This is a genomic window from Desulfatibacillum alkenivorans DSM 16219, assembly GCF_900142135.1.
Lineage (GTDB): Bacteria > Desulfobacterota > Desulfobacteria > Desulfobacterales > Desulfatibacillaceae > Desulfatibacillum > Desulfatibacillum alkenivorans.
Map to the genome: position 1 here is coordinate 219,324 of NZ_FQZU01000001.1, position 57,671 is coordinate 276,994.

A 57,671-nucleotide genomic window follows, 5' to 3' on the forward strand; every position below is an offset into this window, starting at 1 on the left:
GAACAGGGAGAGTATATTTTCTCCGACACCTTTAACTGAGCCGGTTTGCGCATCACTCAACGGGGGAACGTCGGCGCGCGCATTCCGGCAGCTAAGGAAATCATCGGATTATGGCGGATTTTATAGCAACCAGCCGGAAAGCCCACCTTCTGATTTTATGTTGCCTGACTATTGCGGTTTTCGCCAATTCTTTGGAAAGCCCGTTTATTTGGGATGACGAAAGGCTGATTCAGGAAAACCCATGGATAACCGACGCGGGGAACATCCCCGCCTTTTTTTCTCCGGACTATTGGGACCAGCTTCACCCCATAAAGAGTTCGTCCCAATACCGTCCCGTGCGGGTATCCTCCTTTGCCCTGGATTACGCCATCTGGGGCGAAAATCCCACGGGCTACCATTTGACCAATCTGCTGCTGCATCTGGCCAACGTCGTGCTGCTGTATTTTGCGGTCTTTTGGCTTTTGGGCGGAAAAAAGGAGGAGCAAGACAAGGGCGCCTTGCTGATTCCCTTTGTCTGCGCGCTGCTTTTCGCCGTCCATCCCATCCACAGCGAAGCATTGAACCTGATTAAAAACCGGTCCGAACTTTTGGCCTTTTTATTTGTGCTGAGCGCCTTGGCTCTCTTTGCAAAGGCAAAGGACAGGGATGGGCTTCCGTACGTGCTTTACTTGACCGGGGCACTGGCCTGTTTCTTTTTGGCCCTGGCTTCCAAGGAAACCGCGCTTGTACTTCCGTTTTTGGCCCTTTGGCTTCTTTGGGTGTTTGAACGGGAAAAAGGCTTTTTGTCCAACGGATTTCAGGTCCTGCCCATGTTCGTGCTGCTGGCGGGATTCGCGGCTTTTCGCTTATTGGTTTTTGAATCGCCGGAGGCGGAGCCGCAGACTGCATTGGGGTTGGCGGCGCAGGCGTCCATTATATTCAAGACAATCGGCGCTTACGTTTTCATGCTGGTTTTGCCCGTAAATCAGACCGTGGACATCCCCATGCCCGCCAGCCTGGCCTCTCCGGACGTGTTGATCGGCTGGGCATTCTTGATCGCTGCTGTGGCCTACGGAGTCAAAACATGGAGGAAGAATCCCGAGTACCTGTTTGCCTTGGGATGGATCGCCTTCACCCTGGCGCCCGCCTCCAACCTGCAATATTTGGAGTCCCGGCCCCTGGCCGAGCAACGCTTGTACATGCCTTCCGCCGGCTATTGCCTGATTTTGGGGATTTTGCTCGTCCGCCTTATGAGCATGGACCGCAGAGCCCTGAAAAATCTGGGCGTGGGGCTGACAGTCGCGCTTGCCGCGGTTTATGCATGGGGAACGTTTTTTCAAAACAGCTTATGGAGAGAGCCCGTCAAGCTATGGACCAGGGCTTTGAAGCATGTGCCGGACAGCCCCCGCCCCTGGTACAATCTGGGCAACGCCTATATGGCGAAAAGAATGTACACCGATGCGGTTGCGGCCTTTGAAAAAACGCTTGAACTCGACCCTGGAGACCCCGACGCCCTGAACAACCTGGCCTGCGCCCAGGTCAGCCTTGGCCTTTTGGACGAGGCCACGGCAAACGTCCGGGAAGCCCTGAAAACCGATCCGAACAGCGCGGTCGCCTATTACAACCTTGGCAACGCCATGGCCAAAAGCAATCGGTTGTCCGAGGCGGTCATGTATTACGACATGGCCGTAAGCCTTAAGCCGGACTTCCCCATGGCCCAATGCAATTTGGGCTATCTGCTTTTCAAAATGGGCAACCCTGAAAAAGCCAGGGAGCGTTTGTCCATTGCCTTGGCTTTGGACCCGGAAAACGCGCTCATCCGGACTGTCATGGCTAATGTGCTGTCCGCCGAGGGAGACCTGGAGCAGGCCCGGGTCCATTATCAAAAGGCCCTGGAACTGGAGCCTGATCAATCCCAGATTCATTACGCATACGGCAACCTGCTTTCCAAGCTCGGGGAGGTGGACCAGGCCGAAGAACAGCACCGGGCGGCCCTGGAAAACGACCCGGAAGACCCCAGGTTCCACGCCAACATGGCCAACACCCTTTCCCGCCAGGGAAGGTACGGCGAGGCCATGACCCATTACGAAAAAGCCTTGGAGCTGGAACCCGGCAACGCCATGATTCACACAAACATGGGCATCGCCCTGGCGGACCAGGGCAAGGTGAAAGAAGCGGCCTCTCATTTTAAGGCGGCCATGAAAAGCCAGCCGGATTTCGCCCCCGCCTATTACAACATGGGGTATGTCCTGGCCAAGCAGGGACGGCATCAGGAAGCCCTGGATTATTTGGGCAAGGCCGTGGAGATCAAGCCGGATTACGGCCAGGCTTACTATGAGGCGGGCAACTCCCTGGCTCATACGGGGCATTTGAACGAAGCCGTGCAAAGCTATAAAAAGGCCCTGGAGCAAGAGCCGGACAACCCGAAGATCCTTCATAACCTGGGCATTGTCTACGCCCAGGGCGGCGAATTGGAAACCGCCGTGGATTATTTTGAAAAGGCCCTGGCCCTGCAGCCAAATTACCACGAGGCCGCCAAGCATCTGGAACAGGCTAAGCAGCTTATGGAGTCGCAAAAATGATTTGTCCCAACTGCGCCCAGGCCATGGAAGAGGTCTTGGTGCAATCAACGGCCGTGGACGTGTGCACAAAAGGGTGCGGCGGCATGTTTTTTAATTATCGGGAACTGGAAAAAGCCGGGCGCGCCAGAAAAAAAGATCCCATGGTGTTGCACGAGGCGGGCGGCCTTGCCGCAAGGTATAAAAAGAATCTGCAATGCCCTTTTTGCAAGGCTAAAATGAACGCCCGGAGAATAAGCCGGGACATTGAGGTGGTTGTGGATGTCTGCTCCCATTGCGGGGGCTTATGGCTGGACAAAGGCGAGTTCGACGGCATTTGCCGGGCGGCCGAGCAAGGCGCGCCTTTTCCTTCGGGCTGGAAGCCTATGGAAAATAAAGCCGCAAGCTGGATGAAAAACTCCCAAAACTCAGGCGCCTTGGAATTTATTGCTGATTTTTCGTTTGATGCTGTTTTGGATATATTTTTGGGGCTGCTTGATTAGGGACCCACAAAAGACATAATCAACAAAAACGCCAAAGGATCTATGCACATGCATCCCTTGGCGTTTTGTTTAACGATTATCTTGTAGCGGCCTATTTCTGATACCACTGGCCTTCGGCGTTTTGGAGCCAATGGCCCGGGTCGGCCCTTTCGGCCAGTTGGATGGCCCGGCGCTGGCCCACCAGTTCGGGCGTGGTTCCCTGCTTTTGGGCGATGTATGCATAAACCTGCTGGCGGTCTGCGTTTTCCGCGTTCACCAAATCCTGGCCTTCCCTGGAAGATCCTCTGAACTCCAGATAGCCTTGATTGTTCTCGCCGATAATTCCCTTGGCTTTTAATTGCTCCAGGGCGGGCAATCGCGAGGCCATGCGCTCCTTGATGCCTTCTCCAAAGCTGGCGCCTGCAAAGGCGAAAGCCGTAACCAGAAACATGGCTATGAACGCTGCAAAAATCCTTTTATTCATAATGCTTCCTCCTGTGCATTTTTATTCCGTGATTTTGGTCGTGGGGGAGGCGGAATCCTGCTTGGCCTCCATGTTGTCCAGGTCGCCGAAGAAGTCGTCCAACGCCTTGTCCACCTTGACGTTTACGTTGACATTCAGGTTGACTTCCATGGGCGCCACCTCAATGCGATGTTCGGTCCTGCATCCTGCTGTGATCAGAAGCAGGGCCGCCGCCGTAAAGATAAAAACGTGTTTGATCATTTTGCTTTCTCCCGGCCTGTTAAGTCGCGGCGCAGTGCGATTTCCTGCGCCCTAAAAGTAATCCTTCAGTTTAATGCCGTATTTCAATATCAGGTCCAAAGGCAGTTTGATGTTCAGATTGAGCTTAATGCCCTGGAATACGGCTCCTTTTTCCGGGTTATCCACCTTTTGGAAGTTTCCGGTTTTGGGGTCCGGGACCAAAGGCAGCGGTCCCGAAGGCTTGCCGTCAAGCTGGAGTTTGAGCATCAGGTTTTCGCCTTCTGAATTGATTTCCAGCTTGGCCCATTCGTATTGATAATCCTCCAACGCCAGCCTGGCAAGGGCTATCTGCCCGGCCTGGGGCGTGCCGGAGCTGATTCCGTTCATGAAGTCGTCCCCGCCCTTGATCTTCAAAGCGCCGCCGTCTCCGGGCGTGGAGTACAAATGGCCGCGGTCAAAGCGGAAATTGCCGTCCGTAATGCGTACGGGCACGATGCCGTTCAGGCTGCCCGATCCGTTGGCGCTGGGCGCTCCAAGCTGCTTGAGAAGCTCCACAAAGTCCAGCCTGTCGCAAAACAAAAGGAGTTCATAGTCCGAAACCCCGGCCTGCAAGTGGATGGCGGGGCTGTACACCCGGCCTTTGCACCAGCTAAAGCTGCTTCGCTCGACAAAAAAAGACTGGGGGCTTTCCACGATGAACTCCACCCGGCCCTTGTTCATCTGAATACTGCCGGCCTTGACGGAGTCAAAGGAAAAGACCTGCCTGGGTGCGCTGCGCACCGCAACCAGATCCTCCATGTTCAGGGACAGGCTGATGCCGTTCATTTCCATCTGGTATTCGGGCGCCTGGATCTTTCCGCCCGACAACGAGGCTTCCATGCCGGTTTCCAGCTTTCCCCTGTTGAACGAAGCAAAACCTTTGACCGTTAGCAGCCCGTCAAAGGTGTAGCCTTTTAACCCGTCGGCGAAACGCTTCATGTCCAGGCCGGAAATCTGATGGCCATCCACCCCGAAGTGGGAATTGAGCTGAAACTCTCCGTTATCATCCAGGCCCGCATTGCCTCCGAACTCGATATTTAGCCCGGGAATCAAGAGGTCCGGATGATTTCCGGCCAGGGACAGAAACATATCCTTGCGCTCCAGGGTCATGGAGGCGGAGCCGAGTCTTTTTCCGGCTACGCTGATGGCCCTGATGGAAAGGCTTCCCCGGTCCGTCTGTGATGGATAAGTAAACGGCATTTTTCCCTGTATCCCGGAAGCCTGGAATTTAGGGCTGATGCCCCAAACCCTGGCGTCTTTAAACTCGGTTACGGCGTTTACAACAGGCTCTTTGCCGGGGGCCAACACCACTTTACCCGTGCAGGCCAAGCCCGGAATTGTCGCCTGGGCGACGCCTGTTTCTACATTTATGACGGGCAGGGACGCAAAAAAGTCTACAACCAATGCTCCTTTGTCGTCGGTCTCGCCATGGACTTTCCATTCCGGCTGGGCGACAAATGCGATGGCTGCTTCATGTATTAAGGTGATGTCCTTTTTGGGAGGAGCGTTTTTTATGGAAAATGCCAGCTCGCCGTTGCTCGACCTGGCCGCCGTAAACTCCACCTTTGCCTGGGCGGGGGTTTCCATGGAAAAGGGCAGGTCGGGCAGCGCCCGTACTTTGTAATCAAACTCTCCGGACGCCGTCAGGCCTCCATCTTTCAATAGGACGGTCGTTTGCAGGGCCGGAATCTCCACGTTGACCGGCAGGGAAATATGAATGTTTTCCAAGGCCAGGTCGGCTTGATTTTTCCGGAACGAGGCCTTTAAGGTCAGGGGCTTTTCCTGGGTGGAGACAATCTTTATCGGGCCGGACAGGATTTGCCCCTGGGTAAAAGCCGCCGAACCGGATACGGGCGTCAATTCCGCCTCCTTCCAGCCTCCTTGGGCGTCCAACTTAACCCCACCCTGCACCAATACGCCGGAGAAACGATGGATGAGGTCGCCGAATCGCCCAGCGTCCAATACTTCTGATGCCAAGCGAACTTTTATATTCCGGGCCGGAAGATTGATTGCGGCTTTGCAGGCGACCTCCTGCCCTCGCGGGAAGACTTTCACATTGCAGTCAAACACCCCGGCGCCGCGAGTGACAAGGTCCGCGGCCAATGCCAAGCGATAGGCCTTGCCGTCCCAATCCAGGTTAACGGACGCGCTGTCCAGGCTGATGGCGCCGATTTCCGCCGGCAGCGTTTCCGGCAGGGCTGGAGGGGCGCTTTCCGCCTGGGATTCGGAAGCGGGAAGCTCCAATCCTCTTAAGGAGACGGCCTCTCCGTCAAATTGGGCGTAAACCTGCACGCCGGCTATTTTAATGGATTTGACTTTTTTGTGGATGAGGTCCCAGGGGGAGTAATCCGCCTGCACGGATGCAATGGTTGCGGCGGGCGCCGCAGGATCGCCTATTACAACGGAGCCTATGTCGGCCCGGAACAGGCTGATGTTTCTGACTTCCAGGCTCAGGCTGCCGATCCCGGCTTCTCCGGCGTAAAAAGGCAGTTGCTTCTCCACCATGCCCGGCAAAGCCCACCACAGGCCCAGGCCTGTGCCAATGACCGCCAGCAGCAGAATCCACAAAACCATTTTGATTTTGGAGCCTAAAGCCATGGAGGCGTCTTCTCAATCAGCCGGGCTGCAACGCCGGGTGTGCAAGGGCAGGCTGCGCTGCTTTGCCTGCAACATAGTCGAATATGAATCCAGCCTCTCGAACCTGTTGAACTATGGTATTAGTTCCCGCGCTATGTCAACCTTTTCCGCGGAAAACCCGGGGCGCGGCCCTCTGAAAAAACAAAAGGGAGACCCCTTTTTCCGGGCCTCCCTTTGGCATGCGGCGGATTCGCCGCGTTATTCGTAGATTTTTTCGTCCGGGGCTTCGGCCTCTTCGGCGTCCAGCTCCATGTCCCGAACTATATTGGCCTGTTTGGATTTAAAGAAATCCTTGTACCATTCGTGGGCGATAACCATGGACATGACTTCGTTGGAGCCGGTCCAGATGGTGGCCAGACGCAGGTCCCGGTACATCCTCTCCACGGGGAACACGTTGGTGTAGCCAATGCCGCCCATGACCTGCATGGCGTTGTGAACCACCTTCTGGCAGGATTCGGTGACGAACTTTTTGGTTTCCGAAACCATGCGGCGGGTTTGCCCTGCATAAGGATCAAGGTCCGCGGAACGGCCCGTAGTGTAAACCAGGGACCGGCAGGCGTCCAGAAGCATGGCGGCTTCCGCAATCTGAAAATTGACGCCCTGAAAATTGTTGATGGTCTGGCCAAAAGCCTTGCGCCGGGTGGTGTAGCCCGTGGCTACGTCCAGGGCCGGCCTGGCCGACCCGATGGTCATGGCGGCCGTGCCCAGGCGTTCCGGGATCATCATGGTGGTGAAAACCGGGTAGGCGCCGTGCACCTTGCCCACCACGTTTTCCTTGGGCACTTTCACGTCCTTGAACACAATGCGTCCGGCGCCGCCGCCGCGGCAGCCCATGAGGCCGTAAAGATATTCCACGTTCACGCCGGGGCCGCGATCCACGATCAGACAGGAAAGGGATTCCTGGGGCTTGGCGTCGGGGTTGGTCTTGGCGTAGACCAGGAAGTAATCCGCGCCCTCAGCGCCCACGATAAACCGCTTCTGGCCGTTCAGGATGAAGTGGTCCCCTTTGTCCACGGCCGTGGTCGTGGCGCCGAAAAAGTCCGATCCGCCCCGGGGTTCGGTCAGGCATTCCGCCGCAAAAATGTCGCCGGCCAGCAACGGCTTGACGTATTTTTCCTTTTGTTCGTCCGTGCCATGGAGGCAAATGGCGTCGCAAACCAGGTCCGCTCCCACGCCGAAGGTGCAGGAAAAAATATAGCCAAGGGTTCCGATTTCCTCCACTACCGCGGCGGACCCGGCCCAGGACATGCCCCTGCCTCCCCATTCCTTGGGATGGCGTACGCCCAACAGATTGCGGCGGCCCGCTTCCTGCAAAAACTCCTTGGGAAACTTGATCTTGTCCGCGTCCATGTCCAGGATCATCTGGCGCGGAATGGTTTTGACAAATTCCCTGGCCTCGTCCCTGGCTTTTATTTCCTCTTCGTTCAGCAGAAAATCAAACATGTCATTTACCTCCTTGAAGTTGATCCAATTTGTTTTGAAGGCGTTTGCGCATGGCCATCATTTCTTTTTCCAAAAGAAGCAATTCCTCCTTGCGGATGCGAATTTCCTCCAGCTTTTGCGCGCCGTACGCCATGGTTTTTTCAATTTGATCCCGTTCGTCCATGTCCATATCGGCCATGCCGATCATCTCGGCAATTTCATCCAGCGAAAAGCCGAAGCGCTTGCCCCGCAGGATCAGGCGCAGCCTGGCCCGGTCCTTGGGGCTGTAAACCCGTTGGTTGCCGGGAGTGCGGGCGGGGGAGATCAGGCCCTTTTGCTCGTAAAAGCGGATGGTCGGGGCGCTGATATCCAGTTGTTCGGCCAGTTGGGATATGGTGAAAGTGGCTTTTTCTTGTTTGGGGTTTTGGGTCACGTGGCCTCCAGTATTTAAAGTTCAATTTAACTTTAATGGGCCTCGCAACGCAGGTCAAGAAAAATCAAACGGCCTCAGCCCATAGATAAAAACGGGGAACGCAAAGGCGTCCCCCGGAGATGAATAAGAGCATCCGCTCAAATTGCAGCGGGCCGTGCGAATATAATCAGGGAAGTTCTATAGCCCCCACGTCGCCTTTGCCGTTTACCGGGCGGGCCGCCGCCAATTGATCCTGGGTTTCCATGGTGCTTTTCCTGCCAGGCAGGTTGTAAAAGCGCATGGTGATATTAGGGCTGTCAGGCTGCTCGCCGGCGTCGAACATGCCCAACCAGGCGTCGTCGCCCAAAATTTCCGGCCCCATGCCGGGAATCTCCTCCGCGACCAGGGCCTCGTCCAGCATATGCCAGAAAAAGATGTAAGGATAATTGGAAAGCTCTTTGGGCCAGGTGTCGGCCGGGCCGAACCAGAGCGTGTCCGCCAAGGTCAGGATGGGGTTCCCGTCCGGGTCTGTGTACGGCTGAACGCCGCCGGTTTCGTCGTCCGAATCCACGGTTCCCAGGAACTCTTCAAAGTCGGCGGTGAACCGGGCGGCGAACCCTTGCAGGCTGTAATAATCCTCCAGCCGGTCCAGCATGTATGCCAGGAAGTTGTCCTCCGTTCCTTCCTCCACCCAATATTCGGCGTAAATTTCCTGGATGTAATATTGGGCTGTGGGAATCTGGTCCAACGCCTGGTCCGCTGGTTCGTAATAAAGGGGAACCGGAAGCCCTGCATCCACGCCTTCGGACAGGATGAAGCCGTGCTCCACCGGTCCGGTCGCCATATCCAGTACATCGTCTATGGCGACGTCGTTGGAGTCTCCTGTTTTGGGATAATGCTTGCGGCACAGGGACATCCAGTCTTTTTCTCCGACAGGAACCAGAATCTGGCTGAAGTCCAAAACGCCTATGCGATTGAATCCCCGGCTTTTAAAAGAAAACACGGTGCCCGAAAAGACGTCGTGGTCGTACACAGCGCCCCCGGATTCATGGACCGTGTTTCCGGCAATGATGCAATGTTCGATTTTCATGTCGTCCACGGCATGGGCGTTTCCGATGGTGGCCGCCACGCCCCCGGCCATATTGGACTTGCCCAGGGCGTCGGTTCGGGGAGTTCCATGCACTTCATTTTCCACAATGGTGCAGGATTTCAAAGCCAGGCTGCCGTTGGACATGTACACGCCGCCGCCTCGCCAATATCCCATGCCCAAAAGAAAGGGCGGTATGCCCGAGGCGTCCGCCAGGTTTTTGGCGATGGTGCTGTTGGTGATCGTGAGTGTTTTGGAATTGCCGATGCTGCCGCCGTCCGAATAGACCCCGGCGCCGTAGCTGAACAGGGCGCTGATATGGTTGCCGCAAATGGAGCAGCGTTCGATAGTGGAAGATTGGTCTTTGGAGCCGGCGCCCGAGACCGAATACACCCCTCCGCCCGCCGCACCGGCGCCGTAAATGGAATTGCCGCTTATGACGCAATCTTTCAGATCGACGATGTCCGCGTATAAGCCGCCGCCGAAAGAACCACGGTCCCGGGAGGATTCAAAGTCCCCCTCACAGTAATTGCCGTATATGGTGCAGTTCTCCAGGTGGGCCTTTCCCCAGACTGCGACGCCGCCTCCCCTGGCCAGAGTATAGGGCTGGTCCTCGTTGTCCCCGGAGATGTCCTCATAAACGCTGCGGCCTCCGGTGACGGTTATATTGTTCATGTACAGATTGCCGTATACCGCCAAAACCCGGGCGTCCTCCGCCCCCGCCCATTCCAGGGTGATGCCGTTGGGCAGGTTGGAGGCGTCCAGGACCACGCTTTTTTTGGCGTACAGGGCGGACTTGCCGTAGTCCCTGTCAAAATAGCCAACCAGGTACGAGACCAGCCCGCTTTCCTCCTCCCTCATGCCCATGACTTCGCCTTTGAGGAGGGAATGCTCTTCACCTACGATGGTCAGCTGGATCACCCCGCCGTCCAGGCTGGGGTCAAAGACAATGGATTGGCCGGACGCCGCCTGATTCAGAGCGGCCCTTAAGGTCAAACCCGCCTTGCGGGCCAGGGGGGCGTCGTCCAGGCTGCCTACGACAATGGGCGCCAGGACTGCGGCTGCGTTATCGTCATTATTCTTTTTAGCGACCGGGCCGTCGTCATTGTCATCACAGCCTGAAAATGCGAATACAGCCAATAATAGCAAGCAAATGATGGAGGAAATCCTTTTCATGTCCACTCCCTGGTTGCAGATTAAATTGTGGTTTTGGAGCAGTGTGCAAGACCAGAATAATAGGGCAGGACAGGCTGCGGCGCAAGAGCTTTGTTGACCCGGAAGGCGGGGAAGGGATATGAAAGAGCAATCCTGAGCCGTCAAACCTGGATCTGAACTGGAGGGAAATCATGAAAAGCGCATCCTTTAAGGACTTGGCAAGCATTCGCATTGGACACGCCCGGAACGCGGAAGCCGGAACCGGCTGCACGGTGATCATCTGCGACAAGGGGGCGACTCCCGGCGTGGACGTGCGCGGCGGCGCCCCGGGCACCCGGGAGACGGACGCCCTGGACCCGGTGAATCTGGTGGACAAGGTGCACGCCGTGGTTCTTTCCGGAGGCAGCGCCTTTGGCCTGGACGCCTCCGCCGGCGTCATGGCGTATTTGGAAGAGCAGGGCGTAGGCTTTGACGTGGGCGTGACCAAGGTGCCCATCGTGGCCCAGGCGGTTTTGTTTGACCTTTTTGTAGGCGCTCATAATGTGCGGCCCGATAAAGCCATGGGCCTGGAGGCCTGCCAGGCGGCCAAGACATGCAATCCCCGGGAAGGCAATATAGGCGCCGGAACCGGCGCTTGCGTGGGCAAGCTCCTGGGCATGAACCGGGCCATGAAATCCGGACTGGGAGTTTCCATGCTTCGCCAGGGGGATTTGCTGGTGGGCGCAGTCATGGCGGTCAATTGCCTGGGGGACGTGGTGGACCCGAAAAACGGCGCCGTCCTGGCCGGACTTTTGGAGGAAGATAAAAAATCCTTCGCCTCCACTGAAAAAATCATGGCGGGATTTTATGACCAGGACTCCATCTTTCCCGGCAACACCAGCATCGGCGTGGTGGTAACCAACGCTATTCTGCAAAAATCCCAGGCGACAAAAATCGCCTCCATGTCCCACAACGGCATCGCCCGGACCATGAGCCCGGCCCACACCATGGTGGACGGGGATACGCTTTTTGTCATGGCCACAGGCGAGCAGAAAGCCGAGCCCAGCGTCGTGGGCATGATGGCCGCCCGCGCCGTGGAGCAGGCCGTGGTCCGGTCCGTAACTCAAACCCCGGGCGCTTATGGGTTGTTGGGTTATGGGGACTTGATGAAATAGTTTCTATCTTATCAAAATCAGGTTATATTCCCTTCATTAACCATGGCGCTATTTTTGGGGCTGACGCCTCAAGCTCGGATTGAACAGGCGAGGAGTGTATGATGCTCATCCGTTCCATAGCAATCTCGCCTGGACAGGAATCTTGTATTTTTTGTCAACATTACTGTTTTCCCTCCCATGGAGTGTTTTCAAATCCTTGCGCCGCCTTTCTATACGCACCCATCCAAAAATTGACCTCAAAAGCGGCGTACCAAAGATAGAATGAGGATGGCGGCACGTTTCATGCATCATTACAATGCGTTATTTTTAAAATTATTTTTAGCGCAATAGGATTACCTAAGAAGTGCCGGAGACGGAGTATTTCGTGGAGAGGTCACTATGAGCGCCGATCAAAAGCAGGGGGATAAGCTGCCGGCCGATGTTTCATTGCAACTCAATGCGATTCGCCGGGAGTTTTTGGAAAGCGTCTCAACGGTCCTGTTGACGCTGGCTCTGGTCGGTCTGCCCTTATCGCTTTCCCGGACTTACAATACAGGGCTGAATTTTAATCATGCGGCTCATCTATGCATTACCGCGCTGATTTTTGTTGTCTTTTTTGTCAGAAAAAACATGGCCGACCGGCGGCTTTTAATAATGATAATGCTTATTTTCAGTATGTTAAGTCTTGCTGCCTTTGTAAAGTATGGGATTGTTTCGGCCGGGTTTTTCTTTGCAGCGACTTGCGTTTTCATAGCGGTGATGGCTCTGGGGGTGTGGGGCGGGGTGATCTGCGCTGCTTCCTATTTTGCGGTTATCGGCCTCATGGCCTATTTGTGGATGTCCGGCCTCCTGACCTTTGAAGGAAACTTGCAGGAGTATATTTTATTGCCGTCGGTCTGGGCCCTTTTATCGGTGGCGTTTATTATAACCACGGCTGTATTTTTCGTTTCAGCCAACGGTTTTTTTCGCCGCCTTAAAGAACTGGTGGGGGCGGTGGTCGAACAAAGGCAGGAAATGCAAGAGCAGGCGGAGGAGTTGATCCGTATGAATTCAGAGCTTGAATCGGCCCTGAGCGAGGTCAAGACGCTGTCCGGGCTGCTGCCCATATGCTCCCATTGCAAGAAAATCCGTGATGACAAAGGGTATTGGAACCAGATTGAAGTTTATATTCAGGATCATTCCGAAGCGGATTTCAGCCACAGCATTTGCCCGGATTGCGCGAAGAAAATTTATCCTCAAATGAAACTTTACGACAATTGAATCGCTTTTTGCCGCCTGACTCTCATCCAAAAGGCTGAGCGGAGACGCGAAGAAAGCCATCTTTTTGGACCTCTGCAGGCTACATGAACAACCCGGCCTGCACGGGAAGCTGGCCTTTGCGGTCCAGGGTGCGGTACTGGATGGCTTCGGACACGTGGGAGGCCTGAATGTCCTGGACGCCTTCCATGTCGGCGATGGTGCGCGCGATCTTGAGGATGCGCTTGTACCCCCTGGCCGACAAGCCCAATTTGTCCACGGCGGCTTCCAGCAAGGACGAGCACGAAGGATCCACCTTGCAATAGGCTTTCATATGCCTGCCGTTCATCTGGGCGTTGCAGAATATTTTCGTGCGGGAGAACCTTCGGGACTGAACCTCCCGAGCCGCGGAAACCCTTGCCGCGATATCTGAGGATTTTTCCGCGTTGGCGTCGGTCATGAGTTCCTTGTAGGGTACGGTGGGAACCTCCACGTGGATGTCTATCCTGTCCAGCAAGGGGCCTGACAAACGGGAGCGGTACCGCTGGATTTGGGCGTAAGTGCATGTGCAGGGGTGCCGCGGATCGGAGAAATATCCGCACGGACAGGGGTTCATGGCGCCCACCAGCATAAAACTGGCCGGATAGGTCAGGCTGGTTCGGGCCCGGGAAATGGTCACCTGCCTGTCCTCCAATGGCTGTCTGAGCACTTCCAGGACATGCTTTTTGAACTCCGGCATTTCATCCAGAAACAGGACCCCGTTATGGGACAGGCTGACTTCCCCCGGCCTGGGAACCATGCCGCCGCCAATAAGTCCTGCATCGGAGATGGTGTGATGGGGGGACCGGAAAGGCCTGCGGGCCACCAAAGCCTGGCCTTCGTTCAACAGCCCGGACACGGAGTAGATTTTGGTGGTTTCCAGGGCCTCCTCAAAGGTTATGGGAGGCAATATGCCGGCCAGACGTTTTGCCAGCATGGTCTTGCCTGAGCCGGGCGGTCCGATCATGAGCACGTTGTGGCCGCCTGCGCACGCCACTTCCAGAGCCCTTTTTACATGATGCTGTCCGTGGACGTCCGTAAAATCCAGATCCTCGTCTCCGGTATTGGAAAAATAGGAGATGGCGTCCGTGGTGATTTCCTTGATTTTCTGCTCCCCCCGCAAAAAAGCGGCGGCCTGGGAAAGATTTTCCGCTCCGAACACCCGGATTCCCTTGACCACGGCGGCTTCCCGGGCGTTGCCCGCGGGCACGATAATAGCCTCCGTGGTATCCCTGGCCGCCAGGGCCATGGGCAGGGAACCCCGGACGGGCTTTATCCTGCCGTCCAGGGCTAATTCGCCCAGGATCAGGTATTTGTCCAAGGCCTTTTTGGGGATGACCCCCGTGGCCGCCAGGATGCCTACGGCGATGGGAAGGTCAAAGCCGGTTCCTTCCTTCTTAAGGTCGGCGGGGGCCAGGTTGACCGTGATGTGATCTACAGGAAACCCGTATCCCGAATTGCCGATGGCCGCCTTGACCCGATCCTTGCTTTCCTTGACGGACGTCTCGGGAAGGCCTACAGTGGAAAAAAGGGGCAATCCGCTGGAGATATCCACTTCCACTTCGACGACGGTGGCGTCAATACCAAGCACTGCACTGCTGAGAACGCGAGCTAGCAAGTTGGTCTCCTTGTTCAATTTTTAAAACGGATGGACTATCATAACAGAACCTGATAAAAATTCAAATATTTTTGTAATGTATTCGTAAAAAATTACATGATAGGTCATTTGTAGGCCGTAAATAAAGGAGGCGTTTATGTTGTGCCAATCATGCAAGCGGGAAACCCCGGACGACGACGGCTGCCAATTGAATGGCAAATGGCTGTGTGAAAAGTGTGCATGGAAGCAGGGGCTTTTTCCCCTGAGCCACACCGGCGCCAGGCGGGATAAAATTTCGGAGCGGGGCCGGGTCCTTACTCCGCCGGAACCCGCAGGGAAATAATGCCAACGGCAGTCATCCTGGTAATTGCAATCTTGATTTCGAGGGGAGACGATACTTGTCTCAGTAGCTGCCTTGGCGTCTTTTTGAGAGATAAGTTCATGTCACCCGAAATCCGCCGGACGATAATGGGCGATCAACCAAAGTTGCGGGCGGTAATATCGGAAGAAAAAAGAGACCTCCATAAGGCTTGACCTGAATGAGAACAGGTGTTAAGTAGGGCTAGGTTTTTGTTTTTCTAAGGGTTTTACGCTTCTTGAACCCTTGAGCAGCCGTAAAGGCCGGAATTCGCCTTTGGCGAAAACAGCTCCCAAGGGAGCATAAAATATAGCAACAAACGCCTCTGAAAAGGCTTGAGACCGGGACTCAAATAAGGCCCGGCAATATAACATTATGCAACGATATCAACACACGGTAGCCGGCGAGGCCCGTTGTAAAGGAGTTGGGTTGCATTCCGGCAGGGAGGTGGAACTATCCATCAAACCTGCGCCGCCCAACCATGGAATCCGTTTTTCCCGCATTGACCTGCCTAATCGTCCAACCATTTGCGCAATTTTCAAAAATGTCGTGGATACAAGTTTGGCGACGGTCATCGGCGGGGAAGGGGCCATCGTCTCCACCATCGAGCACCTGATGTCCAGCTTTGCAGGCCTGGGCGTGGACAACGCCCTTGTGGAGATCAATTCCTATGAACTGCCCATCCTGGACGGCAGCGCCGCCCCTTTCGCCCGCATGATCACAGAGGCGGGCCTTAAGGAACAGGATAGCCCCAGATATTATTTTATGGTGCGCCAGCCCATCCAGCTTGCGGAAAACGGACGGTCCGTGACCATTTATCCGGACGAGCAGGCGCGGGTGACGTGCAACATTGACTTTCCCCATCCGGCCATGGGCAAGCAAACGGTTTCCATCACCCTTTCCGGAAACGCCTTTGAAGAAGACATCTGCCGGGCGCGGACCTTCGGGTTTCTTCACGAACTGGAGTTCATGAAGCAGTGCGGCCTGGCCAAAGGCGGAACCCTGGACAACGCCATTGTCCTGGATGAGGAAAAGGTGATCAACGAAGAAGGCCTGCGCTTTGAAGATGAGTTCGCCCGCCATAAACTTCTGGACTGTCTGGGCGACTTCTCCCTGCTGGGCATTCCCATCCTGGGGCACATCGTCACCCATAAGTCGGGCCACGCCTTTAATCATGCGTTTCTGGAAAAATTCTTCCAGGAAAAAGACTGCTGGGAAACCACCACCCTCATCGCCCGGGAAAAAGCGGTCATGCAGGCCTAAACCCAAAGATATCCCCACTTAAAAATCTTGATTTTAACCACGGAAAGCACGGAAGGTATTGTCCCGCGCTTTTCGTGGTTGATATAATTTTTAGGATGAGCCATTGCCGGCATTCCTGAAAAAAGCGGTTTATCCTTGCAGGGACGACCATTCATGAGGACAAGGAGGCATAATGTCAAGATATTGTTGGGTTTCGCAAGCTCTACCCGACCTATGTCGCGGCAAGCAGAGCCGTAGGTTGGGTTAAGAAGTCCGGCTTTCAAGCATCACGCAGCCTTAGCTGATTTTGGACTTCGAACCCAAAAAAAAGGCGCCTGACTCGATCCATAAAAGCATGGCAAAACATCAGGCTTTAAAAGCCATTTTCACCGCTTCTTATTTCCCCGTAACCTTTTTGATCAACAGCCTCCTAAGGCCCAGGTATCCCACGCCTCCCAAACAGGTGAAGGCCAAAAACCATTTTATATTGGTCGCCGCCCCGCTGATGACTACCAGCATGTCCGGAACCTCCGGGACCATGGGAATCAGCACAAGGTGCAGGCAGTTTTCCAACAGGTCGCAGGTTCCGGCCACAAAAGGCAGGTAAAACAAAAAACGGTGCATGGACGCCTTGGCCGCGCCAAGCTGCTTGGACAGGGCCGCCACGGCCGAGGCCAGGAAAGCGGCGTAGATAAAGGGGTGCGGAAAGTCAAAATAAAAATGCCGGTAATAAGCGCTGAGTTGATCCGGGGTCCAGCCCTGGACGATCTTGGCGAACATGGCGCCGTTCATGGTCATTTGGAGGTTCAGCATGTCCGCGCCCAGGGGATGGACAATTACGGCGATTATGCACTGATTGATCAGATACAAAACCAGAAGCCCCAGGCACACCTTGCCCGAGGATAAATGGTCGAAGAGTTTATCGCCCAGCGTTGTTTTGTGTACGGTTTTCATGGCTTGCCCTTACAATGGCCTTGTTTGTTTTTAAGGCTCAATTTGTGATTGTTTAGAATTCATCATGGACTGAAAAGAATTGCCGTCTTTAGCGCCTTTTTTGCCCTCCACCCAGACATTGATTAACATAGGCAAGATTGCCTAAAAAGTAAATCCTCCTTGCGCCCCCCATTTTTTCTCCAAAGTCATGCATCTTTTCCCAATTCCATCAACACACCGTTTTATAGCATTTTAACATTTATATTTTATTGATATTTACTGGCAGGTTCATTTGCTTTGCTTGATGCGGCTTGGGATGCAGATTATCGAATTACGCATAGTTTTTTGAAAGGAATCAGCCATGATCGCACCTCCGAACGGCCTGAAAATCAAGGTGGACGCGGAAGGCGTCAATCAAAAGATTGTCATTCCCCATTTGGGAAAAAGAGTGGCTTTACGAAGCGCTGAAGCGGCATTATTGTTTATAATAGGCGTTGTTATCTTTTGAGATTTTAATCAGCGCCGACCCTGATAAACTGATTCACAGGCGATCATTGCAAGGAGTGGATGCATAATGCCCAAGCCCATAGCCATAGCCACAGACCAGACCCAATGCTTTGACCCGGACGGAAAGGCGATCCCCTGCCAGGGGACGGGCCAGGACGGGGAAACCCGGACGGGCGCGCCCTGGCCTGAGCCTCGTTTTACGGACCAAGGCCAGTGCGTACTGGACAACCTCACCGGCCTCATGTGGACCAGGGACGCCAACCCCGAGGAGTTTCCCCTTTCCTGGGACGAAGCCTTGGCCGCCGTGGAAGCCATGAACCGGGACCAAGCCCACGGCTATTCCGACTGGCGCCTGCCCACGCGGCCTCAGCTATTTTCCCTCATCAGCCATACGGAGATCAACCCGGCCTTGCCCAAGGGACATCCCTTTGAAAACGTATTCGCCGGATATTACTGGACCTCGGATTTCTGCGCCCGGTTTCCCAATCAGGCGTGGTACGTGCATCTTGGCGGCGCCCGGGTGTTTTCCGGCATGAAGCACGGCTCCTACATGGTCTGGCCGGTCCGCGAGGACGAACCCGGTTCAGGGCGAAAGACCGATCCGTCAGCCGACCGCTTTATTACCCATGAAAACTGGGCGGAGGATTCCCTGACCGGCCTTGGCTGGATGCAGACGAGTTCTTTGCCAGCCAAGCCCGTATCCTGGCCCCAGGCCCTTCATCTTGTACGAAAATTGAACGAAGACAAGGCCTTGGGATTCAACGACTGGCGCCTGCCCAATATCCGGGAGTTGGACAGCCTAATAGACCTGACCGCCCACACCCCGGCTCTGAGTCCGGGGCGTCCTTTTCCCCACGTGGAGTTGGGATATTGGTCCTCCACCACCAGCGTGTACGATCCTTCCTACGCCTGGGTTTTGTACACCCGGGATGGCAGGATCGGGGTGGGATTTAAGACCGGCGAGGATTTTTTCGCTTGGCCGGTCCGCAGTCTGCGACCTTTTCTTTAGCATCTGTTTTTATTTATTTTTTAGCCTGTTAGGCGAATTGTGAAAGCCCGGATAGTGACCTGCATCAACGCTCTTTTGTGAAATAGGACAAATTAAGCAATGATTGAAAAAATTCTTGTTGTCCTTTTCCCATTCATTTGCGACATTATATTACGAACGCAGTGCTTTGGATTCGGAGGATCGGACTGCTTTGAGACAAAAATGGAGCAGGCCGGTTTATAAAAAATTCTTTCAAGGAGGCTTGATAAATGACTTTCATGCGTCGCATTGGCATTCCCGTTACGATTATTCTGATTGTGAGTCTCGGCATGCTGGGGTGTGCGGATATGAACACCACCCAAAGAAAGACCGCTCAAGGCGCCGCGGTCGGAACGGCGGCCGGGGCTGCATTAGGCGCTCTGATCGGCTCCACCCAAGGCGAAATGGGCAAAGGCGCCCTGATAGGCAGCGTGGCCGGCGCAGCCGTGGGAACCGCAGTTGGTCATAAAATGGGCAAGCAAGCCCAGGAACTGGAACAGATTCCCAACACCCAGGTGGAAGTGCAGGAAGATAAGGTGGTTGTCACCATGGACAACTCCATCCTGTTCGCCGTCAATTCCTCCGTGGTGCAGCCTGGCTCCCAGGGCACCCTCAGGGACATCGCTCAGGTTATGGTCAAGTATCCCGACACCCAGATCATGGTTAAGGGCCATACCGACAGCACGGGCTCCGAAGTGTACAACCAGCAACTGTCCGAACGCCGCGCTAATGCGGTGGCGAATATCCTCATCTCTTACGGCGTGCCGGCTCATCGGATCACCGCCATCGGCCTGGGCGAAACCATGCCCATCGCCAGCAACGACACCCCGGACGGACGCGCCATGAACCGCCGGGTGGAAATTGAAGTGCGGCCCATTCAGTAAAGAAGAGGGCGGCGAATTGGGAGGCTGAACAGGGCCGGGAGAGGCGTACGCCCTCTTGCCCGGCTTTTAAGACGGCGTTTCTAAAAAAGTATTGAAAACAATACAGGGCGAATCCTTCCGGGTTCGCCCTGTTGGTTTTTTTTATTTCATTTCCACGCAGGCGTATGGGATTGGCTGCAACACGCGGCGGGTCTTGGCGTATTCCATGAACACTTCGGCGTCCACAAAGCCCGTGTCCAGGCGTTCTTCCTTGGATTTCGACAGGATGGAGTATCCGTCCCCGCCATGGGCCATAAATCCGTTGACCGCAACTTTATAGGTTTCGCCGTCTTTGATTGCCGACCATTTTCCCGCATCGTTCATATACTCCAAATCAAAAACCCGCCGGCCGGGGGCGTTATCCCTAGCAACATCAAACCGGCCGCCGGCCAGATATGGGAAGCCTCCGGCATTGGGCTTGACCGGATCTAAAGCCTGATCCACGGCTTCTTCAAGGGCCCGTCTGATTTCCTCGCCGGAAAGGTCCAGGACGAATACCGTATTGCCGAATGGCAGCAGGTTATAAACGTCCGCCACGGTCAATGGGCCGGCCTGGACGTCAGTCCGCACTCCCCCCGCGTTTTGGATGCTCAATTGGACGTTCTGGCCCACGATCCGGCACTTATAAAGCATGCTTTGGGCGATGACGGGCGCGATCATGCTTCCCTGTTTCAGGATTTCACCGGTTCCGGGATGGGCTGAGCCCGGGATGCGCACGTGGAGCAAATCCCGGCCGACTTTTGCTACAACTTGATGGCGGTATGCTTCCACGCCCTTGGAATACTTGGCCAGCAGAACCATGGCTTCCGGGTCATTCGGGATCGCTTCAATTTCCGGATTGTTTTGGATGGCCGCCGTAATGGCTTGCTTTATTTCCGAAGAGACGGGAGCTTTTTTCCCGAAAGCGTTTTTTCTCTGAAATTCATCCCCGGCCAGCAGGGTGAATCTGCCGCCGCATTGGACCACTTCTCCTTCCCGGTCAAATTCTACATCCAGGATTCCCAATCCCTTGGCCCACTCCCAGGCCTGGACAATGTATACGGGTTCTTTTTCCGGATTCATGACGATGGTGGGGTAGGGGCCTTTGGGCTGCATGCCCAGGGAGGAAAGGTCGCCCAAAAGGGTGTGGGTGTGTCCTCCCACGATCACGTCTATGCCCGGGACCGCCTTGGCCAGGGCCATGTCCCGGCCGTATCCAAGATGGGAAAGAACGATGATTTTATTGACGCCTTTTTCCTCCAGCAGGGCCGTTATCTTTTTCGCCCTGTCAATTTCGTCAAAAAACGTTACATTGGGCCCGGCATTGGAAATCGTGGCTGTTTCCGGCGTGATCAGCCCGATTACGGCCACTTTTTCGCCGCCCACGTTTATGATGGAGTACGGCTTGAATACTCCCGCCCCGGGCGTCTTCATGGCCATATTGGCCGCCAGGACCGGAAAGTTCAATTCGTTGGCGAACTCTCTGACAAACGCATCTCCTTTGTCGAATTCGTGATTTCCCAGCACCATGGCGTCGAATCCCAAGTGATTCATAAAATCAGCCTCGGCCTTTCCATTATAGGTGGGGAAGTACAAAGTCCCCTGCACGGCGTCTCCGGCGCAAAGGAGTAAGGTTTGGGGATATTCCGCCCGAACTTCCTTGACCTTATAAGCCAGGCGGCCCATGCCGCCCAAGGCCAGGTAGGTTTTTTCGCCGTCCAGAATCAGGCTGGCGGGAATTTCCTCCAAATGGGAATGGACGTCGTTCACGTGCATGAGCCGGATTTTAAACGCGGTTTCGGGCGCCGCCTGGGGGGTTGCAGCGTTTTCGTTGTATAAGCATCCCGTCCAGAAAAGGACCGGGATAAGTATCATCAAAACGGTTAATCGCTTGATTGTTTTCATAATTGATCCCTTTTTGACCCCTTTTCCTATTTGCTAAATCGCTCGTCCGCACGGGTTTTTGGAGCGTTCTTCTGGGCTTCTTCCAGCCATCCGGTGCGCGAGAACTCCGGCGTGTCGAATTGGGGCACATAGGGCTTGATGTCCAGCAGGGGCGTGCCGTCCAGGACGTCGATATTCTTCACGTGCACTATGTTTCCCTCCACCTTGACCACCTCCACCACGGAGAGCCCGATGGGGTTGGGTCTTTTGGGCGCCCGGGTCGAAAACACTCCCCGCTCCTCCTTATCCAAAAAAGGAGTCACTCTTAAATTGTAGCCATTGCTTTGGTGAAAGTGATATAATATAATGACATGGGAGAACCCGTCCACGTCTTTTAACCCCTCGGCGAGTTCCGGCAGCACCTCCAGCGCACCTTCAACCCCCCTGGCGCCGGCCGGCTGGATGGGCATTCCTTGCGTTTCTTTAAACGGCGTATGAATGGTTCCAATGGGATTCATCTGGATCATCTTTGGGACTCCTGCATAGAATAGCGGTTGCAAACCTGCAATATTAGGGCTTTTCGCCCATACGAATAATTATGTTTCAGACAAGTATCATACATACAGGGGGGAAGAATTATGGTCAAGGCTGTCAAGACGGAATTGGGAGTTGCTTCTTTTAGAATGTCCCTGAAAATGCTGGCCCTGCTTTTCAGGATCAGCCCCGCCTTTCGCAAGGAAATCCTGAACAAGGACACGGGCTTTGTGTTTAACGCCCGGTATCAGTTTTCCACAAGGGACGACAAGGTCCACATTTTTTTAATCATCGACCAGGGGAAAGTGCGTACGGGGCCGGGCAAAATTTCCAACCCGGATGTCATCATCTATTATAAGGACAAGGAAACCCTGGCCCGGATTTTTTCCAAAAGCCCGGAGGAGTCCCTGGACTATCTGCTCAGCAACGAAATGTCCTATACGGGCAACATGTCCTACCTCACCCGGTTCTCCTATATCACCACCCTGGCGAACAACCTGTTGGCCAAAAAAAAGGCGTCCGGGGAAAGCAAACTCTTCGCCCGCATTCAGGACATCGACCAGGGCGAAAAACGGCGCAAGCTCCAAAACGAGACTCTGGACAAAAAAACGGACGCCGTAAAATTCCTGGAAGATCCGTACCTGGGCCGATTAACCTTGGAGGATTTTCCCCGCCTGAAATATTTGAAGAACAAGCGCTTTTCCACCAAGCCCGCCGTATGCTCGGAAAGGGCCAGGCTGTTGACCGAGTTTCACCGGAAAAAGGGCTTCGAAACCGATCAAAGCGGCGCCCCCTGGCATCCAGGCCTGCGCCAGGCCCTGGCCATGAAGCACGTTATGAGCCATAAAAAGCCCATCATTACGGACAGGCAGCTTATGGCCGGGTCCACCACCGCCAAGGAGGTGGGCGTGCCCGTGTACCCCGAATTGATCGGAACCACCATCTGGCCCGAGTTGACCACCATCATGGACCGGGAGCTGAATCCCAACGATCTAAGCGAGGAGGAAGCCCGCATCCTGAATTTTGAGGTTTTCCCCTACTGGATGGACCGGAACGTCCGGGAGCACTGCCGCCGGGAGTTCGGCAATCCCGTGAGCCAGCAGTTGGAGGAGCGGTTCGTCCTTTATTTTATGATGAAGAATAACGCGATTTCCCATACCATTCCGGATTTCAGGAAGGTGGTGGAGGAAGGCCTGGAGTCCGTGGGCAAGGAAGCCCGCAAGCGGGAGCAGGAGGCGGCGGACCAGGACCAGATCTTGTTTTACCGCTCTTTGCACGCAGCCGTGGAAGGGGTGCTGGCCTACGCCGAAAACCTGAAACACGAGGCCCTGGATCAAATTGCGGCCATGGACCCGGAAGATCTGGATCAGGCCGTCCGCATTGCGGAGTTGAAAAAAATGGCACAGGTGTGCGAAAGGGTTCCGGCCAAGCCGGCCCGCACTGTATACGAAGGCCTTATGGCCATCTGGATCAGTTTTGTCTGCCTGCATGTGGAAAACGCCAATTCCGCATTGTCCATAGGCCGTTTGGACCAGATTCTCCAGCCCCTGCTGGCAAAGGAAATGGCCCGTGTCAAGACCGATAAGGGCCGCGAGGATGTGGTCAGAAGAACCATCGAACTGGTGGGGTCGTTCTTCCTTAAGCTGAACGATCACGACCCCCTCATGCCCAGCGTGGGCAACAAGCTCTTCGGAGGCAGTTCATCCGACGACACCGTGACCGTGGGCGGCGTCACCCGGGAGGGAGAGAACGCGGTCAACGACATGAGCTACATCATCCTGAAAACCGCCGAAATGCTCTGCTTTCAGGATCCCAACCTGAACGCCCGGTATTACGAGGGAATCAACTCCCCTGAATACCTGCGCCGGCTGGCCGAGGTGAACATCAACATGGTGGCCTCGCCCAGCATTCACAACGACAAAGCCATGATCGACGCCCTGGTTCACCAGGACATCCCCATCGAAGACGCCCGGGACTGGGGCGTGACCGGATGCGTGGAGCCCACCATTGTGGGCAGGCATTACGGCCATACCAACTGCATGCTGGTGAACATGGTGGCGGCCCTGGAAATGGCCCTGAACAACGGAGTGCATCCGGTCATGGGGGATTTGATCGGCCCCCGGACCGGAGAGGCGGCCGCCGATTTCACGGCCTACGAGGACTTCCTGGCGGCCTACAAGACCCAGTTGAAATACCTGTGCGACATGTCCGTGGAGATCAACAATTACCTGGGTAAAAGCCATCAATACATCCATCCCACGCCCGTGCTTTCGGCCATGAGCACCGGCCCCATGGAAAACGGCAGGGACCTCATCGACGGCGGGGCCATGTACAACACCTCCGGGGTGGCCATGGTGTCTCTCACGGACGTGGTGGACAGCCTCATGGTCATCAAAAAGCTCATTTACGAGCAAAAGGCCCTGGACTTCCCCGCGCTTTTGGACGCCCTGGCCCGGGATTTCGAGGGGGACGCCAACGTGGTTCACGCCCGGGTGAACCGCATTCCCAAATTCGGCTCAGGCGACGAGGAGGCCATTTCCATCGCCCAGGACCTGATCGATTTTTGCTACGACGTGTACATTCCCCAGAAGAACTATCGGGGCGGGGCTTATTGGCCGGGATTCTGGTCCATTAGCTATCATGTGGGGTTCGGCATGCTGTCCGGCGCCCTGCCTTCGGGACGGAAAAGAGGCAAGGCCTTCACCCCCGGCCTGACCCCGGCGCCCGGCTCGGCCGAGCAGGTGCTGCCCAACATCCGGTCCGTGGCGGCGTTGAATCATCTGAAAATGCCCAATAACATCGCCTTTAACGTCAAACTGGCGCCCCACGCCGGGGATTCCCACGCCAAGACCCTGGATTATTTCTCCAGCTATCTGCAAAGCTATTTTCAGCTTGGAGGGATGCAATGGCAGTTCAATGTGCTCACCACGGACATGCTGAAAGACGCCATGGACCACCCGGAGGATTACCGGTGGCTGATTGTGCGGATTTCGGGCTACAACGCGTATTTCGTCAAGCTGAACAGGAACATGCAGGAGGAGTTGATCGAACGCACTGAGTTTTTGAGTTAAGGCTAACTTGGGTTCAAACATATGGAAAAAAAGCCATTTGTTGGGTTTCGAGTATAGTTTTTTGACTTCGATTATTGTTTCGGTGTTAAGAGAGCGCAAATTCAGCAAACAATTTTCTATTCTCTGCCCAACCTGCTATTTTCATAACAAAAAAGTAGGTTGGGTAGAGCTTTTTCAAGGTGTGGAAAACCTGAAAAGAGGCGTTTTGACAACTCGTTCCCATGCTTTGCGTGGGAATGCATATCGTAAGATATTGAAACCGTATTCTATTGAAGATTTCATATTTGGCTGCATTATATCTCGGTATGCATTCACACGGGGACCGCGGGAACCATTTCATCGAGATAAAAGATCGAGATCGCGTCCTTCGAAATCCCAAACATTCCAAACATCCCAAACGTCCCTTGCATTCGCTTTAACCCGAAAAGATTGTCATCCCCGCAAGGGTGATCCATTTTTTAAGGATCGCCCGCAACCGGGGACCCGGCGTCTTTTTTTTTAAGGTATGGAAGGGGTGCAAGTGCCGCCTTTTAAGATCAGGCTTCAATTTTCTTTGGGAGCGGCGCCTACAATGCGTCCGGCGCAAGGGCCTGGGAGGACAATCTGTCGTAGGCCAGTTCCATGAGGGGCTTTAGGTTGACGATGTCCGCCGTGTTGTAGGCGATCAAGCGGTCCAGGGCGGCCTTGTCGCCGTTTTGCCAGGCTCTCCACAGGAGTACGGCCTCGTAGCCTCCCAGCCCGTCGATATCCTCTCCGCGGCTGATGCCCAGGTCCTTTTCGATTTTTTTCAGGCCTCCCCGGTATCCCAGCTTTCGCAGGGCGTGCATGAGGTCGATATGCCCCTCGGGCAGGGTGATGGAAGGAAAGGACCGCCTGATGAACGGCAGGTCGAACATGGCGCCGTTGAAGGTGATGACCATGTCGTATTCGGCGATGTCGATTTCAAAGTCAGGCAGGTTGAATCCGTTCACGTAGGAGAAAACCTTTTGGCCGTCATACACGCCGATGACCGTGATTTCGTGCATGTCCTGGTCCAGGCCGCTGGTTTCGATGTCCAGAAAGGCGGTTTTGCCTTTAAAGCGGCGATACATCCGCCATGATTGGTTGGAAGGCAGCAGTTTTTTAAAATAGGCCGGGTCGTCCAGGTGCAGAAGGGATTCTTCCAGGGCGGCCCGGATCAGCCTGTCCCGCCCCGGGGAGAACACGGGGCCGGGCCAGTCGAGGAAATCCTGCCAGGTGGCTATCCCCTTGCTCCAAATGCGTTTTTCCGTTTTTTCGCCGATTCCCTGAATGTGCATAAAGGTGCGTTGGAGCAAGGCTGAGCCTCCTGGCTGAAGCTGAGTGGGTTGTTTCTTTTAACAAGGGAGGGAGGAGGATCAGTTTGCATCGTCCCAGTTGTCCTCGGCCTCGCATAAAAAGGCGGCGAACTCCGGGTCGTCCTTCTGGATGCGGGCTGCAATCTGCCTCCAGGTTTCGGTCACGCTGGAGTAGCCTTTTTGTTTGATGAGGCCTTCTACGTACATAAACAATTCGTCCCGGTTCATGCTGGTCATATCCATGGCGCAAAGCTCCTTATGGTTTTACATGGTTTCGGGACCGCACGCGTGAAACGCGGGTTTCGGTCCTTGAGAATCCGGCTTGAGAAACTTTTCAAGCCGGACCCTTTTTGAGCATTTTCGGAGCTAAAAATCAAGGGGCGAGGCAAAAAGGACGTCGCGCCGATTAAAAACCAAACTCCTTGAGCAAGGCGTCCACCTCGTCCTGGGAGTGAACCGCGTCGTCCCGCTGGGCGTGGGAGGGGCCGTACAATTCCTCCTGCTGCTCCCCGGTTTTGTCTTTGGTGACTTTCACGCCGAATTTGGTGACCAGGTTCAGCAGTTTGGATTCCAGATCTTTGATCAAGGTGATGATTTTTTGAATCACCTGGCCGGTGAGGTCCTGGTAGTCCTGGGCCGTAAAGATGTCCACAAGGTCCTTGTTGGTGGCTGTGGTGGATTCCATGATGGAGTCGGTCGCGGCGCCGCAGGCCTGGACTTTTTCCCGGGCCATACGCAAAAGGCCGTGCATGATGGGGATGTTTTCGGCGCTGGGCTGGTCTTTGTTCTCCGTTGCCAGGTCCATCAATTTGTCCAGGGAGGCCATGAGGACTTCCACGTCGCTGGATGAGCTTTTCAGCTTGTCCATGAGGGCCATGCTTTTTTCATTTCTCTCCTGGATGACTTCCGTCAGGTCCATGGTGGTGGACGCCGCGTTTTCCGTGAGTTCGATGATGTGCTCCAGGCGCAGGCTGGAGTCGGGCAGCTTTTCCTCCACCAGCCCTTTCATTTCCGGATCCAGGGTGTTGGAGAACTCCCGCAAGGAGTCATGCAGCGCTCTGGCCATCTGGCCTATTTCCCCGAACAGGCCGAAGCCCGGGGAGCCTTTGGTAACGCTTTCCAGGATTGTTTCCGCCTCATCAATATTCCCGGCGGAAAGGGCCTTCATGAATTCCAGCATTTTGGTGATGATCTCAGTCCCGTCCATTGCCGGATCCATCCCCGCCTCTTTGGTCATGCCGGAAGCCAGGGTTCCTGTGAAGGCGGCCTGGATGCCTCCGATTTTATCCCGGGGAATGGATAGCGTGACAGTGGGCTCGCCGTTCGCATCCTGATTGATGGAGACGGAGCCTCCTTCCACTTCCAGATGCTTCTGGAAGGCATCCATAAAGTCTTCCGTGTCCATTCTCCACATTTCCACAATGGGGGGCATGATTTTGGGCTGAGTTTCCTTGGGGGCGGGGGACGCTTTTTGGGGAAGAGGCGGCGTTTGGAAATCGCCTGCAGAGGCCTGGCCCGAGGCTTCGACCGGGGCCAGGGAGTCCTCCAGCATGTCCAAAACGTCCGGCAGGCCGTCCCCTGAGTCTTCCCCCAACGCCTCCGCTATAATGTCTGCGGCGGCATCCTCGGCGGCGGCCTCCGGCTCCTGCGCGGGCAAAGGCGTCTGTCCCGACAAAATGGCCATGACCTCGGCCATGCCGTAATCCCCATGGTCTCCGTTCAGGGCCCTATCCAGGCTTTCCAATAACGCGTCCAAGGCGAAAGAAAGGGTTGCGCAAGCTTCCTGGACCGGCCCGCCGCCCAATTTATCGTCCATATAGACCAGAAGACTGTCGCATATTTCCATCAGTTCTTCGGCCATGAGCATTTCCAGGGTCGTCAATAATTCGCCGACCTGCGCCTTGGATTTGTCAATGCCCTCCGGGTCCGGGGCTGGGGCCTGAAAAACCTTTTGGACGTCTTTTACCGTTATTACAATATCTTGCAGGGTTTCGTTATCCAATTGCATGTTGGCAGCTCCTTAAGGAATATGGGGCGTAAGGATTTTCGTACACAGGGGGAATTTGCAAGAAGCATTCCATAGGTGCGGGGCGGGCCAAGGAAAATCGCCTTTTTAAAGTCCGGACTTGAAAGACCTACCCAAGGCCTGATAAAGAAGGAATACGTCAACTTGGCATTGTCCCGATCCAGCCTTCAAATTTTGGCAACTTGCGAGAGTGCGTGTGGGTTTCTCCATTAAGAAAGTCGGTTATTCCCTTCTGGTTCCAGGTCTCCTGATAATCATTTCGAGCATCATGGTCTATTGGTGGCCTGATCTTGTGAGAAAAGTGGGGGACGCAAATAAGGCGAGCGCCCTGCTGGAACTGCTTCCGGTCCTTCCTTACGCCGTGTTCGGCGCAGGAGTGATCATGGGCTGGAGGTACAGCAACACGGGCATGATTTTGGGGTCGGCGGCTTTGGCCTTAAGCTACGGATGCCTTGCGGCGACAGGCTCCGGCCCGGGGGCGGTCATGGGCGCCGGCGTCCTGGTGATGCTGCCCATAGACCTGTTTTTGCTGAGCCTGCTTACCAAGCGCAGGCTGTTCACCAGCCTGGGGATGGCGGCTTTGTCGGTTCTCGTCTTTCAGATACTGGCAATCTGGATTTTTTGCGAGCCCGGCCTGACGGATCTGGTTAACACCACCCAGCAGCTTTCCCCGGAATTGGGAAAACGCTTCGCCAACATCCAAACCCGGCTTAACCTGCTATTCAACAACCACTCCCCCCTGGGCTTGGAGCATGTCTCCATTTTAGGCCAAGTTGCCTTTTGCTGGTCCTTCATTGTTTTTATTGCACGCCTCTACTTTGCGCCCGACCAGCTTGGCACAGGCTTTTTCGGCGCTTTGTGCGCCGTGTTTTTCGGCGCGGTCATAGGGTCGCCCCAGGCTTATATGATTTTCTTTTTTACGGCCGGCCTCATCCTGCTCGTCACATCCATCGAGGCGTCCTTTTCCATGGCTTATATCGACGAGCTCACCGGCCTGCCGGGCAGACGAAGCCTGAACGAGACCATGCTCAATCTGGGCCGCAAATACGTCATCGCCATGATCGACATCGATCATTTCAAGAAGTTCAACGACACTTACGGCCACAAAACCGGGGACCAGGTCTTGAAGATGATTGCAACCCGGCTGGGCAAGATGGGCGGCGGCGCCAAGACCTTCCGGTACGGGGGCGAGGAGTTTACGGCCATTTTTCCGGGCAAGGAGATTTTCGAGGCCCTGCCTCACATCGAAAAATACCGTCAGGATATTGAAAATACGCCTTTCATCATTCGCAGCAAGGGGCGCAAAACCTCCAACGCAAACGCCAGGGGCAAAGCCCCGGCCGCAACCTCCAAGCGCGTGAAGGTCACGGTCAGCATCGGCGTGGCCGAACCCACCAGGGCCCTGACCAAGCCGGAGCAGGTCATGAAAGCGGCTGACAAAATCCTGTACAAAGCCAAAAAGTCCGGCCGCAACTGCGTCAAATCCTCCCAAGACTAAGAATGGGGTCAAATCTACGTTTGACGTTTGAGACTTCCCATGGTCCAACCGCATTCTTTTTGGGCGAATATTTTCAATGCTCTGTAGCGCTTCCGTGAGTTCCGGCAAATATCATAGTAGTTGTAATAGGTTCCATCTGGGTAGCATCCATAGAGGCAGGGGTACTGCACTATCCGGGTTTTTACGAAGAATTCCTGGGGATGCTGCTGAAAATAGTATCTCGCCCCTTGGATTGCGGCTTTGGTTTCATTCTCATCCCTGAATAAGATTGGGTAATGGAATAGCTCGCTTTTCACGAGAAAGCTGTTTTCTTCAAAATGGAACATGCATAGGTCCACGGGATGAATATTCCAGAGTCCGTCTTCGTCCAGGAAGACCATTTTCAGGATGCGGGCGTTCTTCACCGCCTCCTCGACAGGCTGGAGATTTTCCGGGGCGTCCGAACTCCAAATGAGTTCGTAGTCGTTTTTTACAACAAATTTATGGTGTTCATACCTTTCCAAGGGCATCCAGCAGACTATGTCCGACTCGCCTGCAAAGCTGAAAAACACCTTCTCCTCATTATTGCCGTAACAGAAGGCATTCCCTTCTTTTACGACGAATTCCCCCAAAATATGGGCGCAATGGGCCGCGCGGGTGAAACCCCAGAATAACCCATTGTGAATGAGAATATTGGGCAGAAGGAAGCCTTCCCAATGCCTGGGGCGGTTGGTGGGGATGGCTGCGTCCGGCATCATGACGGTAGCCAGGGAGTTCCCGCCAATAAGCGCTTGGATGATTTCTGAATTTTTCATGACATATTCCTTATGCAGTTGTTTTTGAATGTAAAGTGCTCTGACTTAATTTTGCATAATTCATACCATGGCTTGGGAAGCTGCGGGTTGCGGCAAAAGCAAAGGGGCCCAAAACGGCAAAAGCGTCAAACCTGGATTTGGCCTATGCTTGCCCCAGAGACTGGTTTATAGGATTTGAATCGGGCTGCTTTTTCTCGGGGATGAGATGGAAAAAAGCATCATAAGGATCATGGTCGTCCCTTATGCCATTGGTTGGGACTGCCGGGAAGCGCGCCGGTATGGATCCTGGCGGTAGTATTCCTTGAGCACCCGATACAACTCCGGGGCGTGCTCGACCATCTTTTGGGGCTGCTCGAAAAATTGCTCCGTGGCCACGGCGAAAAACTCCGCCTCATTCACGGCCCCGTAACTTCTTAAGAAGGATTTTTTTCCCTTCTTCGCATCTTTTTTCAGGCGCAAGAACTCCTCGGAGCAGACCCGGACCCAATCCCTGTACTCGGCCCTGTCCCGCAGGGGCGGCGTTCCGTCGGCCGCCCCGTCCAGCATGTCCAGCTTGTGGGCGAATTCATGATAAACCAGGTTGTGGCCGTCTTGGCTGTTGCGTCCGCCTCTCAACCCGGCGTCCCAGCACAAAATAACGGGACCGCCCTTGAAAGCCTGCCCCAGGATGGGTTGGGGCGCTTCAACGGACGTGGGGGAGCTTTCAAAAAAGCTCCGCTTGCGCCGAGGCGGAGTGACCGTGGAGGGATACACGATGATGGACTGGACGTTCCGGTAATAGTTGTGGGGCAGGCCCAGAAGAAGGAGACAGGCCTGGGCCGCAATGGTGACCCGGATTTCGTCTGTCAACTCCAGCCCTCCGGCGCCCTCCCAGTATTTCTCGGCGACGAATACCTGGATCAGGGCATGGAGCTTTGCCCGCTCCTCCGCCTTCAGCATGCCGTAATAGGCGACGTTTTGAACAAGTATTTTTTTCCAGGTCGGCGGAAAGGGCGCCTGGGTGAGTTTTTTCCTGCGGCGATCTGCGAACCAGCGAAACATTGCACTCCCTATTCATTTGAGGGTAAGGGGGCAAGCCTTTGTGTGCCCTTTGGCATTCGAAAAAAAGGCTCAAACGTCAAACGTAGACTTGACCCCATGGTATTATTTGAGGTGGGAGGCCTGCAAAGCCGCCATGCGGATGGCCGCCTCCATGCTGCCATGGTCGGCCTTGCCGGTTCCGGCCAGGTCGTAAGCCGTGCCGTGATCCACCGAGGTGCGGATGATGGGCAGCCCCAGGGTGGTGTTCACCCCGTCGTGAAAATGGATCATCTTGAACGGAATAAGCCCCTGGTCGTGATACATGCAGACCACGGCGTCCCACTTTCCCTGCTGGGCGTGGTAAAACAGGGTGTCCGCAGGCCAGGGGCCGTCCAGCGCGATGTCGCCGCCTTTGAAGTGCTCCATGGCCGGGATGATCACGTCCCTTTCCTCATTGCCGAAGGCGCCTTCCTCGCCGGCGTGGGGATTCAAGGCGGCCACCGCCAATTTGGGTCGGGGAATTCCAAACCTTTCCTTTAATGCCTGGCCTGTCACTTCGACGGTTTCAATAAATTTCTCCCGGGTCACATGGGCCGGAATTTCGCTGACGGCCATGTGGATGGTCACCAGCACCACCCGCAGCTTGTCCCCCGCCAGCATCATGACATACTTGCTGGTCCCGGTTCGTTGGGCTAAGAGCTCGGTATGGCCGGCGAAAGTGTAGCCGGCCGCATGCACCGCCGCTTTTTGGATAGGGCCGGTCGTAACAGCCTGTATCCGGTTGTCCCTGGCATAATCCACAGCCGTGGTGATATATTTGACCATGGCTTCACCCGTCTCCGCGCAAGGCGTTTTAGGCGCAAGCCGGGCCGGATCCAGGTCTGACACAGGCAGTATGTCCACCCGGCCGTACTCATAGGGGGCGTCCTCCGGGGACCTTGCAGGGCGGAAGTCCAGGCCCGACCGGATCAAAGTTTCCGCCCGCTCCATAACCAGTAAATCGCCGATAACCAATGGCCGGCAAATATTATAAATTTCCTTGTTTTTTAAGGTTTTAACTATGATTTCAGGGCCGACTCCCACAGGGTCTCCCATGGTGATTCCGATGATTGGCAATGATTCCATTTTAGTCTCCTCCTGAAAAGGATCATAGTGCAGGAATTCAGTGATTTCAAGCGTCTAAGCATGCATGGTCTACTTTAACAACTACTTTAAGAATTACTAGGCGCATTTTAGTTCGTTTTTGCAGCGTTGATATAGGTTTTTTCAATATAACTTTTTTTTGAAAAAAAAAGATCAACCCCGAATTGCGCAAAACATAATGTTTTCAAAGTCCAAGGCTCCGGAAAAGAGGTCTCGGTTTTCGATGAGGGCGAAAATCGGAATAATCCAGAGGAAATTGGAGGAAATGGGAGATCGTAAAATTGTTAATAACTTCACAGGTGCACGGATGTTCCCAATATGCTTGGGAAAAGAAACCATAAAAGAAACAAGTGTGATTTAGGCGGTTTAAATTTCATGTGTTAAAATTTGATTAAAAAATCAGGAGGTTATTTTTAGGACGGGAGCCGGAGGTTTGAGATGTTTTTAAGAAGAAAATCGCTCTTATCCGATTTGACGTCGAAGGGCCTCTGAGCTTATAACGCTATCAACGCTTGGGTCACTTCGGCCCGCTTCAAAAAAACCGCGAAAAAATATCTGAAAACATTCCCATTTGGAACGGCGCAGTTGCGTCCATGTCCGGTGAGACGTCCGGGCAATCAGGGGCTATTGTAGCACACCCAGAGGATATTTTTTTCCAAATTTTTTGTAAGCGGCCAAAAAACTTTTTAAGCGGTTGATGAAAAGGGGACGGCAAAAACCCGATCAAAACCGTACAGGATACCTTTGCGGCCGGGAAAAGCCTTAGAAATTTTAACCTTTTAAATTACTCGTAGGGAATATCCATGATGACAGATTCTATGCGGCTAGTCTGGGAAAAGGCCAAGGAAGCCATTCGTTCGCAGGTGCCGGATCAGGGATATCTCATGTGGATTGATCCGTTGAAGGTGCTCAAAGCCGCCGAGGATTCGGTGGTGCTGGGATGCCCAAACCCCTTGGCTAAGAAATGGTTGATGGACCACTATCGCGGCTTGCTGGAATCGGCGATGCGCGAGGCGGCCCAACGACCGTTAAAAGTCCTTTTGGAGGTGGCGGAGTGCGCGGCCGAGGCCCCGGAGGCGCCGGAAGAGGCGCCTCAGCAGTTGTGCCTGCCTGCCTTCGCCGACATTCCCCGGCCCAGTTCGGGGAGGCTCCTGAACCGGGATTTCACCTTTGACAGTTTTGTGGTGGGGGATTGCAACGACTTCGCCTATTCGGCGGCGTTGTCCGTAGCCTCCAAACGTTCCAAACTTCATGCTCCATTATATCTCCTGGCTCAGACCGGGTTGGGCAAGAGCCATTTGTCCCAGGCGGTGGGGCGCCAGGTGATGCAGGAAAGCCCCGAGGAGCGGGTTTTTTACATCACTGCGGAAGATTTCACCAACGAGATGATCGGCGCCCTGAACACGGGAACCATTTCCTCGTTCAAGGAAAAATACCGCAGGAACTGCGACACGTTGATCCTGGAAGACGTCCATTTTCTGAGCGGAAAGAACCGGACCCAGGATGAATTGGCATTTACCTTGGATTCCCTCATGGAAACCAACAAGCGCCTGGTTTTCACCAGTGCGTATCTGCCTTCGGAAATCCCCAAGATGCACGATTCCATGCGCTCCAGGCTCAACGCCGGAGTCATTTCCAGCCTGGAAGCCCCGGATTTCAGAATGCGAATGCGCATACTTCAGCGCAAAGCCAATTCCGCCAAAATAGCTCTGCCCATGGATGTGGCCGAATTCATGGCCTCCGAACTCACCGGGGACATCCGCCACCTGGAAAGCGGCATCAAAGGCCTGGCCGCCAGAAACTCTATCATGGGGCGCGGCATCGACCTGAAAATGGCCCGGGAAGTGGTTGGGAACATCGTCAGGAACAGAAAAGCCTTGACTCTGGGCGTCATAACAAAGATGGTCTGCAAATATTACCGGGTCACCGAAGAAGATCTGCGGTCCCGGTCCCGGAAGCAAGCCATAGCACGTCCCAGGCAGGTCGCCATGTATTTGGGCCGGCGCTATACGGATCAGTCCCTGCAGGCCATCGGCCGGAGCTTTAACCGCTATCACGCCACGGCCCTCCATGCCGTGGGCGTGGTGGAACGCCACATCCGCGAACACGGGGACATGCGGGAGCCTGTCCTTTTCCTGTGCGGGAAAATTGAATCCGGGGAATTTTAAAACCTGACGAGATCATTTTTCCGCAGTCATGAAGCTGCCTTTTGGGCCTTCCCTGCAGCCTGCTGCGGGGGAGGCCTTTTTTATTATGCCCATAGACGCCGCCATTATAAAAATTCTGAAAAAAATCGTTGGCCCCAAACACGTCCATGACTCATGGCATCAGCGGGCGGCTTACGCCTATGACGCGTCCAACAGGGATTTTGCGCCCGACGCCGTGGTTTTTCCGGCCACCACAGCCCACGTGGCTGAAATCATCAACCTGGCCAATCTCAATAATTTTTACGTCATCCCCCGGGGAGCGGGAACGGGAATGACCGGCGGGTCCCTGGCCGTGGAAGGCGGGGTGGTTATGCCCCTGACCCGCATGGACCAGGTGCTTGGCGTGGATCCGGCCAATCTGACGGCGGACGTGGAGCCCGGGGTGGTCACCGGCGATTTTCAGAAGCTGGTGGAAGCCCAGGGCCTGTTTTATCCCCCGGACCCGTCCAGTTCGGCCTACTGCACCATGGGCGGCAACGTGGCCGAATGCGCGGGAGGCCCCAAGGCCGTCAAATACGGCGTCACCAGGGATTACGTCCTGGGCCTGGAAGCGGTCACCGGCGCAGGCGAGATCATCACCACCGGCGTGCGCACGGCCAAAGGCGTGGTGGGCTACGACCTCACCCGGCTGATCACAGGCTCCGAAGGCACCCTGGCCGTCATTACCCGGATCACCGTGCGCCTCTTGCCTCTGCCTGAGTCGGTGCGCACCATTACGGCCGTGTACGACAAAATCGACGACGCCGCCAAAACCGTGGCCGCCGTGTTCTCCGCCGGCATCATATGCCGGAGCATCGAATACCTGGATCAGGCGGCTATAGGATGCGCCGAAAGCCACCTGGAAATCGGCCTGCCCACGGACGCGGAAGCCATTCTGCTTTTGGAAGTGGACGGCGATCCCCAGCAGGCGGAGCGCGCCGCCGAAAGGGTCGCCAAGGTCTGCCGGGATCAGAACGCCCGCACCGTATCAGGCGTGGACGACGCCGAAGCCGCCGCCAATCTCTGGAAAGCCCGCAAGGGGCTGTCGCCGGCCCTTTTCAAGTACGGCCCGCATAAAATCAACGAAGACATTGTGGTGCCCCGCACGAAAATTCCCGACGTGGTGCGCAGGATCAACCAACTCCGGGAGAAAACCGGCCTGACCATGGTCAGCTTCGGCCATGCCGGGGACGGCAACATTCATTTTAACATCATGCTGGATAAGGAAGACCCGGTCGCCCTGGAAAAGGCCGAGTCCGCCGTGGTGGAGCTTTTTGACTACGTCCTGAAACTGGGCGGCACCATTTCCGGCGAGCACGGCGTGGGCATTTCCAAAGCCCCGTATTTTGACATGGAAGTTCCCCCCGCCCAGATAGCAATCATGCGCCAGATCAAGGACGTGTTCGACCCGAACCACATCCTTAATCCCGGCAAAATGTTTCCGCCGGAATCCTAAAGCCTTTTTTCATCCTCAAAAAAAGCGGGAGACGAGCCGTCTCCCGCAAGCGAATAAAGTTTGAGCTTCTCCAGGTTCTTGATATTGTTGTTTGTATGGAATTTCCAGGGAAGCCGGCCGCTGTCGCGGCTTCGTGAAATCAGTTCGTCTTGCCCCTGAAGTCGAGGGGGCCTGACGGGCCTTTGTCTCTGATCCAGCCCTGGAAGAGCCTGCAGGTCTGATCCCCCTCCGGCCAAAAATAACGGGAGTCGCTGCCTAACATCAACTCGATGGCGCCTTCCGAGTCGTTTCCGTCTTCAATGCACCAGGCGATTCGATTGGCTTCGATCAGAGGCTTGACGAGCGTCTTTCCCGCATAGGTTATGTCTCCGTCTGACTTGATTTCCAGGTTGGACGCATCATGCCATGTTCCGGTCGTTCCTCCGTATTTTGTCCCGCAGGTGTACTGGCCGGTAAAATAAAAGTTGAGATGCTGCTTTTGCCAGGAGGCTTTGTGGATGCGGCCGCTGTTAGTGACGCTCAGGATATTGATGCTGGTCTGCACCTGGTCATACAGCACGTTGAACTTATCGGAGACGATTGCGCCTTCTTCGCCGCCCTCGTTCATGGCCCAATAGCCGAGCAGGCCGTTGTGCCGATCGATTTCGTCTGCGAGGATATTGTCGAAAATATCGCCCTGGATCTCCTTTTGGGAGCGGGCTTTGTTCCACAAGGCCACGCTGGCGATGTCCCCCTGGAACCACCGTTTGTCCCACTCGGGATTGGCGTTTTTAGCAAAGACAAGGTCTCCGTTGTATTGGGTGATGTTTCCCTTGACGGATTTGCTGAACCAAAGCTCCCCGTCCACGTACATTTTAATGATTTTGCCGTCAAAGGTCCCCGCCAGATGATACCAGCGTTTGGCTTTCAGCTTGGGGGACTTTGAGGGATCGTCGGGCTGGGCGTAATAATGCGTCTTGCCAATGGTGACCATCATGCGGGGGATGGCTTCCCCCACACGGAGCTCCCAGCCGCTTTCGGGGCCGTGCTTGGAAACCACGGCGTCCTGCCAGTTTCCGCCGTTAAAGGATTCGGCGCGCATCATGACCTCAACCGTAATCTCCTTGGCCGTCGCAATGTCGGGAGAGTTGGAAACCGATGCATAGGAGCCGTCATTGCCCTTGAAGCTGACCGAGTAGTTTTTCACCTTTTTGGCGTCCGCCGTCGGGTCCCCCAGGAGCAGGTACATCTTGATGTTCTGCTTGGCCAGGTCGCTGGTATCATTCTGCCATAACTTGGCCGTGCCGTATTGGGCGATTTCGCCGATGCCGGTGTACCGCTCGTTGATGATTCCTTCCCATAAAAATTTGTCGAACTTGTGATTTACGGCGGTGTAGGACGGCCTGGACGCTCCCCAGAATCCGGCGGATTTCAATTTGCTGATCCATGTTTCGCCAAAGCAGGGGCCTGTCCAGTCAATGAAATTGTTCAGGCAGCAGATGCTGAGGACCAAGGGCGTCTTGCTTCCGGTTTTCAGGTTGGTGACGTCGTTGATGTTCAGTCCATTGGAAGCCTGCCAGGCGGTCTGGGAGCCGTGCCCGCGATAGTTCACGATATCCGCGCCGCCGTTTTTGGCGACGTTATGGTTGTCCCGTTCGTTGAGTCTTTCAATGATCTTCGCCTTGGTCGCCGCCGGATCGCTGCCGTAGTATTTTAACGCGGCGTTGTAATCCTTGCGTTTTTCCCCGTCAATGGCGACGGCGATGGCGTCCTTGCACTGCTCGTAATCGTTGCGCTGGTAGGTGGTGAGCATAATGACGTCCCGCCATTGGCTGCCGTGGCGGCCGAAGGCGAGGGCGCGCACGCAGATTTTCTTCATAGTATCAACGTCGCTTGCCGGAAAGCGGCCGACCAGGAGTTCGGGCAGAATATCCCCGGAAATGTCGGCATAGTAATGATCCGAGGCCATGAGCCCATGATGCGGCTCGTCGCCCGGATCGTTCCAGGTTGCGCAGGCCGTATGATGGGTGGGGATTTTGTCCACGTCTCCTCCCAGGATCACCCATTTAGGGCGCAGCGCCCAGTTATTGTAGGCATAGGTAAGAAAATCCTTGATGGAAACGTCATCCCCGGTTGCCGGAAATTCCTTTTTGATGTCATCCAGCAGCGCGAGCTTGACCGTGTGGTCCAGGTTGCGAATGTCGATGAAGTTTTTAAAGGCGTCCTTGAGATCGCCGGTGGTCACAATGACAAAATCGCCGTGGTTGCCCGGGTCCTTGAGCTTTTTGGGCTCGGCCGCCTTGGCGTCCGCGTCTGCGCCCAGCTTGTCTTCCGTCTCAAAAGCCGTGCCGGCGTCCAGAATCAGGGAGTCCAGAATGGCGTTGGATGCCTGGCCGCGTTTCATGGGGACGCAGTCCATGCCCGGCTTGGTGTCGTAAGTCACTTCCAGTTCCATTCTTTCCACCAAAACGACTTTGCCAGTCTGGGGATTGTACTTGGCCGGAAAAACCAGGATGTGCGCCACCAGACGGCCTGAAACCCGTTTTTCCCCCACGAACTCGAAGGGCTGATCCGGAACAAAAGCGTCTTTCCCGTATATGCCGGGGTCCGGTTTGTACACCTCCGCCTGGCCTTCGATGGCGGGCTCGGCCACGGGAATCAGGTTGTATTTCCCGTCAAGCTCGCGATCCGCCTCTTTGAGCAGCTTCACGCCCGTAACCTTTGCATTGGGCGGAACGGCCACAAAGAGCCCTTCCTGGGGGACCGCCGGATGGCCCGGCTGCGTGTGCACCCCCGCGCTGGGAATGTCGATAAGGTCATACACATTCCCCCGATACTCCAGTTCATCCATCCAGGCGCCGGTCAATTCGTAGGTTACGATTGTGGCGCCGCCGCCCTGGTCGTCAACCCCCAGACTCCGCACTTTGGAGTAATCCGTCTTGGCGATTGACTTGTCCGCTTCTTTGCCGATGTCGGTTTTTCCGGACGCAGAGATCCATGTTCGTTTTTCCATGTGCCGCCTCCTTGTTAGTGTTTAGTATATAATACACAAAATGCCCTTAAAAAAATCACGACTCGCCTCTCGCACCGAAGGCGCATCATGACACCCCTAAAAAGCCCCGCTTAAACGCCTACATTATGGGGCGAAAAAACAAAGGCCCTATATCAGCCCATTTCCGGACTATCGATCAAATTGGATTTTTAGCTAAAATCTAAATATAACAGATACTTAAATCGCTTACACAAAGACCGCCCTGCAGCATGCGAATAGAGATTCATTGCGGGTCTTCGGCTTTGCACGCCGCTTTCGTTCTTTGAGATTGATCAGCCCTATGCCAGTTACACGATCTTGCCGGCTTATGTTTATTGTTTAGTATATAATACACAATAATTCAGGTCTGCGTCAATCATTATCTCACCATTAATTTGAATCCAAAGGAGGATCTTGGGAGGCCGCCCGCTCCCCCTGCTCTCCAGCTATTTGAAAACGGGATTTTTTGCTCGGCTGTGGGTATTCACATTACTTTACCTTATCCGCACCGGCTTGGTAGTATGTTATTTGCATTTTGGTATCGCTCCAAACAGATGAGCAAACCGATTCCAATGGATCCGCAAGCGAGGGAGGTGATCGCCCATGAAATGCAGGGGGCCATTTTTAATAGTCATGATACTCCTGGTTTTAGGGTTCGCGCCTGCATCGACGGCCCAGGATGATGAGCCCATTCAGGACATCGCCGCAAAAACAAAAGGGATTGTGAATGCGGCTTATGATTACGTCAGCCGGCATTCCGGCGACATGTCCGCTGTGCAGCACGCCCTTCAAACCAACCCGGATTTTTTGGACCGGGAAAAAAATCTTTATGTTTTTATCCATTGCTACAATATCGAGAAAAAAGAGGCCGTATGCTGCGGGCAGGGAAGTCGTCCGGAGCTTGTTGGGAAGAATATGTGGCATCTGAGGACGCCCAGCGGCAGGATGCTTTTTTTTGAGATCGCCCGGATGATTGAGAAGGACGGCGAGGGATGGATTGAATATGATTGGCTGAACCCTTATACGAAGACGCTCATGTCAAAGTATTCCTATGTGAGGGGGATTACCCTGCAAGACGGGCGGAAAGCCTGGGTGGGATGCGGGTTTTGGAAAAACAAAAACAAGGATTTTCAGCATGACGATAAAAAGTAAAATTTTTGCTGCAGGCGCCGTGTTTTTTATTGTTTTTGTCTTGCTCGCCTTTATGAGCATCTGGACCCAGCACGAAGTTTTGGCAAATCGAAACATCCGGGACAGTGTAGACAAAAAGTTGGCCGACATTCAGGAGTTTGAAGAATGGAAGACCAGTTTGATTCGTTCGGTTTCGGACATGGCGGCCCAGGAGCATGTCCCGCCCCTTGCCCGGGAGCAATTCCTCCTGCCCGCCGGACAACAAATGCCTGGTTATGACATTCTGTCTGAGTCAGGGCTGCGGCTGGTGGATCTCATTGCCTCGAAGGAAAAGGCGTCGGCGGATATTGATCAGGCTTTCGACGATATCAGGTTTAAAATTAATACATTGTATTATCAATTGGATGAAAGGATCGCTACCGTTTTGGCGATCCTTCAGTTGGAGCGCGTCATGGGAGAGGATGCTTCCGAAAAAGGCGCCTTGGCGCCTTATGTCTTAAAAAGCCTTAATCAACTGACGCTGGTCGCGCTCAACGGCTTGGTATCCAGAAGTTTTTCGAACGCCGACAAAAGCGTGGTCATGAAAAATCAGCGGTTTATTTCCTCGCAGCTTGAATTGATTGATTCGGACGGCAGTCTTCTCGCCTTGTTTTCGGAACTGTTCGCCCAAATCGAATCCCTTGAGCGATTGATTACCGAGTCGGATGCAACCCTTTCGCGCTATCAGGCACAGATTGCAGAAGCAAGAGACGCCTTTGACTCGGCCGCCAAATCAACGGAGATTGACGCCTTTGTTGCAAGAGCCAAGTCCGATCTGGACGCCGCCAATATGAAATTGGAAAATGCAAGCCGCTCCACTTTGACAACGGTGGTTGTTTTTCTTTTTTTGGTTCCTCTTCTCGTGATTATCTTTGGCATTTTTGGCTTGAATACGATTATTTTGCGTCCCATCAGCCAGTTGATGCACGCCATGAAACGGGTTGAAGACGGGAAATTTGATGTAGCGGTCCCGATCAGGGCCGAGGATGAAATCGGTAAACTTGCCTGGGCGTTTAATGCCATGGCTGCCGAGATTACGTCCAAAGTTGCGGAGATGTCAAAGCTGAATCAAGGGCTTCGCGAAAGCGAGTCCAAATATAAGACGCTCGTCAATAATATTCCGCAGAGAATTTTTCTTAAGGACAAATATTTTAAATATGTTTCATGCAACCGGAATTACGCACAGGATGTGAACATGACAGAGGCGCAGATTGAAGGGAAAAATGACTTTGATCTGTTTCCAAAGGAAATTGCGGAAAAATATCGGTCTGACGATGAACGGATTCTCTCGGCGGGGGAATCGGAGGAAATTGAGGAATCCTATATCAAAGACGGAGAAACCATGTTTGTTCAGACCGTTAAAGTTCCGATACGGGATGATGCGGGGGAAGTCAGCGGTGTTCTGGGCATCTTTTGGGACATCACCGAACGCCGAAAAATGGAAGAATCCTTGCGCATCACCCGTTTCAGTTTTGAAAACGCCCCCTTGGGGATCTACCTGATCGGCGAAGGCAGGCGCATCCTGGACGTCAATGAAGCCGCCGCCCGGATGCTGGGGTATACGAGGGAGGAACTGGCCTCCATGGGTACTTGGGAGGTTGATCCCTTACAGGCAAAGTTAGATGAAGAGGCGGCCTGGAACATGGCAAAAGCCCGAAAAGAAGGGGAGTGCTTTGAGTCTGTTCATCTAAGGCAAGACGGCTCCGAGGTTCCTGTGGAGGTCAGCAGCAACCTGTTCGAATACGAAGGGCGGAGATATGCGGTCGCCTTTATTCAGGATATCACCCAGCGCAAACAAGCGGAAGAGGAATTGCGTAAAAACAGGCGGCTGCTCAGCAATATTTTGGAATCCATGGATGAGTCCGTGGCGACGGTAGACCAGGAATTTGTCTATCAGCTTGTCAATAGGAGGCATGAAGAATGTTTCGATCAAGCGAGGCAAGATGTGGTGGGCAGAACGGTTTGGGATATCTTCCCCGGCGTACAGGAGACGCCGGCATGGCGTTATATGAACAGGGCGATGCAAGGCGAGATGGTCGGCGGCGTTGAGATTAAGGTCCCTAAATTGGACGGAACCGAGTTGTGGATGCGAGGGTCCTATTCTCCGTTAAAGGATTCCGATGGAAAGGTCATCGGCGTCGTAGGCGTCGGCGTGGACGTCACCCAACAAAAGAAGGACGAAGAAGAATTGCGCCGCCTGCGCAACTACCTGTCCAACATCATTGACTCCATGCCTTCGGTCCTGGTGGGGGTGGACTCCAAAGGGCTGGTCACCCAGTGGAATAAACGGGCCGAGCAGGTCACCGGGATACCCTCGGAAAACGCCCGGTTCCAACCCCTGGACAAGGTGTTCTCCGGCCTGGCGTATGAGATGGACCGCATCCAGGCTTCCATCCGGGACCGTCAGGTGCTCCATAATTCAAAGGCCCCCAGCCGAAATCAGGACGAAACCCGCTACGAGGATATCACCATCTATCCCCTGGTCGCCAATGGCGTGGAAGGCGCCGTTATCCGGGTGGATGATGTAACGGAACAGGTGCGGCTTGAGGAGATGATGATCCAGAATGAAAAAATGCTGTCCGTTGGCGGGCTGGCTGCAGGCATGGCTCACGAGATAAACAACCCCCTGGCCGGCATCATACAGACTGCGAATGTGATGCGGTCAAGGCTGGAGCAATTGGAATTGCCGGCAAACATCCGCGCTGCCCAAGAGGCGGGAGCGTCCATGGATGTGATCAAGGCGTACATGGAAAAAAGGAGCATTCCCCGGATGCTGGAGACCATCGATGAATCCAGCAAAAGAGTGGCGGAAATCGTCAAAAACATGCTCAGCTTCGCCAGAAAATCCAATGAGACTTTCTCACTCCATCATCCGGTGGACCTTATGGACAAAATCCTTGAACTGGCGTCCACGGATTATGACTTGAAAAAACAGCAGGATTTCAAAACAATCAAAATCATCAAAGAATATGAGGAAAATCTTCCTGAAATATCTTGTGAAGGGACCAAAATCCAGCAGGTCCTGCTTAACATTCTCCGAAACGGCGCCCATGCAATGCAATCCTCGGATGCGAGCCGCGGGTATACGCCCTGTTTTGTCTTACGGCTTGCCAGGGAAGAACGCATGCTGCGCATGGAAATCCAGGACAACGGCCCTGGCATGGACAAGGCAACCCTGTCACGGATTTTCGAACCCTTTTTCACGACCAAGCCCGTGGGCGAAGGAACCGGGCTTGGGTTGTCCGTCTCGTACTTCATCATCACCCAGAACCACGGCGGAACCATGGATGTGGTTTCCTCGCCGGGCAATGGCGCCAATTTCATAATTCGCCTGCCCCTGGATCATGCCCATGACAATGCTTGATTTATAAAATATTGCGGCTGACGTCGAACGGCGCTGCCTGGGCCGCCCCAAAAAAGTTGCCTCCAACAAGATTTTCCTCACCTTGCACCTGATCAAAAGGCGGTGAGCCCTCTGCTAAGCCTCCTGACTCATAGTTATTGAGTTTTTGAGAGGCGTCTTCAAAAACCAAAAACATTGTTCTGCCGGGGCTGCCCATTTTTCTCTCCGGCGAAAACGATTCCAGCATTATCCAATAATCATTGAACATTAGCCATGCGGCCGCACCCCGGTGGACTTTGGGATGCGGCCGCAGTGTTTTCAGTCAATCAAAATAATTCCGTTTATTCCTTGCCCCATTCCTGATTGCGGAGCTGGACCCGGCGGATCTTTCCGCTCACGGTCTTGGGCAGGACGTCCACAAACTCGATCTTCCGGGGATATTTGTAAGGCGCGGTCACGTTTTTCACGTGCTTTTGCAGCTCCTTGGCCAGTTCGTCGCTTGCGGTAAAGCCGTTTGCCAGGATGACGAATGCCTTGACCACCTCGCCCCTTGTTTCGTCCGGGCTGGAAACCACGGCGGACTCGGCCACGGCCGGGTGTTCGATAAGGGCGCTTTCCACTTCAAAGGGTCCGATGCGGTATCCCGAGGTCAGAATCACGTCGTCGGCGCGGCCCACGAACCAGAAGTAACCGTCTTCGTCCACATAAGCCCTGTCGCCGGTGAGGTAGTAATCGCCGCGATATACCGAAGCTGTGCGGTCGGGCTCCTTCCAGTATTCCTTAAACAGCCCCACGGGCCGGTTGGGCTTGACCTTGATGGCGATGTCGCCCTCGGTGTTGGGGGGCAGTTCGTTGCAATCCTCGTCAATGACCTTAAGCTCGATGCCCGGGGTGGGCTTGCCCATGGAGCCGAACCGGGGCTCAATGCAGGGAAAGCTGCCGGCCAGAAGCACGGTTTCGGTCTGGCCGTAACCGTCGCGGATCACGCAGCCGGTGGCTTTTTTCCAGACCTCGATGATTTCGGGATTCAAAGGCTCGCCCGCGCCCACGCAATGCCGGAGGGTGGGGAACTTGAACTGGCTGAGATCCTGAAGCACCAGCATGCGGTAAATGGTCGGCGCGCCGCACATGGTGGTGATGGGGTACTGGGCCAGAAGCTCCAGGGTTTTGATGGGGTCGAACCGGTCCGTATGATGGATGAACTGGGCCGCGCCCATGTTCCAGGGACCGAAATAGCTGCTCCAGGCGGCCTTTGCCCAGCCGGTGTCGCTCACGTTCCAGTGCATGTCCTCAGGCTTGAGGTCCAGCCAGTATTTGCCGGTCACCTGATGGCCGATGGGATAGGAAGCATGGGTGTGCAGGGCCATTTTGGGGAATCCCACGGTGCCCGAGGTGAAGTAGACCAGGCAGTTGTCGCTGCTTTTGGTTTTGGCGGTTTCAAACCGGTCGGACGCGGCTTCCACGGCTTCCGTGTAAAAGGTCCAGTCTTCCCTGGGTTCGGTGATGATGATTTTGGATGTGACCGTGGGGCATTCGCCGGCGACCTTATCGAATTTTTCCGCCAGCTCCGGATTGGTGATGATGCAGGAGGCTTCCGCTTTGTTGGCCCGAAACTGGAGGTCCTTGGAGGTCAACTGGGTGGTGCCGGGGGCCAGCAGGGCGCCCATGCGGATGCACGCGGTGAAGACTTCCCACCACTCGATGTTCCGGGGCAGGACCACCATTACAACGTCTCCCTGGCCCACGCCCAGGCTTGAAAGCAGGTTGGCCAGCTTTTTGGAGGCGGCGCTCAGTTGAGCGAAGGTCTTTCGAACCTCGTTTCCGTCGTCGTCCACCCATAACATGGCGAGTTTATCCGGGTCTTGAGCCCACTTGTCGATGACGTCTCCGGCGAAGTTAAAATACTCGGGGACTTCCCATGTAAACTCGTCGTACTCTTTTTGATAATCGGTCATGTTCGGTGTTGCACCCATCATTGAAAATCCTCCTGCAGAACCTTTGGCCGTATAGAGGGACCAATCCTCAGGGCCGTTTAGTAATTGGTTTTTTTGTGCACTGGCTGGCAGCGGCTAGTTTGTTTGAGGAAACGCAAAAATTAAATGGTGACTGGACTCGTGAAACTGATTTGAAACGACTGGCGGGAGGCGATTCCCCGCGGCTGGATTTCTATAGCAAATGAGTTGACCTCAAGTCTACCCCTTAAATGCGTTTTTTGGCGGACAGTTTCTATTTGAGGCGCAGGGCCTTCTTTCTCAAAAGCTCATAGGTTTCTTCCACCTGAACGGGCAGCCTGTATTTCCCTCTGGAATGACTATGGATCAGATCCGGCATGATGGAGCGAGCCGCGTTCGCAATCGCTTTTTCATCCACGCAAATTTCCAGGGCGGAAGCCAATTTTTCGATCTGAACTGCCGGGGCGCTGCACAGTTCTTCAAAGAGGACGATGACGTGCGGCGTTTCTCCCAAATGATGCATCACCTGCTGATAGTGCAACTCCCACAAGGCGCAGCATTTTTCCCGGGAATACCCGTTGCGCCGGGCCAGAGACCCAATGGCGTCCACGGGATTACGCACCATCACTATCGCTCTACACTCAACTTTTAAAGCGGACAGGGCGTTTTTCCACAGCGGCAATAGCAGGCAGGCCCTGGGGTCTTTAAAAGCCCAGAGGGGGCGGCCGGTAAAGACGTCCTCAACTTTGGCGATCAACTCCCGCTCCAGGTTTGGGGCCTGGGGCAGGGCGCCCCAATCGGGCGTGGGGGAGGGATCGTCCCAGGTTCTGCCCATGGACTGCAAGGCCTTGTCGTGGAATTCCATCAAGTCCCACCGCTCCCAGAAACCGGCGAGATTGTCCAGGGCCGGCCCCATGAGGTCTTCCTCCCGGCCCAGATAGGCGCCTAGCAGATTGACGATCCGGGCGGTCATGGAGGTTCCGCAGCGGTGCATGCCCAATATGGCGACGGCCCTGGATTTCATGGTTTTTGAACCCGTTTCACGCTGACCCGTTCGCCGTCATTCAGGTGAACGCCGAAATCCATGATCCCTGTGGCCAACAGTCCGGGGAGCGGCGTGACCCGGAACATGACGGCGTCCACTATGCGATGCAGATATACGGAGTTTTCGTCTCCCACGCTTTGGACGCCGGCGTTGATAAAATACACATTGGGCGTAAGCTGGCACTTGAACGCGAAGCGCAGGCGTAGCAGGGCGCCCTTTTCCACAAACTCCAGCGCGTCGCCCGCGCCATGGGAGACGGCGCCGCCCGCCTCCAGCCCGCTTTGCGTCTTGACCATCATGCCGAAGCGGACGTTTTTGGCGTCCTGGTCGAACCGCACGTCATAGGTGTAAAAATAGTCCCTGCCTATAACCAGGTTGCCCACGGGCCTGCCGTCCCGGCCGATAATCCGCGGGTTGAGAATGCACGCGCCGTTGGGCTCATACACCCGGGGCTGATGAAAGCCGGCCAGTTCCTCCACCAGACGGTCGCCCTGGGCGGGAACCTGGGGTTCCGCGCAGTCGGCAATCCGGTCCAGGATGGTTTTCTGGTTTTCAAAGGACGAATTGGCAAACCGTTCGTATTCGCCCACAACAAAAGACGGCGCACCTTTCAGGATGATTTTCCCCCGCTCCATCCACAGTGCCGTATGGCATAACTCCACAATGTTTTGCAGGGAATGGGAAACCAGGATGACCGTGCCGCCGTTGCGGCGGATCCGGTTGATCCGGGCGAAGCATTTCCTGCGGAAGGATTCGTCTCCCACGGCCAGGGTTTCGTCCACCACAAGGACGTCGGGATCGGCGTGGATTGCCACGGCGAAGGCCAGCCTGACGTACATGCCGCTGGAATAGGTTTTCACCGGCCTGTGGATGAACTCCCCGATGCCGGCGAAGTCCAGGATGGCCGGCATTTTTTCGGCCATCTCCTCCCGGGAGTAACCCATGAACGCGCCGTTTATATAGGCGTTTTCCAGACCCGTGAACTCAGGGTCGAACCCCGCTCCCAGATCCAGGAGGGTGGAAACCCTGCCCCGCACCCGAACCTCTCCCTGAGTCGGCGTCATAATGCCGCAAATGATTTTTAGCAGGGTGGTCTTGCCTGAGCCGTTTCTGCCTACAATGCCCAGAGTTTCGCCTTTGGAGACGTCAAAACTCACGTTGTCCAGGGAGCGGAATTTTTCACCCGGTCTCAAGGGGGCTGGGACGAAACGGCGCAGAAATCCCGCCTTTTCAGGTCCGGACACCCTGAAATCCTTGCTAATCCCCTGTACGGAAACCGCAGGGGCCATATTTTTCGAGGCGTTATCGGGCATAGAGGCCTTTATAGATTGTCATGACTGACCGGGCGATGTTTTTCCAATCAAATTCCAGGGCCCTTTTCCGGGCGGATTCAGCCATGGCGGCCAATAAATCCGGGCTGTCCTTAAAATCCATTAGCGCGGTCAGGGCCTGTCCGGGGTCGGAAGGCGGAACAAAAACGCCGCAGGATGAGTCCATATAATCCCCCATGCCGCCCACGTCCGTTGCCGCCGCGGGCAGGCCGCAGGCCATGCCTTCCAACAACGTGTTGCTTGCCGTAAAATCCGTGACCGGCATGAGCAAAACGCTCGCGGATTGATACAGGCTGCGCAAGCGGGCATCCGGGACGCTGTGAAAAATTTTTACGTTTGGCGCCCCGTCAAAGTCCTTTATCCGGTCCTTTGGCAGAACCAGGTGAAAGCAAAGTCCTGACCGGCGCCTGCCGGCTTCCCGGATGACTTCCGCCAACAGGGAAAAGTCCCTTAGCCAGCTTCCTACGGCCAGCACGATGAATTTTTCCTCCACAGGCTTGGGAGCAGGCGTGAAAAAATCCGCATCCACGCCGTGGGGGATTACATGAACCTTATCCTCCCCGGCGACATCCTTCAGATAATCCCCCTGGCTGCGGCAGCACGCCAGCACGGCGTCCGCTCTTCTGAGGGCCCTGGGATCGGGAAAAACCCTCTCAAAGACTTGAGGCGGCTGGTGCAGGCTGACAACGATCCTGGCGCCTTTCCGCCGGGGAAAACGCCCCGCCCATCGAAAGTCGTTTTCTCCGTACAGCCAGTGGTAAACGCCTCCGGCAAGGGTCATGGAGCCCATTGCCTGCAGTTCCTGTGCAAGCTGCCGGGGCCTCCAATACCAGGAGTAGGGGGGGGAATCCAGGCTGGCCTTGACGGCGCTGGAAGGCGTTCTTTTTAGAATGGACGTCAATGCACGATGAATTGCAGGGGATAAAGGCCTGGAGCGGACGCGGCGGGCAAGCTGATCGTAGCCCGAGCGCCCGGCATGGTGTTGAATGCGCTCCCCAATGGTGACCACCCTCACGGTCCGTCCCCCCTCCATAATCGTTAACGCAGGCCGCGCCCGGTCATTATACGGTAAAGCGCCTTTTTTTCAAGGCTTTGTATGGAGGCCTTTCCCTCAGGCTTGACTTGCAGCCCCTCCAGGGCCTCCCAGCCGGGCCGATGCTCCGCGGATTCCAGCCGGACCAATCCGTCTGCGTTCAATTCCAACGCAATGACCTCGCCTTGTTTGACGGCCCGGGTTTCCCGGCCCTCTCCTGGAATTAGCAGGGTCCATGACTCTCCTCCCGGATCGGGTGCAATGCCCGCAATGATTTTTTCATTTAAAATAAACAGGGACGGGGGGGAGGTCCAGTCTTTGGGAAATTGAAACATTTGCTCCAGCACCAGCCGCACGGACCAAGCATTGGGAATCACAAAGTCCGACGTCGTCCTTATGTTTTCCTTGATAAAAATGGTGGTCCCGTCTTCCAGATCCGGGCAAAGCTGCAGGACTTCCCCCCATAATTTTCGCTGAAATTCTGAGCCGTTAACAAAATCCTTTTGCACGGCCAGAGAAAAGCCCAGCAGTAAAGCCAGATAAACTGCGACGGCCGCGGCCGCTGCAAGTTTAAGCCTGAACATGCCGGCTGTTTCCAGAATCATCCAAACCAGCCCGGTTATGACAATGGATGCGCCGAAGGTTGCAGCCAGGTGCACACAGGTGTCGCGTCCTCCCAGGCTTGTAGGCGGCCAGCGGGTGAAGGTTAGCACGTACGCCAGGCACAGGGCGAGAGCCCCGGCTATTAACAGCCTGCCGCCCGGCGCAAGCCCCCGCGGGATTTTGAGGCTGCCTTGCATTTTCAACCCGTGTTTTTCCGACAGGGCCGAAAAGGACAGGCTTTTCAGTTCCAAAGGCAAAGGAAGCCGCCAAAGCGCCCATCCCAAACCTCCGGCAAAGATCAGTCCGGAGGCCGCCATAAAGGCGTTTGCATGGCTCAGGGCGTAGCCGGGCCGGAGGATAAAGGCTTTTAGCACGGTCAGCGGCCCGATAACCATGGAGGCCGGAACATGGCCTGCAAGCAGCCAGGGACTGTTGCTGACAAGCTCCAGCATCCTGTGCTCGTGCATGGAGGCTCTCAGCAAAGCGTGCCCCGTCATAAGAAGCGCTACGACGGCCGCTGTGGTTGCAAGCTCCTTGAGGGTTTTGCGGTTCCAGGGCGATTTTAGCAAAGGCGCGGCGACAAAGGGGACGATGGCGGTTTCGTAGCAGATCAGGGTTCCCGCGATTAATAGGTAGGAAATCCGTTTTTTGCCGCTTAAATAGGAGTAGACGGCGGCCAGCAAAAACATGAGCGAGGCCTGAAGCGCCATGTTATGCGTCAGCATGGCGTGGGTCGTATCCGCCGGAAACAGGCAAAACGCGCATGCGCCCGCCAAAGCCGGGCCGGGCGGCGCCATTTTTAAGGCGATGACGTAAAACAGCGCGGCGTTGCCTGCGATGAACAGGAATCCGAAAAAATACACCCAGGGCAGCCCGCCCATGTGCATTCCAAGGCCGGTAAGCACGGGCATGAGCGAAAAATGCAGGGGGCGCCCCTGAGGCCAGGCTTCCCACGCCCACTTCAGGAGATAGTATATTTCGTCCCACTCGCCGTTCAGGCTCCTGCCCACATGGGAGTAATCGTCTTCAAATAATAGAAAGTCCCGAACCCAGAAGAAATGCGCAACCCAGGCGGTGAGCGCCAGCGCAAAAACAATCAACGAAGTTCGTTTATCGGGAATCCCAAGACGCATTGAATTTTTATAAGAAGACTATGTAAGAATATTGAATAAGGGAACCTACAGATCCGGTCCCGCCAGGGAAAGATTACCTGTCGAACAAAAGCTGATCCAAAATGTGTCCGACCTTTTTACTAAGTATTTTCCAATCAAACTTCGTCGAGACGTAATCGTAGCCTTTTCTCCGCATCAGGCCTCGTAATTCCGGCTTTTTCAGCGTGTCCCAAATGGCCGTTGCAAAGTTATCCAGTTCGGAGATGACCACATGCTTTTCATTTTCCACGTCCAGGCCGCGGCATCCAAAGGGGGTGGAAACCGTGGGAATGCCCGCCGCCATGTAATCCAGCATTTTAATGTTTACGCCGGAGCCTTTGGACATGGGATTTACCGCCAGGTCCGCCGCCCTCCAGTAATGCTCCAGGTAATCGTCGGTCAGGATGCCTGCAAAGCTCACGTTGTCCGGCGCCTGGCTGTCGGAAAAAGCATTGGTGACCGTGCCAACAATGACAAACTGGCAGGCGGTCAGTTTGGGCGCCAGACGGTTGACGATGAAATCCACGGCCTGGATGTTGGGCTTGTAATAGGCGCCTACAAATAAAACGACCGGCTGCCTGGCGTAGCCAAGCTCTTCTCTGGCGGCCACCCGTTCTTTAAGGGACGGCAGGGGGGGGATGTCCGTCCCGTTTTCCACAATGGATATTTTACCCGGGTCCAGCTTGTATATGTCCACAAAAGCCTGTTTGTCTTCCTCGGAGCAGGCCAGGATGACTTTGGCCCGGCGGCAGAGGTCGCCTTCCAGGGCCTTGGTTTTGTGCGTCAGAATGGGCTTGAAAAGATTGCCTTCGGCCAGGGACCGCATCAACGTGTATTCGCAGTTGTGGGCGTCGTATATTACCGGAGAGTCGGTTCTGAATTTCAGGGTGTTCCAGGACCAGGGATGGCTGCAGACTATTGCGTCGGCCGGCTGGCTTTCCAGGGCGTCCACGTAATGCTTGGCGTTATCGATGAAAAAATAGGTGTATGGATCGAAATTAAGGTTTTTAAACAGCCGCTCGTAAATCGGGAGCCAGTACTTGTAATAGGATTCGGGCATGGAAAAGCGCTTTTCAAAGAAATCCTCGCTGGCTTCAATGCCCTTGACCAGTTCGTATTGGCCCGTATCCACGCCCACATAGATAATGTCGTACTTGTGGGTCAGGTTGGAAAACAGTCCCCAGATCCTTTTGGGCCCGCCCCACATGGGAGGATAAAGGGGGGCTGTGTCGCTTATGAGTATTTTCTTTCGGATCATGGCGTCTGTTGGTTACACGTTTCCAAAAGCAACGGCGGTCTTGCCGCCCGCCGCTTTTTTTGCCTGCGGCTTGATAATTTCCAGCCTGTCCAAAAGTTCCTGGTCTTTGTCAGGGCCGTCGAAAAAATTTTCCCGATTTCGAATGATTCCGCGAATTTTTTGAAAATAAACCGAATCCACTTTAAGGCGTTCGCCCAACCGGACGAAATCCGTCATTTCTTCCAAATTGCTGCGCATGACCGTGAAGTTAATAAAAAGCTGGGGAATCTTCCCCTGTGCTCTAAGATCGGACAGAAACTCCAGATTAGCGACGATGTCGTCCCATTTTCCCGGGGGCCTGACCTTTTCATAAGTATCCTTGGCGGCAGCATCAACCGATACATTAACATAACGGAACGCATTATGCTTGATTTTTTTCCACATTTTTGAATTAAAAAGCAGACCGTTCGTGAAAAGTGCAATTTCGGGCCTGACTCTTTTGTCCTTTGAAAACAAAATCTTACGTGTGTCAGGCCGAAAAAGGGGGTCTCCTGCGCCGCACAACCCAAGCACCTTGAGGTCCGGAAGCCCGTTCACAACGTCCCCGGAGATCCTTTCCAGGACGGCCATGTTTTCGCCTTCCATGATTTCCCGCTGCTTCTCCACGGCGCAATCAAAGGGCGCGTCGTTTCTGTTTTCAGTGTAAATATTGCGAAAGGGGCCGCACATGGGGCACTTCAGGTTGCAAGCCTCCAGGTTGGACATGAGCACATAGGTGGGCGAAGCGCTCATGCGCGTGCGCCCCGCCTGAATATCCTTGATATGCCGCTCAGTCAGGACAAAGAGTTTTTTCCCGGCGCCGTCCGTGGTCAGTTCCTTCCAACCCTCGCTAACCAGTGTGGGGCAGACGCCGGGCCGGCAGACGTCCTCCCATTCCCCGGCCAGCATTTTCCGTCTGATGTATTGGGCCGCATCGCTGTTCCAGATTTCCGTCAGGCTTTGGTTCTGCACATTGCCGATATACGGAGCCTTGGCCCATTCCACGCAGCAAAAGCTGACCTCGCCTCCGGGCTGAAGCTCCATGGTGGTGAAAGGGCGGATGCATCGCACACGGTTGTTTTTGAAGCCTGGTCCCGTCATGCGTTTTGTAAAGCCTCCTCAGTGACATGGCAGCTAAGGATTCGGCATGTCCGGGTGCAGGCGGCGATTTGCTTCCTGCGCTTTTCGGCTTCCGAAGATTTCCAGATGCGTTCCGGCGCGTCGTGGAGGATGTTGCCCACAGGCGGCAGGTTCCAGCACAGCAGCACGTCTCCGTTATTTTTGATGATGAAGTTCTTCTCTCCCGAAAGGCATTGAAACCTGCGGCAAAAATCCCGGGGATCGGCGAAGTAGCGCTTCACGGCCTCCAACTGGGCCGGGCTGTTGTCTATGGGGGCGCCGCGGAGCTTCATGGCCCGCAGTTTGTCCATGGACCGGTTTAAAGCGTCCAGATCCTTGATCCAATAGGGATTGGAGGCGAACCACTGTGGATCGTATTTATTATGGAAATTCTGGTCCAAAGCCTGAAAGCTGATAAAGTCCGCGCCGCCCTTATACACGAACTCGGCCAGGGCAGGCAGTTCCTCCACATTGGGCGCCATGACAATGGTGGCCGCGCCTATGGAGAATTCCTTGTCCCTGTATCGCCTAAGCTCCTGCAAATGCTTTAAGGCCTTTATCGCTTTGGCGAAGGTTCCGGCCTTCCCGCGCATCCGGTCGTGCACTTCCGGGTGCAGGCTGTCCAGGGAAATGTGAATGGAGTCCAGGCCCGAATCCAGCAGCTTGCGCGCTCTGGCCTTGGTGATAAGCGCGCCGTTGGACAGCAAAATCGTTTCAACGCCCATGGCCGAAGCGTAGGCCGTGAGTTCGTCATTGTCCGGCCTCAGGAGGGGCTCGCCCCCGGCGATGTCCAGACGGTACGGCCCCAGCCAGTGAAAAACCTTGTCGATTGCCTTACGCCATTGCTCGGCGGGAAGCTCCTCTTCCCTTTCCTGAGACCAGATGCCGCACATACGGCATTTCAACTGGCAGTTGTTCGTAAACTTCATGGAGACGATCCGGGGCAGGGCAGGGGAGGGCGGGGGAGCGTTTCTGGTTCGGGGCAGGGCGGCTTTGACGCGGTCCGCAGCCTTTTGCACCGGCTTTAAGACGCACCGGTACGACAAAGACTCCCGCAGAAGCCGCAACTCCTCTTCCCTTTGGATGACCAAATCCCGGAGCCGGTCGATCTCCGCGTATAACCGGGATTCCACGTCCTGCAAGTCCAGCCGGGCGCGCTCCTTTTGCAACTCCAACTCCCTGGCCGCCTCCTTTTGATGGAGCATGGCTTTTCGGACCAGGGCGTCCTTTTGCGGGTCCAGCGCCTGGGCGAGTTTGATAAAAACATCGTCCAGGATTCGCCCGGCCTTTTCAGGGGGATGCTCGGCCAACAACTTGCCGCAGGCCTTGGAGGCGGCCGGGATAAAAGCCCGTTGCTTTTCGGGATCGGGCTGCAAGAAAAAACCCCGGCCGGTCAGATTTTCCGCCAGTTTTTCCGGCCAGTGTTTGGCGATGAGAAGCAGGCGATTGGACTCAATCAAAAGCCTGGCCTGGCTTTCGCCGGCTATTGAGCCATGGAAAAGGTGGCGCACCCGGCTTTGAGGCTGGCAGGCCAGAGACCATCCATGGTCCCGGCATCGCACGCCAAAATCCACATCTTCCACAAACATGTTAAAGTCTTCATCCAAAAGTCCTGCTTGGTCCAGGCATTCCCGGCGGTACATGGCGCACGCCCCGCACAGGCTGTCCGCCTCCATGAGAGCGTCCCCATACTGGCCCAGGTCCGGCTCCCCCATCCCGCGGTCCGTCCAGTAAAAATCAGGGCTTTTTATGTGGCCCAAACTTTGGATCATGCCGTCAAAATAAAGCAGCTTGGGCTGCACTCCCCCCAATCGAGGATTTTGCTCCATGGCCTCAGCCAGAGGCCGCAGCCAGCCGGGATCCATTTTCACGTCATTATTGAGCAGGATCACGTAATCGCCGGAGGAGTGCTTTATCCCTGCGTTATTGGCGGCCGCATAGTTGTTGGGCTGATGATCCAGGACCTTAACGTTCGGGAAGTTCTTTTTCAGGAATTCCTGAGAGCCGTCCGTGGAGCCGTTATCCACGCAAATGACTTCCAGGGCTTCTTTGGGCCAGTCCGTTTGCGCCAGGGAGGTAAAGCAGTCTTCAAGGAATTTGAGGCCGTTATAATTGACCACGATAATGCTTACTTGGGGCGTATTGTTTTTCATAGGGCGTTATCGAAGCTGCTTTTCGGGCGTAAACTGCGGGGGGAAAGGCTTAATAACGGGCGGCGCCCGGCGCGGCGAATCCTTGCGTCCTCCCGCCCCCCTCCGGAAGAGGCCTCAAGCCGCCAAAGTCTGCGCATCATTAATTATTAGGAATTTTTATATTTCCTAAACGGTTGAGTGTCAAGGCGTATAAGGGCCTTCCGAACGCCTCCCGATTATCCGCATCACCGGGACTGAACCAAAAAAAAGGCTAATACGCACAAAAGAAGTATCCAGAATTCCACGGCGTACCGGGAATACTTTTTTGCCAGATCCGCCTCCCAGAATGTGTTGGGACGCACGCCCTGGGCGGCGAATGTGATCACCCCCGCCAAGTTGACGCAAATGGTGTTTGCCCCGAACAAAAGGAACGCGCCCAAGGCCTGGGGCGTATGCCCCGAGCCCAGCAGCATGCCGCAGACCGCCAGGGGCGGCAGCAAGGCCACCGCCACCATCACGCCGATCAACGCAGACGAGGTTCCCTGATTAAAGGACAATGCGCCGGCCACTCCGGCGGCCAGGGCCAGAACCAGGTCGATAAAATCCACGGTGGTGCGTGAGGCGATTTCCCGCCCGGCGTCATCGACGTGAAGGCTAAGCCCCAGGCCGATGCTCAAAACAAAGGCCAAAGCCACTCCGGCCATGAGGGTTTTGATCGCCCGCTTGGCCAGATCGGGGTCTCCCAGGGTCGCCGCCAAAGCCAGGGACACATTAGGCCCCAATAGCGGCGCAATGACCATGGCGCCGATCACCACGGCCACGTTGTCCCGCAACAGCCCGATGGCCGCCACAAAGGATGACAGCAGCACCATGATCAAATAATTCCAAGTCAGGGCGGACACGTCCCGGGCGTCCGTATACAACTCCTGGCGATGCACCCGGCCCCGGTTTTTCTTGGCGGCAGAGGCTTTGCCCTCCTCCGCGCCGTTTCCATTCCCGGTTGCGCCGCCCGGTTTTTTGATTTCCCTGGGAAAGGCCGCCTCCACGGGCAGAATCACCATTTGAAACCGGCCGTACGATGCAAACCGCCTTTCCATGACGTCCAGCAAGGATTCCGTGGACTCCGAACTCACCAGCACATTGGCGACAAACAGGCCGTCCGGGGCGTTCTCCAGCCAAAACCGTTTGATTCCCTGGTCCTCCAAAAGGTTTTTGGCGGCCTGCTCTTCCTGTTCAGGAATGACGATGCGTATGAGGCGTAGAGCCATATTTTCTCCAGGTCTTCCCCTTTTTTTATCAACAAGGCGGGCGGCGGCGCCCGGCGGTCTCTTTTGCGCCGCCTTGCATGAATCCTGTCAGGACCGATTGTCATGATTCGGATGCTATGTTTAGCCGATTTTAGCCGCCGGTCAACAAAAAAAGGGGGAAAGGGCCCCGGGGCTGATTTTTCAAGGATCGGGGAAAGGGCGCCCGGGCGTTTGTTTGGGATCTTCTCTTGCCATTTGTCCGCAAATTCTATATTAGCAAAATCAAATATTAACCGTAATATTTCATTTCTACTACATAACTGAGATCGCAAGCAGGGGGAAAGGTTTTATGGGAGGGTTGTTCGGCTGCTGTTCAAAAGATGAATGCGTAAGCGAAGTGTTTTACGGAACGGATTATCATTCCCATTTGGGGACCCGGCGGGGCGGCATGGCTTTTATGGACGGCGCGGACGTGCACCGCTCCATTCACAATATTGAAAGCGATTACTTCCGCTCCAAGTTTGAGCCGAATCTGGACAAGTTCTCCGGCGACAAAGGCATTGGAGTGATTTCGGACACAGATCCCCAGCCTCTGGTGGTCAATTCCCATTTGGGCCCTTTCGCCATCGCCACGGTAGGCCGCATTGTCAACATGGAGCAGTTGATCGAGCAGGCCTTTGCCTCGCGCAATTTTTTTACGGAGTCAAAAATCGGCGGCGCCAGCCCCACGGAATTGGTGGCCATGCTGATCTGTCAGGAAGACAGTTTTGAGGCGGGAATCCGGAAGGTCCAGGCTTCTGTGCAAGGCTCCTGCTCCATCCTGCTTCTGACGCCTCAGGGATTGTGGGCGGCCAGGGACAAGCTGGGGCGCACGCCCCTGGTG

Annotated in this window: 44 protein-coding genes (2 of these 44 cut by a window edge); 17 read left to right on the plus strand and 27 right to left on the minus strand. The window is 55.0% G+C overall.

Annotated elements, in window-relative coordinates:
* The 3 genes from BUE18_RS00885 to BUE18_RS00895 form a co-directional block, all read left to right on the plus strand.
* Nucleotides 1-39 carry the 3' end of a neutral/alkaline non-lysosomal ceramidase N-terminal domain-containing protein gene (locus tag BUE18_RS00885; protein WP_170868225.1) on the plus strand. It extends 1,863 nt beyond the left edge of the window, so 39 of the gene's 1,902 nt are visible here — the last part of the coding sequence; its start codon lies beyond the left edge, outside the window; its stop codon occupies nt 37-39.
* A 71-nt stretch (nt 40-110) separates the two neighbouring features.
* Nucleotides 111-2,561, plus strand: coding sequence for a tetratricopeptide repeat protein (locus BUE18_RS00890; RefSeq protein WP_073471958.1), 2,451 nt, complete (start codon nt 111-113; stop codon nt 2,559-2,561).
* Nucleotides 2,558-3,040 carry a zf-TFIIB domain-containing protein gene (locus BUE18_RS00895; protein WP_073471960.1) on the plus strand — a complete coding sequence of 161 codons (483 nt, stop codon included), beginning with the start codon at nt 2,558-2,560 and terminating at the stop codon, nt 3,038-3,040. Before BUE18_RS00890 ends, BUE18_RS00895 begins: the two co-directional genes overlap by 4 nt.
* A gap of 91 nt (nt 3,041-3,131) precedes the next feature.
* Here the strand turns inward: BUE18_RS00895 and BUE18_RS00900 are convergent, their stop codons facing one another.
* The 6 genes from BUE18_RS00900 to BUE18_RS00930 form a co-directional block, all read right to left on the minus strand.
* Entirely contained in the window at nt 3,132-3,503 is a 372-nt protein-coding gene (locus tag BUE18_RS00900; RefSeq protein ID WP_073471961.1) for a YdbL family probable chaperone protein, read from the minus strand.
* 21 nt (nt 3,504-3,524) lie between these two features.
* Nucleotides 3,525-3,743, minus strand: coding sequence for a YnbE family lipoprotein (locus BUE18_RS00905; protein WP_073471963.1), 219 nt, complete (start codon nt 3,741-3,743; stop codon nt 3,525-3,527).
* A 51-nt stretch (nt 3,744-3,794) separates the two neighbouring features.
* On the minus strand, nt 3,795-6,359 hold the full coding sequence (locus tag BUE18_RS00910; RefSeq protein WP_073471965.1) for an intermembrane phospholipid transport protein YdbH family protein: 2,565 nt from the start codon (nt 6,357-6,359) through the stop codon (nt 3,795-3,797).
* A gap of 237 nt (nt 6,360-6,596) precedes the next feature.
* The gene (locus tag BUE18_RS00920) at nt 6,597-7,841 is read right to left on the minus strand and encodes an acyl-CoA dehydrogenase family protein (protein ID WP_073471969.1); all 1,245 of its coding nucleotides are present in this window, start codon (nt 7,839-7,841) and stop codon (nt 6,597-6,599) included.
* A 1-nt stretch (nt 7,842) separates the two neighbouring features.
* A complete protein-coding gene (locus tag BUE18_RS00925) occupies nt 7,843-8,253 on the minus strand; it encodes a MerR family transcriptional regulator (RefSeq protein ID WP_073471970.1) in 411 nt (136 codons plus the stop codon).
* A 166-nt stretch (nt 8,254-8,419) separates the two neighbouring features.
* Complete coding sequence (locus tag BUE18_RS00930; RefSeq protein ID WP_073471972.1) at nt 8,420-10,495, minus strand: right-handed parallel beta-helix repeat-containing protein; 2,076 nt, start codon at nt 10,493-10,495, stop codon at nt 8,420-8,422.
* Nucleotides 10,496-10,665: 170 nt separating this feature from the next.
* Here BUE18_RS00930 and BUE18_RS00935 point away from each other — a divergent pair, with 170 nt between their 5' ends.
* Both BUE18_RS00935 and BUE18_RS00940 read left to right on the plus strand, forming a co-directional pair.
* Entirely contained in the window at nt 10,666-11,628 is a 963-nt protein-coding gene (locus BUE18_RS00935; protein WP_073471974.1) for a P1 family peptidase, read from the plus strand.
* A 378-nt stretch (nt 11,629-12,006) separates the two neighbouring features.
* Nucleotides 12,007-12,867, plus strand: coding sequence for a hypothetical protein (locus BUE18_RS00940; protein ID WP_073471975.1), 861 nt, complete (start codon nt 12,007-12,009; stop codon nt 12,865-12,867).
* A gap of 79 nt (nt 12,868-12,946) precedes the next feature.
* Here the strand turns inward: BUE18_RS00940 and BUE18_RS00945 are convergent, their stop codons facing one another.
* Nucleotides 12,947-14,500, minus strand: a complete 1,554-nt coding sequence (locus BUE18_RS00945; protein ID WP_073471977.1) for a YifB family Mg chelatase-like AAA ATPase — start codon at nt 14,498-14,500, stop codon at nt 12,947-12,949.
* Between the two features lie 136 nt (nt 14,501-14,636).
* Here BUE18_RS00945 and BUE18_RS00950 point away from each other — a divergent pair, with 136 nt between their 5' ends.
* Entirely contained in the window at nt 14,637-14,822 is a 186-nt protein-coding gene (locus BUE18_RS00950) for a hypothetical protein (protein ID WP_073471979.1), read from the plus strand.
* A gap of 390 nt (nt 14,823-15,212) precedes the next feature.
* Nucleotides 15,213-16,100, plus strand: a complete 888-nt coding sequence (gene lpxC / locus BUE18_RS00960; protein ID WP_073471982.1) for a UDP-3-O-acyl-N-acetylglucosamine deacetylase — start codon at nt 15,213-15,215, stop codon at nt 16,098-16,100.
* Between the two features lie 375 nt (nt 16,101-16,475).
* Here the strand turns inward: lpxC and BUE18_RS00965 are convergent, their stop codons facing one another.
* A complete protein-coding gene (locus BUE18_RS00965; RefSeq protein ID WP_073471984.1) occupies nt 16,476-17,033 on the minus strand; it encodes a hypothetical protein in 558 nt (185 codons plus the stop codon).
* 340 nt (nt 17,034-17,373) lie between these two features.
* Between BUE18_RS00965 and BUE18_RS27800 the strand changes: the two genes are divergently transcribed.
* The 3 genes from BUE18_RS27800 to BUE18_RS00975 all read left to right on the plus strand — a co-directional run bounded on the left by BUE18_RS27800 (nt 17,374) and on the right by BUE18_RS00975 (nt 19,430).
* Nucleotides 17,374-17,520, plus strand: a complete 147-nt coding sequence (locus BUE18_RS27800) for a hypothetical protein (RefSeq protein ID WP_170868226.1) — start codon at nt 17,374-17,376, stop codon at nt 17,518-17,520.
* A gap of 66 nt (nt 17,521-17,586) precedes the next feature.
* Nucleotides 17,587-18,528: an Lcl C-terminal domain-containing protein gene (locus BUE18_RS00970; protein ID WP_073471985.1), complete on the plus strand. Its 942-nt coding sequence runs from the start codon at nt 17,587-17,589 to the stop codon at nt 18,526-18,528.
* Nucleotides 18,529-18,776: 248 nt separating this feature from the next.
* The gene (locus BUE18_RS00975) at nt 18,777-19,430 is read left to right on the plus strand and encodes a YiaD family glycine zipper/OmpA-like lipoprotein (RefSeq protein ID WP_083610681.1); all 654 of its coding nucleotides are present in this window, start codon (nt 18,777-18,779) and stop codon (nt 19,428-19,430) included.
* A 141-nt stretch (nt 19,431-19,571) separates the two neighbouring features.
* On the opposite strand, the gene BUE18_RS00980 is transcribed toward BUE18_RS00975, so the two are convergent.
* Nucleotides 19,572-21,353: a bifunctional metallophosphatase/5'-nucleotidase gene (locus BUE18_RS00980; RefSeq protein WP_083610682.1), complete on the minus strand. Its 1,782-nt coding sequence runs from the start codon at nt 21,351-21,353 to the stop codon at nt 19,572-19,574.
* A 26-nt stretch (nt 21,354-21,379) separates the two neighbouring features.
* Complete coding sequence (tsaA, locus tag BUE18_RS00985; protein WP_073471987.1) at nt 21,380-21,859, minus strand: tRNA (N6-threonylcarbamoyladenosine(37)-N6)-methyltransferase TrmO; 480 nt, start codon at nt 21,857-21,859, stop codon at nt 21,380-21,382.
* Nucleotides 21,860-21,970: 111 nt separating this feature from the next.
* On the opposite strand from tsaA, the gene BUE18_RS00990 reads away from it, so the two are divergent.
* On the plus strand, nt 21,971-24,937 hold the full coding sequence (locus BUE18_RS00990; protein WP_073471989.1) for a pyruvate formate lyase family protein: 2,967 nt from the start codon (nt 21,971-21,973) through the stop codon (nt 24,935-24,937).
* Nucleotides 24,938-25,503: 566 nt separating this feature from the next.
* Here the strand turns inward: BUE18_RS00990 and BUE18_RS00995 are convergent.
* The 3 genes from BUE18_RS00995 to BUE18_RS01005 form a co-directional block, all read right to left on the minus strand.
* Nucleotides 25,504-26,253 carry a ribonuclease H-like domain-containing protein gene (locus tag BUE18_RS00995; RefSeq protein WP_073471990.1) on the minus strand — a complete coding sequence of 250 codons (750 nt, stop codon included), beginning with the start codon at nt 26,251-26,253 and terminating at the stop codon, nt 25,504-25,506.
* A gap of 60 nt (nt 26,254-26,313) precedes the next feature.
* Nucleotides 26,314-26,496, minus strand: a complete 183-nt coding sequence (locus BUE18_RS01000; RefSeq protein WP_073471992.1) for a hypothetical protein — start codon at nt 26,494-26,496, stop codon at nt 26,314-26,316.
* Between the two features lie 163 nt (nt 26,497-26,659).
* A complete protein-coding gene (locus BUE18_RS01005) occupies nt 26,660-28,261 on the minus strand; it encodes a protein phosphatase CheZ (RefSeq protein ID WP_073471994.1) in 1,602 nt (533 codons plus the stop codon).
* A 214-nt stretch (nt 28,262-28,475) separates the two neighbouring features.
* On the opposite strand from BUE18_RS01005, the gene BUE18_RS01010 reads away from it, so the two are divergent.
* Nucleotides 28,476-29,777, plus strand: a complete 1,302-nt coding sequence (locus BUE18_RS01010; protein WP_073471996.1) for a GGDEF domain-containing protein — start codon at nt 28,476-28,478, stop codon at nt 29,775-29,777.
* Between the two features lie 14 nt (nt 29,778-29,791).
* Here BUE18_RS01010 and BUE18_RS01015 read toward each other — a convergent pair whose 3' ends face one another.
* The 3 genes from BUE18_RS01015 to pdxA form a co-directional block, all read right to left on the minus strand.
* A complete protein-coding gene (locus BUE18_RS01015; protein WP_073471998.1) occupies nt 29,792-30,571 on the minus strand; it encodes a hypothetical protein in 780 nt (259 codons plus the stop codon).
* A 240-nt stretch (nt 30,572-30,811) separates the two neighbouring features.
* Nucleotides 30,812-31,612 carry a M90 family metallopeptidase gene (locus tag BUE18_RS01020; protein WP_073471999.1) on the minus strand — a complete coding sequence of 267 codons (801 nt, stop codon included), beginning with the start codon at nt 31,610-31,612 and terminating at the stop codon, nt 30,812-30,814.
* Between the two features lie 102 nt (nt 31,613-31,714).
* Nucleotides 31,715-32,716, minus strand: coding sequence for a 4-hydroxythreonine-4-phosphate dehydrogenase PdxA (gene pdxA / locus BUE18_RS01025; protein ID WP_073472001.1), 1,002 nt, complete (start codon nt 32,714-32,716; stop codon nt 31,715-31,717).
* Nucleotides 32,717-33,537: 821 nt separating this feature from the next.
* On the opposite strand from pdxA, the gene dnaA reads away from it, so the two are divergent.
* Nucleotides 33,538-34,902 carry a chromosomal replication initiator protein DnaA gene (dnaA, locus tag BUE18_RS01030; protein ID WP_083610684.1) on the plus strand — a complete coding sequence of 455 codons (1,365 nt, stop codon included), beginning with the start codon at nt 33,538-33,540 and terminating at the stop codon, nt 34,900-34,902.
* An 85-nt stretch (nt 34,903-34,987) separates the two neighbouring features.
* On the plus strand, nt 34,988-36,376 hold the full coding sequence (locus tag BUE18_RS01035) for an FAD-binding oxidoreductase (RefSeq protein ID WP_073472336.1): 1,389 nt from the start codon (nt 34,988-34,990) through the stop codon (nt 36,374-36,376).
* Nucleotides 36,377-36,515: 139 nt separating this feature from the next.
* On the opposite strand, the gene BUE18_RS01040 is transcribed toward BUE18_RS01035, so the two are convergent.
* The gene (locus BUE18_RS01040) at nt 36,516-39,368 is read right to left on the minus strand and encodes a C25 family cysteine peptidase (protein ID WP_073472003.1); all 2,853 of its coding nucleotides are present in this window, start codon (nt 39,366-39,368) and stop codon (nt 36,516-36,518) included.
* Nucleotides 39,369-39,989: 621 nt separating this feature from the next.
* Between BUE18_RS01040 and BUE18_RS01045 the strand changes: the two genes are divergently transcribed.
* The gene (locus BUE18_RS01045) at nt 39,990-40,538 is read left to right on the plus strand and encodes a cache domain-containing protein (RefSeq protein ID WP_073472005.1); all 549 of its coding nucleotides are present in this window, start codon (nt 39,990-39,992) and stop codon (nt 40,536-40,538) included.
* Nucleotides 40,522-43,920, plus strand: coding sequence for a PAS domain S-box protein (locus BUE18_RS01055; protein WP_083610685.1), 3,399 nt, complete (start codon nt 40,522-40,524; stop codon nt 43,918-43,920). The genes BUE18_RS01045 and BUE18_RS01055 overlap by 17 nt, the downstream gene beginning before the upstream one ends.
* 1 nt (nt 43,921) lies before the next feature.
* Here the strand turns inward: BUE18_RS01055 and BUE18_RS01060 are convergent, their stop codons facing one another.
* The 10 genes from BUE18_RS01060 to BUE18_RS01105 form a co-directional block, all read right to left on the minus strand.
* Complete coding sequence (locus tag BUE18_RS01060) at nt 43,922-44,116, minus strand: hypothetical protein (protein WP_073472006.1); 195 nt, start codon at nt 44,114-44,116, stop codon at nt 43,922-43,924.
* A 124-nt stretch (nt 44,117-44,240) separates the two neighbouring features.
* Entirely contained in the window at nt 44,241-45,875 is a 1,635-nt protein-coding gene (locus tag BUE18_RS01065) for an AMP-binding protein (protein WP_139264574.1), read from the minus strand.
* 250 nt (nt 45,876-46,125) lie between these two features.
* Nucleotides 46,126-46,875 (minus strand): sulfotransferase family protein, encoded by a 750-nt coding sequence (locus BUE18_RS01070; RefSeq protein ID WP_073472008.1) that lies wholly within the window; start codon nt 46,873-46,875, stop codon nt 46,126-46,128.
* Nucleotides 46,872-48,209: an ABC transporter ATP-binding protein gene (locus BUE18_RS01075; RefSeq protein WP_083610686.1), complete on the minus strand. Its 1,338-nt coding sequence runs from the start codon at nt 48,207-48,209 to the stop codon at nt 46,872-46,874. The genes BUE18_RS01070 and BUE18_RS01075 overlap by 4 nt, the downstream gene beginning before the upstream one ends.
* The gene (locus tag BUE18_RS01080; RefSeq protein ID WP_073472009.1) at nt 48,199-49,242 is read right to left on the minus strand and encodes a glycosyltransferase family 4 protein; all 1,044 of its coding nucleotides are present in this window, start codon (nt 49,240-49,242) and stop codon (nt 48,199-48,201) included. The genes BUE18_RS01075 and BUE18_RS01080 overlap by 11 nt, the downstream gene beginning before the upstream one ends.
* A gap of 23 nt (nt 49,243-49,265) precedes the next feature.
* A complete protein-coding gene (locus tag BUE18_RS01085) occupies nt 49,266-50,963 on the minus strand; it encodes a hypothetical protein (protein WP_073472011.1) in 1,698 nt (565 codons plus the stop codon).
* A gap of 106 nt (nt 50,964-51,069) precedes the next feature.
* Complete coding sequence (locus BUE18_RS01090; protein WP_073472013.1) at nt 51,070-52,272, minus strand: glycosyltransferase family 4 protein; 1,203 nt, start codon at nt 52,270-52,272, stop codon at nt 51,070-51,072.
* A 12-nt stretch (nt 52,273-52,284) separates the two neighbouring features.
* Nucleotides 52,285-53,391: an SPASM domain-containing protein gene (locus tag BUE18_RS01095; RefSeq protein ID WP_073472015.1), complete on the minus strand. Its 1,107-nt coding sequence runs from the start codon at nt 53,389-53,391 to the stop codon at nt 52,285-52,287.
* A complete protein-coding gene (locus BUE18_RS01100) occupies nt 53,388-55,562 on the minus strand; it encodes a glycosyltransferase (protein ID WP_073472016.1) in 2,175 nt (724 codons plus the stop codon). The genes BUE18_RS01095 and BUE18_RS01100 overlap by 4 nt, the downstream gene beginning before the upstream one ends.
* Nucleotides 55,563-55,786: 224 nt before the next feature.
* Entirely contained in the window at nt 55,787-56,809 is a 1,023-nt protein-coding gene (locus BUE18_RS01105; protein ID WP_073472018.1) for a TIGR00341 family protein, read from the minus strand.
* A gap of 328 nt (nt 56,810-57,137) precedes the next feature.
* On the opposite strand from BUE18_RS01105, the gene BUE18_RS01110 reads away from it, so the two are divergent.
* Nucleotides 57,138-57,671, plus strand: partial view of an amidophosphoribosyltransferase gene (locus tag BUE18_RS01110; RefSeq protein ID WP_073472020.1) — the start only. The gene runs 867 nt beyond the window's last position; 534 of the gene's 1,401 nt are visible here — the first part of the coding sequence; its start codon is at nt 57,138-57,140; the stop codon falls past the right edge of the window.

Excerpts from the sequence above, each read along its gene's own strand:
- BUE18_RS01070 (WP_073472008.1), bottom strand. The coding sequence starts at position 46,875 with ATGAAATCCAGGGCCGTCGCCATATTGGGCATGCACCGCTGCGGAACC.
- BUE18_RS01015 (WP_073471998.1), bottom strand. The coding sequence starts at position 30,571 with ATGAAAAATTCAGAAATCATCCAAGCGCTTATTGGCGGGAACTCCCTG.
- BUE18_RS27800 (WP_170868226.1), top strand. The coding sequence starts at position 17,374 with ATGATCGCACCTCCGAACGGCCTGAAAATCAAGGTGGACGCGGAAGGC.
- lpxC (WP_073471982.1), top strand. The coding sequence starts at position 15,213 with ATGCAACGATATCAACACACGGTAGCCGGCGAGGCCCGTTGTAAAGGA.
- BUE18_RS00935 (WP_073471974.1), top strand. The coding sequence starts at position 10,666 with ATGAAAAGCGCATCCTTTAAGGACTTGGCAAGCATTCGCATTGGACAC.
- BUE18_RS01045 (WP_073472005.1), top strand. The coding sequence starts at position 39,990 with ATGAAATGCAGGGGGCCATTTTTAATAGTCATGATACTCCTGGTTTTA.
- BUE18_RS00950 (WP_073471979.1), top strand. The coding sequence starts at position 14,637 with ATGTTGTGCCAATCATGCAAGCGGGAAACCCCGGACGACGACGGCTGC.
- BUE18_RS01065 (WP_139264574.1), bottom strand. The coding sequence starts at position 45,875 with ATGATGGGTGCAACACCGAACATGACCGATTATCAAAAAGAGTACGAC.
- dnaA (WP_083610684.1), top strand. The coding sequence starts at position 33,538 with ATGATGACAGATTCTATGCGGCTAGTCTGGGAAAAGGCCAAGGAAGCC.
- BUE18_RS01035 (WP_073472336.1), top strand. The coding sequence starts at position 34,988 with ATGCCCATAGACGCCGCCATTATAAAAATTCTGAAAAAAATCGTTGGC.
- BUE18_RS00965 (WP_073471984.1), bottom strand. The coding sequence starts at position 17,033 with ATGAAAACCGTACACAAAACAACGCTGGGCGATAAACTCTTCGACCAT.
- BUE18_RS01055 (WP_083610685.1), top strand. The coding sequence starts at position 40,522 with ATGACGATAAAAAGTAAAATTTTTGCTGCAGGCGCCGTGTTTTTTATT.
- pdxA (WP_073472001.1), bottom strand. The coding sequence starts at position 32,716 with ATGGAATCATTGCCAATCATCGGAATCACCATGGGAGACCCTGTGGGA.
- BUE18_RS01040 (WP_073472003.1), bottom strand. The coding sequence starts at position 39,368 with ATGGAAAAACGAACATGGATCTCTGCGTCCGGAAAAACCGACATCGGC.
- BUE18_RS01000 (WP_073471992.1), bottom strand. The coding sequence starts at position 26,496 with ATGGATATGACCAGCATGAACCGGGACGAATTGTTTATGTACGTAGAA.
- BUE18_RS01005 (WP_073471994.1), bottom strand. The coding sequence starts at position 28,261 with ATGCAATTGGATAACGAAACCCTGCAAGATATTGTAATAACGGTAAAA.
- BUE18_RS00930 (WP_073471972.1), bottom strand. The coding sequence starts at position 10,495 with ATGAAAAGGATTTCCTCCATCATTTGCTTGCTATTATTGGCTGTATTC.
- BUE18_RS00895 (WP_073471960.1), top strand. The coding sequence starts at position 2,558 with ATGATTTGTCCCAACTGCGCCCAGGCCATGGAAGAGGTCTTGGTGCAA.
- BUE18_RS00900 (WP_073471961.1), bottom strand. The coding sequence starts at position 3,503 with ATGAATAAAAGGATTTTTGCAGCGTTCATAGCCATGTTTCTGGTTACG.
- tsaA (WP_073471987.1), bottom strand. The coding sequence starts at position 21,859 with ATGATCCAGATGAATCCCATTGGAACCATTCATACGCCGTTTAAAGAA.
- BUE18_RS01060 (WP_073472006.1), bottom strand. The coding sequence starts at position 44,116 with ATGGGCAGCCCCGGCAGAACAATGTTTTTGGTTTTTGAAGACGCCTCT.
- BUE18_RS00990 (WP_073471989.1), top strand. The coding sequence starts at position 21,971 with ATGGTCAAGGCTGTCAAGACGGAATTGGGAGTTGCTTCTTTTAGAATG.
- BUE18_RS01100 (WP_073472016.1), bottom strand. The coding sequence starts at position 55,562 with ATGAAAAACAATACGCCCCAAGTAAGCATTATCGTGGTCAATTATAAC.
- BUE18_RS00975 (WP_083610681.1), top strand. The coding sequence starts at position 18,777 with ATGACTTTCATGCGTCGCATTGGCATTCCCGTTACGATTATTCTGATT.
- BUE18_RS01095 (WP_073472015.1), bottom strand. The coding sequence starts at position 53,391 with ATGACGGGACCAGGCTTCAAAAACAACCGTGTGCGATGCATCCGCCCT.
- BUE18_RS00970 (WP_073471985.1), top strand. The coding sequence starts at position 17,587 with ATGCCCAAGCCCATAGCCATAGCCACAGACCAGACCCAATGCTTTGAC.
- BUE18_RS00920 (WP_073471969.1), bottom strand. The coding sequence starts at position 7,841 with ATGTTTGATTTTCTGCTGAACGAAGAGGAAATAAAAGCCAGGGACGAG.
- BUE18_RS00910 (WP_073471965.1), bottom strand. The coding sequence starts at position 6,359 with ATGGCTTTAGGCTCCAAAATCAAAATGGTTTTGTGGATTCTGCTGCTG.
- BUE18_RS00940 (WP_073471975.1), top strand. The coding sequence starts at position 12,007 with ATGAGCGCCGATCAAAAGCAGGGGGATAAGCTGCCGGCCGATGTTTCA.
- BUE18_RS01075 (WP_083610686.1), bottom strand. The coding sequence starts at position 48,209 with ATGCCCGATAACGCCTCGAAAAATATGGCCCCTGCGGTTTCCGTACAG.
- BUE18_RS01020 (WP_073471999.1), bottom strand. The coding sequence starts at position 31,612 with ATGTTTCGCTGGTTCGCAGATCGCCGCAGGAAAAAACTCACCCAGGCG.
- BUE18_RS00905 (WP_073471963.1), bottom strand. The coding sequence starts at position 3,743 with ATGATCAAACACGTTTTTATCTTTACGGCGGCGGCCCTGCTTCTGATC.
- BUE18_RS01105 (WP_073472018.1), bottom strand. The coding sequence starts at position 56,809 with ATGGCTCTACGCCTCATACGCATCGTCATTCCTGAACAGGAAGAGCAG.
- BUE18_RS00890 (WP_073471958.1), top strand. The coding sequence starts at position 111 with ATGGCGGATTTTATAGCAACCAGCCGGAAAGCCCACCTTCTGATTTTA.
- BUE18_RS00980 (WP_083610682.1), bottom strand. The coding sequence starts at position 21,353 with ATGAAAACAATCAAGCGATTAACCGTTTTGATGATACTTATCCCGGTC.
- BUE18_RS01090 (WP_073472013.1), bottom strand. The coding sequence starts at position 52,272 with ATGATCCGAAAGAAAATACTCATAAGCGACACAGCCCCCCTTTATCCT.